The sequence below is a fragment of the Nonomuraea sp. NPDC049152 genome (assembly GCF_040648355.1).
Taxonomy (GTDB): Bacteria; Actinomycetota; Actinomycetes; order Streptosporangiales; family Streptosporangiaceae; genus Nonomuraea.
Genome location: NZ_JBEZDO010000011.1, coordinates 165,514 through 221,881 on the forward strand (window position 1 = coordinate 165,514; position 56,368 = coordinate 221,881).

Consider the following 56,368-nt stretch of genomic DNA (forward strand, 5'->3'; position numbering starts at 1 on the left):
CCAGGGCGTTGAGCACCTCGCCCATGACGATGCGCTCGTTGCGGGCGGTCGACAGGTCGAGCACGAGCCGGAACTGCTCCTTCGACTCGGGCAGCCGGTTGGCGCCGAACAGCACGCGGCCGAGGCCGTAACGGGCGCGCAGCTCGCTCGCCTGGTCGCCGATCTTCCGTGCGGTGGCCAGCACGGCCCTGGTCGCCAGGTCGAACTCGCGGGCGTGCGTCCCGGCCTCCAGCAGCGGCTCCATGGCGACGATGAGGTCGGCCGCGGGCAGCAGCTGCTCGGCGGTGCGGCAGGATTCGGCGGCCTGGCCGATCACCGCGAACAGCGCGTCGCCCTCGGCGATGAGCCAGGCGACGGCGTCGTCGGCCGAGGCGAACGTGCGCCCGCTGCCCACCACGACGATGTTGTCGGGGATCATGCTGCCTTCGTAGGCGAGCCGGTGCGCCGACTGGGCCGAGGCCAGGTAGAAGCCGAGGAGCCTGCGCAGGGCCAGCGTCCTGGCCTGCGGGCGCTCGGTCCGTTCGAGGATGCGCCGGGCGAAGAGCTTGAGCAGGTCGTGGAAGCGGTAGCGGCCCGGGGCGGGCGCCTCCAGGAGGCTGGCGTCCACCAGCGACTCCAGCAGGTCCTCCGCCTCCAGCGTCGGCGACGACAGGACGGCCGCCGCCGCGCCGACCGAGATGTCGGGGCCGTTCGGCAGGCTCAGCAGCCTGAACGCCCTCGCCTGGGCGGCGTCGAGCTGGCCGTACCCGAGGGCGAAGGTGGCCTCCACCGCCAGGTCGCCGACGCGCAGCTCGTCGAGGCGGCGCTGCTCGTCGGCCAGGCGGGGCACCAGCGAGGCGACGGTCCACGAGGGCCGCGCGGCCAGCCGTGCCGCCACGATCCGTACGGCCAGCGGCAGGAACCCGCACGCCGCCACCACGTCCATCGCCGCGCCGCGCTCGGCGGACACCCGCTCGGGCCCCGCGATGGCGGTGAACAGCGACAGCGCCTCGTCGGGCTCCATCACGTCGAGGTCGATCAGCTTGGCCGACGGCAGGTCGGCCAGCTTCACCCTGCTGGTGACGATCGCCGCGCAGCCGGGCGAGCCGGGCAGCAGCTGGCTGACCTGACGGGTGTCGCGCGCGTTGTCCAGCAGCACCAGGATGCGCCGGTCGGCCAGCAGCGACCGGTAGAGCGCGGCCCGCTCGGACAGTCCCTCGGGGATGACGTCAGGGGGGATGCCGAGCGCGCGCAGGAACGCTCCCAACGCCGATTCGGGGGCGGTGGCCTCGTCGGTGAAGCCGCGCAGGTCGGCGTAGAGCTGCCCGTCGGGGAACAGGTCGTCGCAGGCGTGCGCCACGTGGACGGCGAGCGTGGTCTTGCCGACGCCGCCGATGCCGCAGATGGCCGCGACGGGCACGCCCTCGGCCGCGGTCTTGGCCGACAGCAGCGTGCGCAGCCTGGCGACCAGCGGGCGGCGGCCGGTGAAGTCGCTGACGGCGGCGGGCAGCTGCGCCGGGCGCGGGAGTTCGTGCTCGTCGGCGGCGCTCGCGGATCCTTCGGCGACGGGCTCGGGGGCCGGACTGGGCGGCGCCATCAAGCTGGGGTCGGCGGCGAGGATCTTGTGGTGCAGCGCGGTCAGCTCGGGTCCCGGCTCGATGCCCAGCTCCTCGATGAGCGCCTCGCGGGTGTCGGTGAAGACCGCCAGTGCCTCGCCCTGCCGTCCGCAGCGGTAGTAGGCCAGCATGAGCTGGGCGCGCAGCCGCTCGCGCAGCGGGTGGTCGGCGGTGAGCGCGATCAGCTCGGAGACGATCGTGGCGTGGCTGCCGAGCTCCAGGTCGAGGTCCATGAGCTGTTCGAGGGCCGTGATGCGGCGCTCGACCAGCCGGTCGCGCTGGTGCTCGGCGAAGGGGCCGACCGCGCCGGCCAGCGGCTCGCCCTCCCACAGCGCGAGCGCGGCGCGCAGGCTCTCGGCGGCCTCGCCGGCGCCGCCCTTCTTGCGCAGCGCCTCGGCCTCCTGGACCCCGCGCTCGAAGAGGGTCAAGTCGAGGGAGCCTGCGCGCAGGGCGTAGCCCTTGCCGACGGAGGTGAGCAGTTCGGGGCGCGAGCGGGGCGAGCGGTCGGGCTCCAGCACCGTGCGCAGCCGCGAGACGTAGGTGCGCAGCGCGCCGAGCGCTCTCGGCGGGGCTTCCTCTCCCCATACCGCGTCGATCATTTCGGTAGGCGTGATCGCGCGGCCTTCCCTGAGGAGGAGCATCGCGAGGATCGAACGCTGAAGTGGTGTTCCCAGATCGAGTTCGTCACCATCGCGCCACGCGCGGACGGGACCGAGCACGGCGAACCGCAGCCCCTCACCAGCCATGCTCACAGTCTCCAACGCAATGGAACATTTTGCTACCAAATACTAGGTGCCCAGAGGTGGCCATTTCGTTGATTGCGCTTTGATCCGGCGTTAAGCAGCGCGGAGCATGCTGAATCTCACAAGGGCATGGCCCAGTTCAACGGGGGCGGTCATGCCTTTCCGGCCGAAAAGAACACCAGGCCCTGCCCGACATAGCGGGCAGGGCCTTCGTGTCCGGATTTTTCGTAGGAACGTGCTTAGGCGGCTTCGACGAGACCGAGTCTCTGAGCCATCCGTTCTCGAACCATCGGCCATTCCGAGCCCAGGATCGAGTAGTACGCGGTATCTCGGACCGTATCGTCGGCGCCTCGGCTGTCTGCCCGTCGCACACCGTCCAGGTGCGCGCCGAGAGCCTCGATGGCGGCCCGGGATCGCGTATTACGTACATCTGCTTTGAGGGTGATGCGGTGGACGCCCCACGTGTCGAAGGCCAGGGAGAGCATCAGGAACTTGCTCTCCCTGTTCACACCCGTGCCCTGCGCCGAAGCGGAGAGCCAGGTGTAGCCGATGTCGGCCACGGAAGGGATCTCGCCCACCACGCCACGTGTGCCCGGAGGCCAGGGCATGGGGCCCTGCCAGTACTCCAGGTGCATGAGACGGGTGGCACCGACGACGCGGTCGGTGTGAAGCCACCGGATGGCGAAAGGCATCGTCCGGCCTTCCGCCTGCTCAGCCATAGCGGCCTCCACGTAGGAGACCATCTCTTCCCGCCCAACGGGAACACGAGTGAAGGCATACGTGGAGCGGTCTTCACTCGCCGCGGCGACGAGGTCATCGACCGCCGCGAGGCTGAGAGGTTCCAGGCGCACGAAGCGCCCGGACAGGGTGACAAAAGCGGGCATGAGCACATGATGGGGCTTGCACGCGGCGGGAGATACCAGGACTCACGCGCTATCTTTTGCAGGTTTCTGCAATGGCTACGTTTTCCCAGGTCAACAGGGTGATCGTGGGGCTTCGCGAGGGGGTCGCGGGACAAAGTTTGCCAAACCGATGCCTAGCTGTGCACGGGCGTTGCGACCAGGGCGCGGCGCGGGGTTCTCCCTGCCGTTTTCCGCTGGACGGACAGGTCGTGCAAACCCCTCGAAAGGTGCTCCATGTTGGCCGCGATCCACGGCAGCGCAAGGGGGTCGGAGGAGGTCAGCGCGGCCAGGCGCTCCTCCTGGCTCTCGCCGTACATGAGGCTGGTGGCCACCCGCACCCTGGCGGCCGACGGGTCGTCGCCGAAGGCGTGTCCCGGCAGGACGCCGATGCCGTGGTCCTCGATCAGCAGCTTGGTGACTTCCGCCGAGCCGCCGGCCCCCAGGTAGCCGAGGTCGGGGTAGAGGTAGAAGCCGCCCTGCGGGGCGGGGACGCTGGCGCCTGCCTCGACGAACGCGGCGTGGACCGCGTTCACGACCACGCCGTGCAGCCGCCTGCTCTGCGCCACGCGCTCGACCAGCTCGGTCGGCTCGGTGAAGGCGTAGGCGGCCGCCTGCTGGACGGGAGCGGCCGGCGCGGACCAGATCTCGCTGGCGATCGCGAGCATCGTGTCGTGCAGGCCGCGGGCGCCGTCGGGCAGCCTGGCGACGCCGATGCGCCAGCCGCCGAGCGCCAGGCTCTTGCTCAGCCCGGTGGTGATCACGGTACGTTCGGGCGCCAGGTCGGCCGGGGACAGGAACGGGGTCGCGAGGTCGTGGACGAGGTCGCGGTAGATCTCGTCGGAGATGATCACGAGGTCGAGCTCGCGGGCGACCTCGACCAGGCGGCCGATGGTCCGCGGCGACGCGAGCCTTCCCGTGGGGTTGTCGGGCAGCGTGACCAGCACGGAGCGCACCGTCCTGCCCTGCGCGCGGGCGTGCAGGACGGCGGAGGCGACGCGATCCGGGTCTGGCGCCCCTCCCTCGCCGGGGGGCGCGGGGACCAGGATCGGCCGGGAGCCGACGAGATCGGCCTGCGCGGCGTAGCTGACCCAGCTCGGCATGGGCAGCACGATGTCGCCGCCGATGGCGAGTTGCAGGGCGTACAGCAGCGGCTTGCTGCCGGGGGCGCAGACGACGCGGTCGGGTTCGGTGATGAGTCCCCGTCGAGTCCAGTAGCCCGCCGCTGCTTCGCGTAGTTCCGCGGCCCCCGCGACAGACCCGTAGCCGTTGCGGTCCGAGGCGGTGACCAGCTTGTGCCGCAGCGCCGGGTGCACGGGCAGACCTGCCTCACCGAAGGCCAGGTGCAGCACGCGTTCCCCGGCGTGCCGTCTTCGTTCGATGTCTTCGTTGGCCGCCAAGGTGGCGGACAGCTTCACGCTCGTGTTTGTCACGTTCCCAGCCTGGTTGTATGAAAGGCATCAGCACAAGCGAGGCTTTTCATGGGTAGGCGTAAGGAAGACCGATGCTCGATTTGCGGCGTCTTACTTTGATCTGCGAGTTCGCCCGCAGGGGCAGCATCGCGGCGACCGCCGAGTCGCTCGGGTACAGCCCCTCGGCGGTCTCGCAGCAACTGGCCGCGCTGGAACGCGAGGCCGGCACCGCGCTCCTCGACCGCACCGCGCGCAGCGCCGAGCTGACCGACGCTGGCCGCCGCCTGGTGGCGCACGCCGAGCGCATCCTCACGATGGTCGAGGAGGCGGAGTCGGACCTGTCCGCGCAGGCGGGCACGCCCACGGGCCGCGTGGTGCTCACCGCCTTCCCCACGGCCGCGGTCGCCTTCGCGCCCGTGCTGGCGCGAACGCTGCGGCGCCACACGGGGCTCACCATCAGGCTCGGGCAGTCGCGCTCGGGGCGGGGCATGCGCGAGGTGCAGTCCGGCGAGGTCGACATCGCGTTCATCGACGACTGGTACGGCAGGGCGCGCGACAGCGAGTCGCTGAGGGTCTTCCCCCTGCTGCACGACCCGCTCGTCCTCGTCGTGCCGCGCAAGCACCGCCTGGCCGACACCGACGTGCCGATCGACCTTCGCGAGCTGCGTGACGAGCCGTGGATGGCCACTCCCGACGGGGAGCCGTCCCGCCTGGCCGTGGACCGGCTCTTCGCCGACGTCGGGGGCGCGCGGCGGACGCCGTGGGAGTTCGAGGGCCTCGGCACGATCCTCTCCCTCGTGGCCAAGGGCATCGGCATCGCCGCCGTGCCCGCCCTCGCGCTGGCGGCGGGGGTGCGGGGCATCGCGGTGCGCGAGTTCCCCGGCTCTCCCGTGGGCCGTGACGTGCTCGCCGTCGCCAGGGGCTCCAGCGTCCACCGGCCTTCGGTGTCGGTGACGCTGCGGGCGATCCACGTCGCCTCCCGCTATCTCGCCGCGGATCTGGAGCCCGTCAGGCTGGCGCACCGGTAGCCTTCGATGCCGTGGCTCCGACGTACGACATCGAGAAGCTGCTCGCGGGCGCGCGCGGAAAGATCGTCGCGGGCATCGACGAGGTCGGCCGCGGCGCATGGGCGGGCCCCGTCCTGGTCTGCGCGGTCGTCACCGACCTGTCCGAGCCGCCAGGCGGGCTGACCGACTCCAAGCAGCTGTCCGCCGCCCGCCGTACCGCGCTGGCGCCCGAGCTGGAGCGGTGGGCCAAGGGCATCGCGTACGGCGAGGCCTCCCACGAGGAGATCGACGCGTTCGGCATGACGGAGGCGCTGCGCAGGGCGGCGAGGCAAGCCCTCGAAGCCCTTCCGCTGCGGCCCGACATGGTGATCCTCGACGGCTCCCACGACTACATCGGCTCGCCGTGGCCCGTCCGCCTGGAGGTCAAGGGCGACCAGGCGAGCATCTCGGTGGCGGCGGCGTCGGTGCTGGCCAAGGTCAGGCGCGACGCCCACATGGCCACCCTCGGCTGCGACGAGTACGGCTTCGCGGACAACGCGGGCTATCCCTCGCCCGTCCACCAGGCCGCGCTGGCCGAGCTCGGCCCCACCGCGCACCACCGCCTGTCCTGGTCCTACCTGGACGACCTGCCGCGATGGCGGCACCTCAAGAAGCACAGGGACGCGGCGGTCGGCGAGGGGCAGATCTCCCTGTTCGGCTGAGCCCGCCGCTGCCTCACAATCGGGGGATGCGGATGGGTGTGTTCCTCGTCGCTGCGGCCTTCCCTGGGCAGGAGCCCGCCCAGGTGCTGGGTGACGCGCTCGCGGCCGTCGAGGCCGCCGAGGAGGCAGGCTTCGACGAGGTGTGGATCGCCGAGCACCACTTCATGTCGTACGGCGTCTGCCCCTCCGCCGTCGCGTTCGCGGCGATGGCGCTGGGCAGGACCAGGCGGATCGGCGTCGGCACCGCGGTGAGCGTGCTGTCCACGCGGCATCCCGTGGCGCTGGCCGAGGAGGCGGCGATGCTCCACCACCTGTCGGGCGGGCGCTTCAGCCTCGGGGTGGGCAGGGGAGGGCCGTGGGTGGACCTGGAGGTCTTCGGGACGGGCCTGCCGCGGTTCGAGCGCGGTTTCGCCGAGTCGCTCGACGTGCTGTGCTCGGCGCTGTCGCGTGACAGGATCGCCGCCGACGGGGAGTTCTTCTCCTTCCGCGAGGTGACGATGGTCCCGTCGGCGCGGATGACGCCCGTCGTCGCCTGCACCTCGGCCGAGACCACGCGGCTGGCGGCGGACAGGGGCCTGCCGATGCTGCTGGGGATGCACGTCGGCGACGAGGAGAAGGCGGCGGCCGTCGCGGCCTACGAGGCGGCCGGCGGTCCGAGGACGCGGCACGTGGCCGCCGCGGTCGGCCACGTGGCCGACACGACGGACGAGGCCGTCCAGACGCTCAGGAAGGCGATGCCGCGCTGGCTGGAGCCGGGTCTCGCGGGCTACACGCCCGTGGACGGGCGGGCCCGCCCCTCGCGTGACATCGGGCGCTACGTGGACTTCCTGACCGGCACGCACCCGGTGGGCGACGCCGACCACTGCGTGGCGGCCATCGAGCGCACGCGGGCGGTGACGGGTATCGAGCACCTGATCCTGATGGTCGAGGGTGCGGGAGACAGCTCCCGCACCCTCGAGAACATCAGGCGGCTCGGCGCCGACGTGCTGCCCAGGATCAGCAGTCGACGAGCTCCGGCTTCTGGTTGAGGATCTGCGCCCGCGGGGTCACGAAGTCGCGTAGCGCGCCGGTCGCGGCCGGATCGAACACCGCGACCCTGTGGCAGTTCTGGAAGGCGAGCCGTACCCCGAAGTGACGCTCAAGGGCGCCGCGCATCGAGTCGCTCGCCAGGCAGCGCAGGAGCTGGCCGCGGGCCTCCTCGTCCGGCGGCGGGGTCTGGTTGTCGGCGAAGGCGGCTCCTGAGTGTTCACGCTGCTTGACCAGCTCGCTGATCATCGACCAGGCGTAGGGCAGGGAGTCGCGGACGCAGGCGAGGAACGCCGCGTCGTCGATCTCTCCTTGTCTGGCCTGCTCGAGAAGATCGTTCGGAACGGTCAGCGACATGCTGTCTCCTCTCGAAGGGAACTACTAGACGCTAGGTGGGGTCGCGGACGTGCTCTAGATGGCTTGAAGGCGACAGTCGAGTGACGCGGGGCCGTACACGAAGTCAGGATCGATCTGATCGGCGAGGTCGAGCCCCGTGCGCTCGTTGGCCCACGCGCGGGCGTTGCGCAGGTGGAACTCCACCGTCTGGCGGCCGAACCTCGCCCAGTCCTTCTCCTGCGCGTCGGCGTGCTTGACCAGCACCGACAGGGCCTCGGCGTTGGCCGGCTCCAGGTCGTGGAGGGTGAAGGGGCGGCCCTGCTCCAGGGCGCGGACCGCGCTGGAGTGCTCCATCCAGGTCAGCAGGTCGTCGCCGACGTGCTCGCGCAGGAACTCGACGTCGCCGGGGCCGTGGACCTTGTTGCCCACCACCGCGATGGCCACGCCGTAGTCGGCGGCGTAGTCCCTGTACTGCCTGTAGACGCTCACGCCCTGCCTGGTCGGCTCGGCCACCAGGAACGTCATGTCGAACCTGGTGAACAGGCCGGAGGCGAAGGAGTCGGCGCCCGCCGTCATGTCCACGACGACGTACTCGCCGTGGCCGTCGACCAGGTGGTTGAGCAGCAGCTCGACCGCGCCGACCTTGGAGTGGTAGCAGGCGACGCCGAGGTCGTCCTCGCTGAAGGGCCCCGTGACCATCAGGCGCGGCCCTTCGCGCGTCTCCACCGTGTACGGCAGGTCGTCGAAGCGCAGGATCCGCGAGCCGCGCCCCGGCGGGGTGGTCTTGACCATCGCCTCGGCGGCGGGGATGCGCGGATTGGAGCCGCGCAGGAGCTCCTTGATCTCGGTGAGGCGCGCGCCGAGCGGCTCCGGCGTCTCCTCCAGGCCGAGGACCAGCGCCAGGTGCTGGTTGATGTCCGCGTCGACGGCCACCACAGGGTCGCCCTGACTCGCCACGAACCTCGAGAACAGTGCGGACACGGTGGTCTTGCCGCTGCCGCCCTTGCCAACGAACGCCACTCTCACGCTGCCGACCCCATCTGAGTATGAAAACCGTTTCCGATTCAGCATGACACAGCGGGGCGCGAGAAGGCGGGATTTGCCGAAACCCTCGGGAGGTCGCGCCTAGGCGGACACGATCTGGGCGAAGGTGATCTCGGTGAGTAACTTCTCCTCGTGCTCGCGGATCGTGGCCCACACGTCGGCCAGAGGCTGGGCCACCCCCGGATACTCGTCGGGCGAAGGCCAGCCCTCGACGACCGCGATCACGTCGGCGAGTGTGATCGCCGACGCTTCGCGGGCCAGCCAGTAGCCGCCGTCAGGGCCGCGCTGGCTGCGGATCAGCCCGGCCCTGCGCAGCTGCAACAGGATGTTGTCCAGGAACCTGCGCGGAATGCCCTGCGCCGCCGCGATCCGCTCGGCGGACACCGGGCCCTCCGGCGCCGCGGCCAGCTCCGTGACCGCCCGCAGCGCGTACTGCGTCCTAGCGGAGATCCGCACGAAGGCCCCAGCGACGGCGAAGGGCGTTGTCACCGGCCTCGAAGAGCAGGTCGATGACGATGCCGATCATCAGGACCACGATCATGGTGGCGAGCAGGCCGGCCGAGTCGGCCAGCTCGCGGGCGTAGTGGAGCTGCTCGCCGAGCGAGGGCTGGTTGGCGATGATGACCACGATCTCGCCGGCCATCAGCGACCGCCACGCGAAGGCCCAGCCCTGCTTCAAGCCCGCGAGGAACGACGGGAGCGAGGCGGGCAGGATCACGTGCCAGTACAGCTGGAGCCTGCGGAAGCCGAGCACGTGCCCCGCACGCAGCAGCAACGGCGGGGTGTAGTCGACGCCGGTGATCAGGCCGTTGGCGATGGACGGCGCGGCGCCCAGGATCACCACGAAGGTGATGGCGCTCTCGCTCAGCTTGAACAGCAGGATCGCCAGCGGGAACCAGGCGATCGACGGCATGGTCTGCAGGCCGGTGATCAGCGAGCCGAAGGCGGCCCTCAGCACCTTGACCCTGGAGACGAGCGCGCCGACGATCAGGCCGATCAGCACGGCGGCGGCGAAGCCCGTCACCGCGCGGCGCATGGTCACGCCGACGGCCTGCCAGAACTCGCCGGTTCCCAGGCGCTCGAACAGCACGGCAAAGACCTCGGTGGGGCCCGCGAAGACCCACGGCTCCCAGAATCCCGCCCAGACCACGCCCTGCCAGATGGCCAGCACGATGCCGACGGCCAGCGTGATCGGCCAGACGCGCGCCCAGAGACGGGTGGCCAGCGCGCCGCGCCGCTTCTCGGTGATCTCCAGGGCGTCGAGGCCGGCGATCTGCGCGGCGTGGGTGTCGGTGCTCATGGGCGCTCCTCCTGTGAGGTAGCGGTCTTGCGCGGGTTGTCCGCGTGGCGGGCGACCTCTCGCTTGAGCTGGTCGGTGATGCGCGCCGCCAGCGTGGCGACCTCGGCGGAGTCCGTACGGCGCGGCCTGGCCAGTTCCACGGGGAACTCCTCGACGACCTTGCCCGGCCTGCTGCTCAGCAGCACGACCCGGTCGCCGAGCCGTACGGCCTCGCGGACGTTGTGGGTGACGAACAGGACGGACAGCTTCCGCTCCCGCCAGATCCGTTCCAGCTCGTCGTGGAGCAGGTCGCGCGTCATGGCGTCGAGCGCGCCGAACGGCTCGTCCATGAGCAGCACGTCGGCGTCCTGGGCCAGCGAGCGGGCCAGCGCCACACGCTGGCGCATGCCGCCCGACAGCTGGTGCGGCCGCTTCGGGCCGAAACCGCCCAGGTGGACCATCTCGAGGAACGCCTCGGCCCTCGCGCGCCGTTCCCGCCTGGGCAGCGCGCGCATGGCCATCTCGACGTTGGCGGAGACGGTGAGCCAGGGGAACAGCGCAGGCTCCTGGAACATCATCGCGACCTTGCGCCCGGTCGTGGAGATCACGCCGCCAGAGGGCTGGTCGAGCCCGGCCACCAGCGAGAGCAGCGTGCTCTTCCCGCATCCCGAAGCGCCGAGGAGGCAGACGAACTCGCCCGGCGCCACGCTGAGCGAGACCTTGTCGAGTGCGAGCAGGTCACCGTACAGCTTGGAGACCCCTTCGAGCCGGACCGCTTCCTGACGGTCCACCTGGACGGTCATGTCACTTGTCCTTGATCGACTGCTGGCCCTTGGCGGCCAGGACCTCGTTGAGGATCTTCAGGTCGTAGATGCCGTTGAGGTCCACCGGCTTGAGCAGGCCGACCTTGACGGCGTGGTCCGCGCTGCCGGTCAGCGACGACGCGATCGGGTCGTTGGTGAACGTGATGTTCTTGAACGCGCTGCCCAGCACCTCGGGCTTGAGCGGCTTGCCCGTCAGCTTCTCGATGGAGGCGTTGACCACCTTCGACGCGGCGTCGGGGTCGGTGTTGATCTCCTCCGTCGACTGGACGTGCGCCTCGATGAGCTTCTTGAGCAGGTCGGGGTTGGCCTTGGCCCACTCCTGCCTGACGATCAGGTGAGTGATCACGAACTGCTTGTCCGGCCAGAGCTCGCGCTCGTCCTGGAGGATCTTGCCCTTGCTCTCGATGACCAGCCTGCTGGCGAACGGCTCGGGCACCCACGCGCCGTCGATGTCGCCCGTGGCGAACGTCTGCAGGGTCTGCGAGTTCTCCTGCGGCACGATGCTGACGTCGCCGCCGCCCTTGGTGTCGGTCTTGAGGCCCTTCTCCTGCAGCCAGTAGCGCAGGGCGACGTCCTGCGTGTTGCCCAGCTGCGGGGTGGCGATCTTCTTGCCCTTGAGGTCCTCGACCGAGTTGATCTCGGGCTTGACGACGAGGTAGACACCGCCCGAGGCCGAGCCCGCGACGATGTTGATGGCCTTGCCCTTGGACTTCTCCCAGGCGTTGATGGCCGGGTTCGGGCCGATGTAGGTCGCGTCGACGGCGCCGGAGAAAACGGCCTCGATGGCGGCGGGCCCCGCGTTGAACGTGCTGGTCTTGAGGGGGACGCCCAGAGACTTGGCGTAGATGCCCTTTTCGACGCCGTAGAGGGCGGTGGAGTGCGTGATGTTCGGGAAGAAGCCGAGGCGCACCTCCTTGGCCGCGGCTGTGGGCGCGCCCGACGAGGAGGACCCGCAGGCGGCCGCCAGCGAGGTCATGGCCAGTACGGCGACGGCGGCGGCGAGCCTCTTCATCGCAACTCCCTATTTCCTACTTAATCAGTCGGCTATGTGTACATGAAATCCCCTCATTCCCTTCTCGTCAAGTGGGAATTATGAGACCGTCTGTCAAGACGACCCGTAAGCCCATGGGCCTTCGCCTGGCGGCTCGGACCGGCCTTCCGGGGGAGCCGAGCTCCCCGCCCCCCTTGCCGGGCGGCCTCCCGACCGCCGGACCTCCGGTCGTTGCGCTGGTTCGGGAGGGCCGCACACTCGGACTGTGCGGATGTCGAGCCCTCGCGCGTCCCACCGCTTCGGAGAGCTGTGGACGGTCCAGCTTGGTGACCGGGCTAGCAGACCTCGTCGAGGGAGATGGCGTTGTCCGAGGGCGTGGGCGAGGGAGTGGTGGACGGCCTGCTGGCGGTGCGCCTGGTGAAGGATTGGCTGGAGTCGAGCGCTTCGGACACCTTCTTCTTGATCAGGTGCCAGTCGGGGTAAGCCGTGTTGATCAGTGGCGGCACGAACTGCAGGCTCTTGATGTGGGTGCCCTTCACCTTCTGCCCGAGATCGACCAGCGCGGGCAGCAGGTCGGCGGGGATGTCGGTGGAGATTGCCCGCTTGGTGGCGGTGGCCAGGTTCTCGAAGCTGTTGAGCAGCGTCACCGGGTCCGCCTGCTGGGCGACGGCGTTGAGCAGGCACTTCTGGCGGCTCATGCGCACGTAGTCGTCGCTGTTGGTGCGGGAGCGGCCGAACCACAGCGCGTCCTCGCCGGACAGCTTGCGGGTGCCGGCGGGCAGGAGGCCCTCGTTGTATTTGCCGTAGGTGATCGGCTCCTTGATGGTGATCCTGACGCCGCCCATGGCGTCGATGATCTCGGCGAAGCCCGCCATGTCGACCATGGCGTAGTAGTTGACGGGGATGCCCAGGATGTCGCTGATCGTCTCCTTGAGCAGGGTCGCGCCGCGCTGGCCGGCCTTCACACCCGGCACCATCTCGGGGTAGTCCTCGGCGTACTGGTAGACCTCGTTGAGCAGGCCGGGCGTGGCGGGGGGCTCGCCGGTGAAGCCGTAGGGGAAGCGGTCGCGGGCTGGGCCGCTGGGCAGCATCACCTGCTGCAGGTTGCGCGGGAGGCCGAACAGCGTGGTCGACCCCGTGGCGGTGTCGATGCTGGCGACGGTCATGCTGTCGGTGCGCACGCCGACCCGGTTGGCGGCCGCGTCGGCGCCGGCGAGCAGGATGTTGACGCGGCTCGCGCCCTTCCACGGGTCCTGGGCGATCACGGGGGTGGTGCTGATGGAGGAGAACACGCTGGTCACGACGTCGTGGGAGACGTAGGCCACGCGGGCGGCCCAGGCGCTCGGCGCGATGACCAGGATGCAGAGGCCGCCGGCGACGGCGAGGTTCAGGTTGTGGCCCGCGCCGCTGGGCCGTACGAGCCAGAAGGACCAGATGATCACGGTGGACCAGGCGAGGGCGATCGTCGCGATGGCGACCGTGAGCACGACGAGCCAGGTGGGCTGGACGGCGAGCGACAGCAGCGCGCCCCTGAACGCGGTGGCCATGGTGACGATCAACCCGACGAGCACCAGGTAGACCGTCATGAGGCCGAAGCCGGTACGGAGCCGTCCGGTGGCCAGGTGGGCCAGGCCCCACAGCATTGCCGAGCCGATCGTCAGCACCACGGCCGTGCCCGGGCCGAATTCGCGACCTTTGCCAGTCATCCCGCCCCAACCTCGTCTATCAGTAGATCCATCACAGGTTAGTAACGGTTTTCGGCTGAAAGGCGATGCTGCGGGCCGCGTCGGCTCAAGCTTTCACCAAGAGGCCGCTCCGGCGAACGAGGTGGCAGCCGGGGCGTACCCCAGCAGCTCGCGTGCCCTCGTGATGTCGAGAGTGCGTTCGACGGCGAGATGGCCCACGGCGTACCTGGTCAGCCGGGGTGGGCGGCGGGTGTAGGCGGAGATGATCTCGGTGAGCCCGGCCATCCGCATGGCGACGCCCTCGCTGACATAGAGCGGCCGTACGGCGAGGCGGCGCTCGCGCAGGAGCTCGCGTAATGCGGCGTCCAGCGTGACGGGGCGGCTGTCGGTCACGTTGTAGACCCCGATCGGGGCCGTGACGGCGAGCAGGCAGGCCTGCGCGAGATTGTCGACCGAGGTCAGGCTGAGCCTGGTCGTGCCGCTGCCGACGGCGAGCAGCCTGCCCGCCCTGATCGAGCGGAGCAGGCGGGGCAGGAGCGTGGTGTCGCCCTTGCCGTAGATCGCGTGCGGGCGCAGGATGACCGCCCGGCCACTGACGGCGTGCTCTGCGGTGGCCTTGGACGCGCCGTAGGCGTTGGCGTAACGCCTGACGGGGGCCTCGTCCTCCTCAGCCATGACGGTCGGGCGGAAGGGGTCGTAGACGCTGGCCGTGCTGACGTGGACGAACCTGGCACCGGGGAAGGCGGCCATGGCGTTGCGGGTGCCGGTGAGGTTGGCCTGCCAGATCTCCCGTGGCGGGCCCCAGTCGGTGACGCTGCCCGCGCAGTGGATCACCGCGTCGACCCGCTCCTTCGGCGGCTCGCCGTGGACCAGGTCCCAGGAGGAGTAGGGGAGGGCGCCCAGGTCGGCGTGCGGCCGCCTGCCGTACGCCAGCACCTCCCACCCCCGCGCGGCGGCGGCCCTGCACACGGCGCCGCCGACGAAGCCCGACGCGCCGGTCACCGCGACCCTCATGGCGCGCCCCGCCCGATCGCGGCCCGGCGGAAGATGATCGTGAACCTCACCGCGCCACCTGCTGTCTGATCGCGGCCCGGTCGAGCTTGTCGCTGCGGCCCTTGCGGGGCAGTTCGGGCAGTGTCACGATCCGGTCGGGGAGCGCGGGCGCGTCCATCAGGTCGGGCAACGCCTTGCGCAGCAGCTTCTCGTCGTAGCCCGCCGTCGTGGTCAGGGCGAGGACGACCTCCTCGTCGCCGGTGTCGGGGTCGGGCAGGCCGACGACGGCCGCCTCGCCGACGCCGGGCAGCGCGGCGATGGCGGGCTCGTAGACACCGGGGTAGATGTTCACGCCGTCCCTCAGGATCATGTCCTTCTTCCTGCCGAGCAGCACCAGCCTGCCCTCGGCGTCGAGACGGACGAGGTCGCCGGTGGCCAGTTCGGTGAGCGGCGCGTCGCCGAGGTAGCCGCGGGCGAGGTGCGGCCCGGCGACGAACAGCTCGCCGTCGTCGGCGACGCGTACGCGCACGCCGGGCAGCGGCGCGCCGAGCAAGTCGCCGCCGGTGGCGGCGAGCTTGTCCTCGGCGGAGGCGATCGCGATCGGCAACGCCTCGGTCAGCGCGTACACCGACAGGATGTCCGCCTTGGGCGCCGCCTCCCTCGCTCTTCTGAGTACGGCAGGCGGCGCGGGAGCGGCCCCGAGCAGGAGGCAGCGCAGCGTGCCCGGCAGCCGATGGGTGCGCTCCAGCAGCCCGTGCAGCTTCACGGGAACGGAGAAGGCATGGGTGGCCCCGCGCCGGGCCAGCTCTTCGGCGTAGTCGCCGCGCCCCGGCATCGACCAGGTGGCGCCCGCGATGAGCGCGGGAAGCCCGAGGATGAACTGGTCGGTGTGGACCACGTCGCCTGGCCCCATCGGCACCGCCTCGGTGAACAGGCGCAGGCCCTCGGCCAGCGATCGCCTGGTGTGCACGACCCCCTTGGGCTGCTCGGTCGTCCCCGAGGTGAAGGCGACGACGGCCGCCTGGTCCCGCGTGACCGGTGCCCCCTGTACGGCCGGCAGCCCGCCGACCCCCGACGGGACGCCGGGCAGCCCGCCGACCCTGAGCGCGCCCGACGGGACGCCGGGCAGCCACGGCCCGGTGTAGAGGTGGCGGGCTCCGGGGAAGGGCTCGCGCAGGTTCGGCAGGAGCAGCCCCCGGCGCCTGGCCAGGCGTTCCAACGGGCCGCTGAGCAGGTAGAGCAGCGACTCCGCGATCACCCAGCGGGGCCGCGTGAGCGCCATCCTCCCGGCGAACACCTCGGGCGCGAGTCCTGGGTCGGCCAGTACCAGCGTCCCTCCCGCCGCCACCGCGCCGAGCGCCAGCGCGACGGCGTCGGGACCCGGCCTGACGGCGAACAGCACGCCGAAGTCGTCATCGCCGCGAAGGGCGTGCGCGACGGTGAGGAGGCGGGTCCTGAGCTCGCCGTAGGTGACGGGGGTCCCGTCGGGCGCGATCAGGGCGGTCCTGGCGGGGGCGGTGTCGGCGGTGGCGAGCACGCCGGAGATGATGTCGATCACGCTTTCCTGACCCAGAGGTGTGCGTAGGTCGGGATGAGGACGCCACGGGCCGCCTTCCTGCCGACGACTCGCAGGTCGTGCCGGAGCAGGGCGGCGGCGACGGCGCGGATCTCGGCCAGCGCGAGGGGATATCCGATGCAGAAGTGCGGCCCCGCGCCGAACCACAGCCTGCGCAGCTCTGGCGGATGCGGGCGGGAAGGGTCGAAGGGGCCGTGGGCACGGGCGCAGTTGTGGGTGGCGATGAGCACGCGGTCGCCCGGCCGTACCGGAACCGCGCCGACGGTGGCGGGCTCGGCGACCGAGCGCAGCATCACGGGGGTGGGGGTGGTCACCCGCATCGCCTCCTCGACGGCGCGGTCGAGTTCGGCGCCCGCGATGGGACGACCCTGGCGGAGGTGCCCGTGGTCGTGCAGGAGCGCGATGAGGCGGGGGACGAACGTGGCCACGGTCTCCGTCCCCGTGAGGAAGAACGCCCCCGCCGCGCCCCTGGCCTCGGCCTCCGAGAGCCCGAGCGAGCGCATCCTGCCCATCACCGTGGCGGGATCCTCGGCGAGGTAGGCGGCGGAGGCGATGTCGCCGATCCGGTCGAGGACCTGGCGGGCGGCCACCACCTGACGGGCGGACAACCGGCGCGTGCGCAGCGACACCATGGCAGCCACGCGCTCCCCGTCGGCGAACAGCGCCCGCGCCCGCTCGGGAGGCACCTCGCCGAGCCCGATCAGCCTGCAGATCACCGAGCCCGCCATCAGCCGCATCGCGTCGACCAGGTCCACGCGCTCACCGCCGTCCAGCCGGGCGGAGAGCTCCTTCAACGGCACGTCGAGCACGTCGGTGACCAGCGCGGAGACCGAGGAGGGGGTGAAGAGCGGAGCGAGCTTGGCCCGCAACGCCGCGTGCGCGGCGCCCTCCATGTTGAGCAGCACGGAAGGGCCGAGCACCGGCGTCCACAGCTCGCCAGGCGAGCCAGGGCCGTCCTTGCGGAAGCGCGGGTCCATGAGCACGCGGCGGGCGGTGGCGGCGTCGTTCACCACCACGCCGAGCCAGGGAACGCGCACCACCGGGCCCATGCGCGCGAGCAGGCGCACCAGCGGGTAGGCGACAGGGTGCGCGGCCAGGTAGAGCCAGGTCTCATGGCTCACCGGATGTCGATCACTTCTGGCTTGTAGTGGTGGTCGATGTACCAGGCGAGGGTGCGGACGAGACCGTAGGCGCGCAGGCGGCGGACCGAGCCGAACACCACGACGTCGCGGCGGGAGCCGTACGCGCCGGTGAGCCTGCGTACGCGGTTGACCAGCTCGCGGTCCTCGTGCGCCTCCTCGATCGCCGTGCGGGGGAAGCCGCCCGAGCGCTCGTACAGGTCCGCGGTGATCGCCATGGTGGCGCCGGGCATCATGACGTAAGGGCCGCGGTAGTCGGGTGAGCGGTTGCTCGGCCGTGCCTTGCCGAAGAAGGCGGCGGTCTCGACCACGGCGGGGATGAGGCGGCGCTCCCACAGCTTCAGCGGGAACTCGTCGGTGCGCGCCCGCAGCTTGCCGCCGACGAGCTCCAGGCCGTCGGCGAAGGCGCGGCGGATGTTCGCCGTCCAGTCGGCCCGCGGCAGGCAGTCGGCGTCGGTCCTGGCCAGGTGGGTGGCGCCGTTGGCGATCGCGTGGCGCATGCCGGTGTCGGAGGCCGCGCCCGTGCCCTTGCGCGACTCGTGGACGACCTCGACGCCGAACGCGCGGGCCGCCTCGGCGGTGCCGTCGGTGCTGGCGTTGTCCACGACCAGCACGGTGAAGTCGCGGTCATGCTGCTCCCGCAGGGCGCGCAGCGTCGCCCCGATGCTCGCCGCCTCGTTGTAGGCGGGCACGACGACCCAGAGCTTCATCACATCTCCGCCAGCATGACGCCCATGCTGATGCCCCCGCCGAGGCCGAGCAGCGCCACCCTGTCGCCCGGCGCCCAGCCGCCGAGCCGGAGCTGCAGCGGGAGGGTCGCCGACGCGCAGTTGCCGTGCTCGGGCAGGCTGACGACCAGCCTGTCCTCGGGGATGCCCAGCGTGTCGGCCAGGAAGCGCAGGTACGGCAGCGCCACCTGGTGCACGGCCACGATCGCGAAGTCGTCCCACGACAGGCCCGTCTGCTTCAGCGCGGTGACGAAGATGTCGGGCCCGGCCTTCTCGAACGCCTCCTTCAGCCGGCGGCCGTCGCCGCGGAAGTAGGAGTACTCGGGGTCGCGCGGGTGGGCGGAGCCGCCGCCGGGCAGCGTGCCGATGTCCCACGCGGTGCTGTCGGCCGAGAAGTCGCGGTAGAAGATGCCGCGCCGCGGGTCGGCGGCGAGCAGCACCGCGGCCCCCACGTCGGACAGCGTGTAGCCGGCGAAGGAGTCGACGAACTGCTCGCGGTCCTTCACCTGCCACCTGATCGCCCTGCTCGGCGTCTCGCCCGTGCACACCAGCACCCTGCGGTGGGCGCCGGAGAGGATCAGCGCCTCGGCCACCTGGATCCCGTTGAGCAGGCTGTTGCAGGCGTTCTTCACGTCGAACACGGGGCATGACAGGCCCAGCTTGGCCGCCACGATGTGCGCGGTCGCGGGCTCGACCATGTCCTGCGACGCCGAGGCGAAGATGAGCAGGTCGACGTCGGTGTCGAGCTGTCTGGCCGCCTCGACGGCCAGGTCGGAGGCCTGCTGGCCGTCGGCCGCCACATGCCTGCGCCTGATGCCCGTCAGGCGTTCGATCAGCCCCCTGGGCGCCCTGAACCCCTCGATCCGCTCCTCGACGTCACTGCTGGTCAGTGTCAGGCCGGGGAGATACGTCGCTATGTCCACGATGCGCGCCTTCACCCAGAGCACGCTAGCCACCCGAGCTTGCAGAACAGTTGTCGGGGCAGGGAAGGGTATGAGCGAAGTTGAAATCGGCACCGTGACCACGAAGGTGCCCGCCAGGCTCGACCGCCTGCCATGGTCGCGCTGGCACTGGATGATCGTCATCGGCCTCGGCACCGTCTGGATCCTCGACGGGCTCGAGGTCACCATCGTCGGAAATCTCTCCGCCCAGCTGGCCAAGCCAGGCAGCGGCCTGGAGATCACCCAGGCACAGGTCGCGGGCACGGCCGCGGCACTCTACGTGGCCGGCGCCTGCTCGGGAGCGCTGTTCTTCGGCTGGCTGACCGACAGGTTCGGCAGGAAGAAGCTGTTCATCATCACGCTCCTGGTCTATCTGTTCGCGACCCTGATGACGGCCTTCTCCTTTCATCCCCTGTGGTTCTTCGCGTTCAGGTTCCTGACCGGTTTCGGCATCGGCGGTGAGTACGCTGCGATCAACTCGGCGATCGACGAGCTGATCCCCAGCAGGCACCGCGGCAGGATCGACATCCTCATCAACGGCAGCTACTGGCTGGGCGCCGCGGGTGGCGCGCTGCTCACCGTGCCGCTGCTCAACGACCTGCCCGTCAACATCGGCTGGCGCGTGGCCTTCGGGCTAGGCGTGGTCCTCGGCCTGGCGATCCTGCTGGTGCGCAGGCACGTGCCGGAGAGCCCGCGCTGGCTGTTCATCCACGGCAAGGAGAGGGAGGCCGAGGAGATCGTCGCGGACATCGAGCGCCAGGTGGGCGGGCAGCTGGAGGAGCCCGAGCGGGAGATGACCATCCACCAGCGCAAGTCGATCGGGTTCATTCGCATCGCGCACACCATGGTCGCCCTCTACCCGAAGCGGACGATCCTCGGGCTGTCGCTCTTCATCGGCCAGGCGTTCCTCTACAACGCGATCACCTTCGGCTACGCGCAGATCCTGTCGACCTTCTTCCACATCGACACTCACACCGGCTATTACTTCGCGGTGATCGCGCTCGGCAACTTCTTCGGCCCACTGCTGCTCGGGCCGCTGTTCGACACGGTGGGCAGGGTGCCGATGATCTCGGCCACCTACATCGGCTCCGGCGCGCTGCTGTTCGTCACCGCGTGGCTGTTCGCGCAGGGGTCGCTGACCGCGGTCACGCTGACCGCCTGCTGGTGCGCGGTGCTCTTCGTCGCCTCGGCCGGCGCGTCTTCGGCCTACCTGACGGTCAGCGAGATCTTCCCGATGGAGACCAGGGCCATGGCCATCGCGTTCTTCTTCGCCGTCGGCACAGGGGTCGGCGGCATCGCGGGACCGCTGGTCTTCGCGGGGCTCGTCGAGAGCGGAGTGCCTGGCGACACCGCGCTCGCGTTCTCCATCGGCGCGGGCCTCATGGTGCTGGCGGGGCTCGTCGAGCTCGTCCTCGGCGTGAAGGCCGAGCGCAAGGGCCTGGAGGAGATCGCGACGCCGCTCAGCGCCGTGCAATCCGCTCGACCTGCGTGAGGTCGGCCAGGTAGAGGTGCGGCACGTCCACGAACACCCGCAGCGGGCCGCAGTCCAGGCCGAGATCCCGCGCGATCCCGGCCTGGACGTCCCTGAGCGGCACGTAGTTCAGGTAGCAGGTGTAGGCGTTCTGCGAGCGGAAGGACGCCGTCATCACCAGCGCGCCCTCCCTGATCCTGACCGCCACCGCGGCCAGGCACGGCACCGCGTCGTACGGCTCGCCCGGCCTGGTCAGCGACACCCACGCGCTCTTGCTGTACGGCCTGGACCGCAGCAGCGTGGTCGCCCACTCGAGCTGGGGCGTCAGGCGCTGTCCGTAGCTGTACTTGAAGGGCGGGATGATGTCGGCCTCGGTGAACTTACGGGTGTACAGGGCGTGTTGGGCGGCGTCGCCGTACCGCCTGAGGATCGGATCGTCGTCCCACCGCACGTCGCTGATCTCGAACAGGACCGCCTGGCCCTCGATCACCGGGCCGCGGTCGTCGTCGGCGGGCGCGCCTGACGCCTGCACGTGCCGCATGAGCCATATCCACGCCTCCCCACAAGACGCCCACCTCGTGGGCTCTGCCATCAGGTCTCCACGTTCGGGAAGTTGTAGGGGTTATGGGGAAGGCGGCGCCGCCTGGTGACGTTGCAGCGCACGTAGTAGACCGAGTAGTGCACGAGCGCCACCAGCAGGATGCTGAGCAGCAGCAACGACAGATTCGGCGCGGACTTGCTCAGCCCCGTGACGCCGACCGTCAGGTAGGCGGAGTTGACCAGGGCCAGCATCATGACGTTGATCCCGGGCCACGCCAGCGGCGCGTAGGTCTCCGGATATCGCGGGTCGACCGGCAGGTTGGGCGACCAGTCGAACTCGTCTTTCAGACGGCTGACGTAGAGCAGCCTGAAGTTGTTGAGCGCCCTGGCGGTCCTGGCGTGCGCGTTGACCGCCTCGATGAGGCGCAGGAACGGCAGCACGCTCAGCAGGCCGAAGGCCGCGACCAGCGCGTAGAGATACCACGGGACGGTGTCCCACCTGGTCAGACTGGCCGGGTCGACCACCTTGGTGCTGGTCAGCGCGATGGCGGCGGCGAAGGGCGCCGAGAGCAGGCTCATCGCCAGCCGCGTCATCTTCAGCCGCTCGTCCTTGGCTGCCAGGTGAACCGCGTAGATGCCGCTGAAATCCACAGCGGCCAGTTGGAGGAACTGCGTCGCTTCGAGCTGCGTCGGGGGTTTCCGCATGAGCGTGCTCCTGAAGTGCCAGCTACCCCCAGTATGAGCGGCGCTCTGAGTTTTGTACCAACAAATCTCAACTTGCTCTGGTCAAAGTTTGACGCTCCACGTGGTCGATGTAGGCGGTGGGCAGGCCGTACATGATCGCGGCTATGTCCCTGTCGTGGATCACGGGCAGCGCGGACAGCGCGTCGGAGGCCAGGCCCCTGCAGTGTTCGAGCGTGTCGCCCACGATCGTGGTCTCCCTGAGCGCGGCGAGGGTGGCGTCCACGTCGTCGTGCAGCACCGAGGGGTCCTTCGCCATCGCGCGCAGCACGGGGAGCGTGTAGACGCCCTGACGGAGATCGTTGCCGGCGGGCTTGCCGAGGCGTTCGGTCGGCGCGGTGAGGTCGAGCAGGTCGTCGAGGATCTGGAAGATCAGGCCGAACCGCTCGCCGTACAGCGCCATCCTGGCCCTGTCCTCGTCGGAGGCGTGCGCGCAGATGGCCGCGACCAGACAGGAGGCGCGGAACAACGCCGCGGTCTTGCCGGTGATCGAGCGCAGCGCGCTCTCGACGGTCCGCTCCCTGTTGAACTGGTCGGCCGTCTCGAGGAACTGGCCCTCGGCCAGCTCAACCACCGTCGCGGCCAGCACCTCGGCGACCGGGCGCGACACCGCGGTGATCGCGGCGAGACCGGCTCTGGCGAGGATGAAGTCGCCGATGACCAGCGCCTTGCCCTCGCCCAGCTCGGCGTTGAGCGTGCGGGCCCCTCTGCGCTGCATCGCGTGGTCCATGAGGTCGTCGTGGACGAGCGAGCCCGCGTGGATCAGCTCCACGCACGCGGCGGCGGTGATCACCCGCCGGTCGGGTGTCTTGCCGAACGCCAGCGAGGTCGCGAGGGTCAGCGCGGGACGCAGACGCTTGCCGCCCGCGGTGATGATCCGGTCGGCGCCCGCGTTGATGCCGGGAAGGGCCGAGGAGCCGGCCAGCCGTCTGATCCTGGTCTCCACCTTGCGCAGGCCGTGGGCGATCGCGGGGGTGTTCAGCAGCTCATCCATGCCTCCCACCCTGGGTCGCCGCCGCTGTGGATTCCCTGAGAGCGGCTGTGAGCGGGCTCAGCGCGGGGTGCGTGCCGTACCCCCTCCTGAAGGCGATCAGCGTGCGGCGCTCGATGGGCAGCGCGGCCAGCGTGACGCCTACCGGCGGATTCGCCGCCGCCAGCAGCGGGACGAGGGCCACGCCGTGGCCCGCGGCGGCCATCAGCAGGACGGTGTCGAAGTCGTCGATGTGATGAAGCACACGCGGCTCGAACCCGGCGGCATGGCAGGCGCGGACGGCCATGGTGTGGCAGAGCGTGCCCGGCGTGCTGACGATCCACGGGTCGTCGCGGGCCTCCTCGAGCGTCCTCCTGGTGGTCAGGTACATCGGTTCGGTGAGCAGCGGCACGGTCTCGACGCCCTCGTCGACGACGGGCGGCACGAAGTCGTACTCGTGGACCAGCGCGACGTCCAGCTCGCCCGCGCGAAGGGCGGCGCAGACGTCGGCGGGGTCGATCTCGGAGATCATCGGTTCGAGGCCCGGATGGTCGCGCCGCAGGGCCGCCAGCGTGCGCGGCAGCAGGGCGCGGGCGGCCGTCGGGAACGCGCCGATCCGCAGCGGTCCCGCGGGGCCCGTGCGCGTGGCGGCCAGCGCCGCCTGGGCCCGCTCCAGGCTTTCGAGTACGGCTTCCGCGTGCTCGACGAGCACGCGGCCCGCGGGCGTGAGGACGACCGTGCGGCCCGTCCTCTCCAGCAGCGGCAGGCCCGCCTCGCGTTCGAGCGCGCTCAGTTGCTGGGAGACGGCCGAGGCGGTGAAGGTCAGCGCGTCGGCGACGGCGGCGATCGTGCCCCTTCTCGACAGTTCGCGCAGAAGGCGGAGCTTCCTCGGATCGAGCATAAGGCGAGCTTACGGCGCACCGCAGAAACGTGAACTGGTATTGATGGTCGGGTGTCCGTCAGGGTGAGAAGCATGCTTTCCGGAATCTATGTGCCCCTGATCACGCCCTTCGCCGCCTCGGGGGAGGTGGCGTTCGACGCGCTGGAGAAGCTCGCCGCCAGCGCGCTCGACCAGGGAGCCGCAGGGCTCGTCGCCCTGGGGACGACGGGCGAGCCCTCCTCGCTCACGCCCGCCGAACGCCGAGAGGTGGTAAGGATCTGCCGTGACGTGACGGCCTCGTACGGCACGCAACTGATCATCGGCGACCTGGAGCTCGCGGACGGGGCCACCGCCGCGCTCGTGACCGTGCCCGCGTTCGTCAGGCCGGGCGAACGCGGTGTCATCGCGCACTTCGAGCAGCTCGCCGAGCGGACCCCGGTGCCGCTGGTGATCTACCACATCCCCTACAGGACAGGGCAGGCGCTGACCGCCGCCACCCTGCGGCGGCTCGGCGAGCACCCGATGATCGCAGGGGTCAAGTACGCCACGGGTGCCGTCGATCAGGACGCGATCGCGCTGCTCAGCGACCTGCCGCCGGGCTTCTCCGTGCTGACGGGAGACGACGTCTACCTCTCGCCGATGCTCGCGCTCGGCGCCTCCGGCGGCATCCTGGCCTCCGCGCACCTGCACACCGGCTCCTTCGTGTCCATGGCCGCCTCATGGGACAGGGCGCTCGGGCACCGGCTCGCCGCGATGTCGGCGCTGCTGTTCGCCGAGCCGAACCCGACCGTGATCAAGGGCGTGCTGCACGCCCACGGCCTCATCCCGACACCTGACGTACGGCTTCCGCTGGTACCCGCGACGGCGGAGTCGGTCGCCCGAGCCCTAGATTGGGGCGCGTGAACTGGCTGAGCGAGACGGAGTACGCCGCCTGGATCGGCTACCGGCGGATGCGGCTGCTCCTGGATCTTGAGATCCAGCGCGACCTGATGCGCGAGTCGGGGCTGTCCGAGCCCGACTACGACGTGCTGTCGAACCTGTCCGAGGCCCCAGAGAACCGGATGCGGCTGACCGAGCTGGCCGTGCACATGCGGTGGTCGAAGAGCAGGCTCTCCCACCACATCACCCGCATGTCGGAGCGTGGGCTGGTCTGCAGGGAAGAGGTCGCCCACGACGCCCGGGGCGCGTCCATCGCGCTGACGTCCAAGGGACTGAGCACGATCAAGGAGGCCGCGCCCGGGCACGTGGCCTCGGTACGCAGGCACTTCATCGACCTGCTCACGGAGGAGGAGCTGCGAACCCTTGCCCAGGTGTCGAGGACGGTCCTGGCGAGACTCGAATAATTGCTGGACATATCGGACGTTGATCGGCTAACGTCCCTCCGCATGGGTTCTCTGTGATTTCTCGCGACGCGTTGAGCGCTGTCATGCCCGCCTCACGAGAATCCAGGATCTTTCATGCAACTAGCCCTATCTCACGTTTCCATGCGTTACGCCGGCCGGGTCGTGCTCGACCAGGTCTCGTTCACCGTCAAGCCCGGCGAGAAGGTCGGGGTCATCGGCGACAACGGCTCGGGTAAGTCGACGCTGCTCAGGCTGCTCGCAGGGCGCGCGAAACCGACCAACGGCACGATCACCGTGTCGGCGCCCGGCGGGGTCGGATACCTGCCGCAGACGCTCGAACTGCCGCCGACCGCCACCGTCCAGGACGCGATCGACGTGGCGCTGGCCGACATCCGCGCGCTCGCCGCCGAGATGCGCGCGATGGAAGACACGCTGACGCCCTCGCTGTTCGAGGAGTACGCGGCGTTGATCGCCCGCTTCGAGGCGCGCGGCGGGTACACCGCCGACGCCAGGGTGGACGTCGCGCTGCACGGGCTCGGGCTGCCGTCCCTGCCCAGGTCGCGGACGCTCGGCTCGCTGTCGGGCGGCGAGCGGTCGCGGCTCGCGCTGGCGGCGACGCTGGCGTCGGCTCCCGAACTGCTGCTGCTCGACGAGCCGACCAACGACCTCGACGACTCGGCGGTCGCCTGGCTCGAAGAGCACCTGCGCGGGCATCGGGGCACGGTCGTCGCCATCACCCACGACAGGGTGTTCCTCGACCGGATCACCTCGACGATCCTGGAGGTCGACCTGCGCCAGGTGCGCAGGTACGGCAACGGCTACACCGGGTACCTGGCGGCCAAGGCGGCCGAACGGGCGGCGTGGGCGCTGGCGCACGAGGAGTGGAAGGAAGAGCTGGCCAGGCACGCCGGGCTGGTGGAGGCGAACGCCGGCCGGATGGCGGCGATCCCTCGCAAGATGGTGAAGGCGGGGATGGGGACGGGTCAGTGGCGAGCCCGATCCCGCACCCACGGGGCGGCCGGCCGGATCCGGCAGTCGCTGCAGCGGGTGGAATGGCTACGCGCCAACCCCGTCCCCCCACCGCCCGAACCACTCCGCTTCGCCACCACCCCACCGATCACGGCCACCCCACCGATCACAACCCCAGCGACCACCGCCACCCCACCGGTCACCCCCGCCACCACCCCACCCGCCACCAGCCCATCCACGTCGCCTCCGGACACCCGCACCTCGTGGGTGGCCGCACCCTCGACGGGTGGTGGGGCCGCATCGAGCGGTCCATCAGCGATGGCGTCTCTCGAAGACACGCGTCAGCTCGCGTCTTCGGAGGCCGCGCCCTCGACGGGTGCGGCCGAGTCGAGCGGACGGCAGGCCACGGCGGAGGCAGGCGGGGCGCGGGTCGGTGGGCAGGGGGCCGCCTCGGCCGAGCCCCTGGTGGAGCTCGTCGGCCTCCGCGTCGGCGAGCGGCTGCGGATCCCCTCCCTGCGCATCCAGCCAGGCGAGCGGCTCCTCGTCACCGGCCCGAACGGCGCGGGCAAGACCACGCTCCTGCGGGTGCTGGCGGGCCTCGTCACCCCGGACTCAGGTTCGGTACGGCGACCGGCCAGGATCGGCTACCTCCGTCAGGAGGAGACCACCGCCAACCCTGGAGTCAGCCTGCTCAGGGCATACGCGGCAGGACGACCGGGCTCCCTGGACGAGCACGCCGACGCGCTGCTCGCCCTCGGCCTGTTCCGTCCCGCCGACCTGCGCACGACGGTGGGCGAGCTGTCGGTCGGCCAGCGCAGGCGGATCGAACTGGCCCGCCTGGTCAGCGACCCCGCCGACCTCCTGCTGCTGGACGAACCCACCAACCATCTGTCCCCGATGCTGGTGGAGGAGCTGGAGGAGGCCCTGGCGGGTTACTCGGGCGCGGTGGTCATGGTCACTCACGACCGCGGCACCCGGGCCTCGTTCACCGGGACCCACCTGGAACTGGCCGAAGGGACGATCACCAGCCACACCCTTCGCCAGTCCGACTCCGAGCCCGCCCACTCCCACCAACGACCCGCTCACCTCAAGGCCGCGACCCCCCACCGCGCCGCCTGACCCACCCGAGGCCGCCCCGACCACCACATCGGGGCGGCCTCCCGGTGCCGGTGGGGGATGTGGGTGGTGGGCTCCTGCCGGTCCTGGTGCCCGGGAGCTGGGGTCCTTTCGGTGGTGGGTGGGGTTCAAGGCACGTTACGGGTCGGTGCGGCGGAGGGCTTGGCCGATGTCGCCGACGCGGTCAGCCAGCAAGCCGATGGCGCCGACCGCGCGGGTCATCGGGTCGTCTGCGGCGCCGCCCAGCGCCTTGGTCCGCAGGTAAGCCGTCTTGATGTCGGCCCACCTCGCCGCCTGCTCACGGCTGAGCCGCCCGCGCAGTTCGGCCAGCTTGAGCAGGTTCGCCTCCGCTCCGGTGGTGAGGGTCTGCGCCTCGCCCAGGTAGTGGTCGTCGATCACCTGCTCCAGCTCCGCGTCGTTCATCACGGGCACGATGCGTTCGGCCAGCTTGTTCATGTTGCGGTAGGAGCCCTGCAGCCGGAACGGCGGCTCGGTCCGCGAGTCGTCGGACTGGGCGGCCGAGGCGATGTAGGCCTGGTTGTTGGCCAGCACCACCTCCTGCACTCTGACCAGCTTGCGCAGCACGCTGAGGATCTGGTCGAGCTCGACCTTGGTGTACGGGTGGCCGAGCTGGTCGGTGCGCACACCCTCCTCCCCGCGCGCGATGCGGACCAGTAGCTCGACGTCGCCCCTGTCGCGGGTGGACAGCGGGGCGAGGACCGGGTTGGAGGTGAGCGCGTTGTCGATGTAGCTGAGCGCGAACAGGTCGTCCTTGCCGGACAGCACGTCGCCGAGGTTCCAGACGTCGGCGCGGTTGGCGAGCATGTCGGGGATGCGGAAGCGTTGCCCCGACTCGGTGTACGGGTTGCCCGCCATGCACACGGCGAACCGCTTGCCGCGCAGGTCGTAGGTGCGGGTGCGGCCGTTCCACACGCCCTCGATGCGCCGCTGGGCGTCGCACAGCGAGATGAACTTCTGCAGCAGCTCGGGCGAGGTGTGCTGGATGTCGTCGAGGTAGAGCAGGGTGTTGTTGCCCGACTCCAGGGCGAAGGAGATCTTCTCGACCTCCTGCCTGGCGGTGGCGTCGGGCGCGTCGGCGGGGTCGAGCGAGGTGACCTCGTGGCCGAGCGCGGGCCCGTTGACCTTGACGAAGAGCAGCCCGAGGCGGCTGGCGACGTACTCCATGAGGGTCGTCTTGCCGTAGCCGGGAGGTGAGATGAGCAGCAGCAGGCCCATCTGGTCGGTGCGCTTGCCCTCGCCCGCCGCGCCGAGCTGTTTGGCGAGGTTGTCGCCGATCAGCGGCAGGTAGACCTCGTCGAGCAGCCGGTTGCGGACGAAGGCGCTCATGACCTTGGGCTTGTACTCCTCCAGCCTGAGCCGGTCGCGCTCCTGGGCGACGAGCTCGCCGCGGCGCTTCTGGTAGGCACGGTAGGCGGGGACGCGCTCGGTGCGGAACGCGCGCGTCCTGGCCAGCGTCTCGTCGAGGCGCAGCGTGAGGGCCCGGTCGGTGATCCGCGCGTGGGTGCCGAGCAGGCCGTCGACGGTGGCGGTGAGCGTGGCGCTGGAGTCGTGTCGCGGCAGCTCGCACAGCTGTACGGCCAGCGCCTCGGGAAGCTCGTCGGACCGGTCGAACGCGCTCAGCCACGCCCCTGCGAGCTGGATGCGGTCGGGCAGCGCGAGCGCCCGCAGGTCCTCCTCGAACTCGCGGGTGCGGGCGGGCCCGAGCGCCCGCCGGAACCGGTCGAGGATGTTCCTGGCCGCGGCACTGGTGACGAAGCCCTCGGGCTTGCCCGCGAGCTCCTCGACGAGGTATTCGCCGGCGAGCGCCACCACGGCGGGGTCCGCGCCGAACGCCTGCGGGGCGAGGAAGGCGGAGACGGCGGTGGAGAGCTCCGCCGCGAGCGCGTCGAGCGCCTCGATCTGGCCGAAGGCGTCACGAGCCCGCACCAGCGATGCGGCCCGGGTGGCCAATGTTTTACGTGAAACATCCTGGAGACCGAATGTCCAATAGAGCTGCGCGGCGGCGCGCGCCGCAGGAGGGTAGCGCAGCAGGCCCGCCCCCTCCTGGAGCCGCTGCAGCGCGGCGAGGATCGCGGTCGCGTCGTGGTCGTGGACGCCCCGCTCGTAGCCCTCGTCGTAACGCTCGTCCGCGGCCAGCCGTACCAGGGCCGCGAGGTCGGCGCCGGCCGGTACGGTCGGCAGCAGTGAGGCGGCCAGGTGCTCGGCCCTGTAGACGTCCGGCGTCTCGGAGACCAGCAGCTGGGACCAGAAGGGCCGGGTCTCGGCGAAGGAGTCGGGGGCGGGGGAGCGGTAGTCGGTGCCGGTGATCGAGAAGTGCATGGCGCCGTCGTGGGGCACCAGGGTCAGGTCGATCGGCTGGGTGTTGACGGCGAAGGCGTGGCGGCCGAGCCTGAGCGTCTCGCCGTCGGCGGAGAACAGGTCGAGGCGGTCGCGCAGCGCCCTGCCCGCCTCCTGCTGGGCGGCCTTGACCCGGCTGTCGAGCTCCTCGGCGCGCACGGAGGCGCCGAGGGCGCGCAGCTCGCCGGCGGACGAGCGGAGCTTGGCGACCATGGGGTCGGTCGCGAAGTAGGTGTTGATCTCGTCGAGGGAGGCCAGCGTCGACACGCGGCGGGTCACGCTGGCGAGGATGCGGTCGGTGGAGGCGGCGATGCGGTCGGCGCGCCTGGCCCTCTCGTCGAGCTGGGTCTGCTTGCGCGCCGAGAAGGCCTCGTAGACGTCTTCGCGCTTGGCCGTGAGCTGGGCGGCGAAGTCGTCGAACTCGCCGAAGCGCGACTCCAGCGTTTCGAGCTGGAGCATGAGGCGGCCGAGCTGTTCGTCGCAGCGTTCGGGGGTGTCGGCCATCGCCAGCGCCCCCGTGACGGCCTGGCCGAGCAGGGCGAACTCGGCGGCGAACGCGGCCCTGCCCTCCGCGGCGAGCAGCTGCCTGCGGCGGCCCTCGAGGACGGCGCGGGCGCGGTTGACCCCGCCGAGGACCTCGCCGATGCGTTCGAGGATGGAGGTGCGGACCGTGGCGTCGGCGATGTCGAGCGAGCCGACCACCTCGGTGACGACCTCGAGCCCCTCGGCCTGGGCGACGAGCCGCTCGGCGACGGGAGCCGCGGCGGAGACGGTGGCGATGTCGGCCGCGTCGGCCTCCAGCTGGGCGACGGCCGCGTGGTAGCCGGTGAACGCGTCGGCGCCCTCGAGGAACGACACCGCCCGCCTGCCCACCGACGTCAGCTCGTCGGCCATCGTGGCGGCGAGGGAGTCGAGGGCGGCCAGGTCGATGTAGCGGACCTCGCGCAGCGTCACCAGCCTGCCCTGGGCGCGGCGCAGGTCGGCCAGGCGGGAGACCCAGGCGTCGGCGGAGGTCGGCGACTCGCCGCGGGCCTGCCGTACCAAGGCCGTGGTGTCGGCGTTGGCGGTCTCCAGCGTGGCGGTGGCCTGGCGGGTGAGCTGGGCGACGTTCTCGTACTCGTCGAGGACCTGCTCGGCGGTGGCGCGGACGTCGCCGAGCGGGCCGCGAAGCCCCTGGTCGCCCAGCCAGTGGTAGTGGTCGAAGGCCCTGGTGCAGGCGGCGATCAGCGCCTCGAAGGTCGCCTCGGAGGGCGCCATCTCCTCGACCATGCGGGCCACCGACAGGCAGTCGGAGATGCCGCGCACCAGCTCGGCGTTGCCGATGCGCTCCAGCGGCCCGGTGCCCGTGGGCTGGGCGGCGGCGTAGGTGTCGGAGACGTACGGCGTCTGCCACACCTGCATCGGGTGGACGCGCGTCGGCTCCTCGGAGGTCGCCCTGAAGACCACCAGCGTGCCGTCGTCGAACAGGGAGTAGCCGTGGCACGGGAGCGGGGTGGCGACCTCCTTCCTGATCACGTTGTACGGCAGCAGCAGCGACCTGCCGTCGGCCCGCGCGTGGAAGACGTAGAGCACGTCCTCACCGTTGGGCGAGCGGATCACCCGCTCGAACTCCAGGTCGGCCACCTGGGTGTCGAAGGTCTTGGACACCCCTGTGGACAGGTAGTAGCCGCCGGGGAAGATGATGCCCTGGTCCTCGGGCAGCCGCTGGCAGGCGAGCGCGATGCCGTCGAGCCTGGTGACGGACTTGGTGCGGGTGTTGAAGACCAGGTGCCGCCACTCGGTCTCCTTGTACGGCTTGACGCGCAGCAGGATGAGCGGACCGATCCTGGCGTGGTCGACCTCGGCGTCGGCCAGCGACTGCAGCGGTTCGGCGACCGGCTCCTGATAGATGCCCTCGCCCGACTCCGTGTTGTTCTCGATCTTGATGGTGAGGTCGCCGCCGACCGTCTCGACGAACACCTCGTCGTAGATCGAGATGTGCGGGTGCCTGCCGAGCACGTGGTCGTCGCGCGTGGTCGGTGTCCACTCGAAGTCGTGCGAGGGCGGGAAGACGTGGTCGCGCTCGCCTCGGTTGTCCTGGTAGGAGGTCTCCCCGTGGATGTCGACGGCCCATCGCAGGACCCGCAGGTCGGTCGGCCCCGTCTGGAAGACGGCCAGCAGCTTGCCCTCCAGCCGACGCAGCTGGAGGAGCCTGGTCTCCTTGTAGTAGCGGTACAACTCCGCGAAGTCCTTCCGGAACGCCGGGTCGCTGAGCGCGCCCAACTGTTCCGCATCGAACCTGAACGCGTCGGCGTCGCGGCTGAACCTGTGGACGGAGAACACGTCGTCCACAGCCGTCTCCGGCTTCAGGCCGATGAACACGTTGTAGCCGAAGAGCATCAGGTCGCCGACCGAGACGATGTCGCGGGGGACGCAGTTGTTCTCCGTGCGGATCCGCTCGGTGCCGATCAGCCGGAGCTCGGCGCCGCCGAAGACCTTCAGCCGCTCCTGGTTGACCGCCTCCGCCGCCCGGGCCAGCTCCTTGGCCTGACCGGACAGCCGGTTGCGCAGCACCTCGTAGGTACCGGCCTCCAACAAGGCCGCACCCGACGAAGGCGAGGCCGCACCCGACGAAGGCGAGGCCGCACCCGACGAAGGCGAGGCCGCACCCGACGAAGGCGAAGCCGTACCCGACGAGGGCGAGGCCGTACCAGGAGAAAGCGGACCGGGGCCGCCGGAACCGGCGGCCCCCTCGTGGGCGGTCGTCACGTCAGCCCTTCACCGCTGTGAGCGCGGCCACCGACGACTCGGCCACGCCGAGCCTGCGCGCGTTCTCCAGGAGCTCGTGCAGCTTCGCCGTCTCGGGCCCGCCGTGCGAGATGAGCTGCATGAGCAGCGCCGACACCGACAGGTTCTTCACGTCCTCGGTGCTGATCCCGCCGACCAGCCTGGCCAGGTCGTCGGTCAGGCTCGCCGAACCGTTCAGGTACGGCTCGGCCAGCGTCCTGGTCACCGACGAGTGCTCGACGAACCCGTCGACGACCTTCGCCGCGGTGATCGACCCGACGACCCTGTCGAAGAACATGCTGTCGCCGCCGACGATGTCGATGTTGGCCTTGGACAGCCCCGCCGCCACGACGGTCGCCTGCGACTCGGCGACCTGCCGCTGCACGTCGATGTGCTTGAGCCTGATCTCCTTGTCGGCCTCGAGGCGAAGGCGGTACTCCTCGTGCGTCCTGGTCGCCTCGTCCATGGCGGCCATCGCCTTGGCCTTCTCGATCAGGCCCTCCGCCTCGGCCTTGAGCCGGTCGCCGGTGACCAGCGCCATCGCCTGCTCGCCCTCGGCCTGCGCCTTGAGCCGCTCGCCCTCGACCAGCGCCATCGCCTTGGCGCCCTCGGCCTCGGCCTTCAGCTTCTCGGCGGTCGCCATGGCCTCGGCGCGGCCGACCTTCTCGATGGCGTCGGCGTCGCGCTCCCGCACCTGGACGTCGGCCAGGCCCTTGGCCGCGGCCTCCGCCTGAAGGCCCTCGGCCAGCCTGATCTTGGCGCGCGCGTCCAGCTCGGCCGCCTGCTGCCTGGCCTCGGCGAGCGTGAGCTCCTCGCGCGCCTTGTGCCTGGCCGCCGCCTCGGCCGCCTCCGCGGCCTTGATGTCCTTGACCAGGCTCTCCTGGGCCTCGGCCTCGGCCTGGATGATCGTGGTCTGGCGCAGCCGCTCGGCCTCCTCGACGGCGCGCAGCTTCTTGATGTTCTCTTCCTGCTCGGCGACCGTCTTCTCCACCACGATCCGCTCGCGCACGACCTCGGCGATCGACCGCTTCTCGGTCTCGACCTCCTTGTCCTTGGCGATGCGCGACAGCTCGGTCTCCCGCTCGCGCGAGATGACCTCCAGCATGCGGTCCTTCTCGATCCGCTCGCTCTCGATGGCGATGACCCGCTCGCGGTTCTTCTCGGCGACGGCGATCTCGCGGTTGCGGTTCTCGGTCTGGACGCCGAGCTGCTCGTCGGTCTTGATGTGCGCGGCCTGCGCCTTGAGCCGCTCCTCGGCCTGCACGCGGGCGATCTCGGCCTCCTCGCGCGCCTTCATCGTCTCGATCTCGCGCCTCTGCTTGATCTCCGCGTCCGCCTGGCGGCGCTTCAGCTCGAGGATGGCCTCGGCGGCGTCGACGTTCTGGCGGGTGATCTCCTTCTCCTCGCTGCGCCTGAACTCGTTGGTCCGCACGTTCTCGTTGGCGGTCAGCTCGGTGATCTTGCGGATGCCCTGGGCGTCGAGGATGTTGGCGGGGTCGAGCTTGGCCATCGGCGTCTGCTCCAGGTAGTCGATCGCCGCGTCCTCCAGGCTGTAGCCGTTGAGATCGGTGCCGATGACCTGGATGATCTGGTCGCGGAACTCGTCGCGCTTGGTGTAGAGGTCGACGAAGTCGAGCTGCTTGCCGACGGTCTTGAGCGCCTCGGAGAACTTCGCGTTGAACAGCGCCTGGAGAGTGGTCTCGTCGCTGGCCCGCTCGGTGCCGATGGCCTGCGCCACCTTGATGACGTCCTCGACGGTCTTGTTCACCCTCACGAAGAACGTGATGCGGATGTCGGCCCTGATGTTGTCGCGGCAGATCAGCCCTTCGGCTCCGGTTCGCGCGATCTCGATGGTCTTCACCGAGATGTCCATGACCTCGGCCTTGTGCAGGACAGGTAAGACGACGGCGCCGGTGAAGGTCACGTCGACCCTGCGGACCTTGGAGACGATGAGCGCCTTGCCCTGTTCGACCTTTCTGAACAGCCGGCTGATCGCGAAGAGCAGCCCGATGACGACGATCACGATGACGGCCAGCAGAATGCCGAAACCGGTTGAGATGACACTCATGAGTGGTCCTCCATGACGTAGAAGAACTCGCCCTCTGCGTCGTAGTCGAAGATCAACGCGGTCTGGCCGCGGATGAGCAGGTCGCCGCCTGTGGTCCTGACCTGGACGACGGCCGACGAGCCGTCGGAGGCGGTGACCTCGGCCTGGCCGAAGGTCGCGTCGGCCCTGCCGGTGCGCACCACGCACCGCCGGCCGACGAAGTCGTGGCGGGAGGGCTCCTTCCCGTCGGGAAAGAGCCTGCGCATGGGGATGATCAGTAGTTTCGTGCCCGCCCATCCGGTCGCCAGCGCCGCGGCGAGCACCAGCGGCCCGCCGCCGAGGAGTACCACTCCTGCCAGGCTCACGAACCACGAAAGGGCGACGAACAGCGAGAAGGAGACGGTCGCGGGGATGCCGCCGAGGCCGAGCGGGAGCTGCACGCCGTCGAGGTCGACGTCACCGCCCACGAACATGACCACGAGCCAGTAGCCGACGACCACGACAAGTAGGAAGCTGAAGAGCACGGCTGGGAAGGCCAGCGCGGCGTCGACGAATGCGGGCATCGGCTCCCTCGGATAAAAGCCCCCGTAATGGGGCGAATATATCCGTGGGTGGGTTGCAGATCGCTTGAAAAACGCTTAATGCCCCGGTACGGCCAGCCCCGTCTCGTAGGCGACGATGACCGCCTGCACCCTGTCGCGCAGGCCGAGTTTGGTGAGCACGTTGCTCACGTGCGTCTTCACGGTGTGCTCGCTGAGGACCATCTCCGCGGCGATCTCGGCGTTCGACAGCCCGCGGGCGATCAGCGCGAGCGTCTCCTGCTCCCTGGTCGTGAGGACGGCGAGCCGCTCCGCCGACACCGCCGCCGCCGCGGGGCGGGAGGTGAACTCGGCGATCAGGCGGCTGGTGACGGTGGGCGCGAGGAGGGATTCCCCCGCGGCGACCACCCGGACCGCGTTGACCAGGTCGTCCCTGCGCACGTCCTTCAGCAGGAACCCGCTCGCGCCCGCCCGCAGGGCGTCGTAGACGTAGTCGTCGAGGTCGAAGGTGGTGAGCATGAGGACCTTGGTCTCCCGCCCCACCAGCCTGGCCGCCTCGATGCCGTCCATTCTGGGCATGCGGATGTCGAGCAGCAGGACGTCGGGCCGGTGCTCGCGGACCAGCGCGACGGCCTCGATGCCGTCGCTCGCCTCGGCCACCACGTCGATGTCGGGCTGGGCGTCGAGGATCATGCTGAACCCGCCGCGCACGAGCTCCTGGTCGTCGGCGACCACCACCCTGATGCTCATCGGTTCACTCCTTGATTCACGTGTTGATTCACGGGCCGCGCTCGGGGGTGAGCGGGAGCCGTACCGAGACCTGGAATCCCGGGGCATCCGTGCGCGGGCCCGCGGTCGCGGTGCCACCGCAGGCGGCGGCGCGCTCGCGGATGCCGATGAGGCCGTTGCCGCCCGAGGGCAGCGCCAGGCCGGAGCCCGCGCCGTCGTCGGTGACCTCGATCGACAGGGCGTCGTCGGTCCAGCGGAGGACGAGGTCGGCGCGGGAGGCCCCGGCGTGCTTGACGACGTTGGTGATCGACTCCTGCGCGATCCGGTACACCGCCACCTCGAGGTCTGGCTGCAGGGCGCGGGCCGTGCCGTACACGTGGAGGGAGACCGGCAGCGGCACCTGGGACACCAGCGAGGAGAGGTCGGCGATCGTGGGCTGCGGAGCGCGCGGACCTTCCTCCTCCTTGAGCACGCCGAGCATGCGGCGCAGCTGGACCATCGCGTCGCGTCCCGCGGTGGCGATGGCGTCGAAGGCGGCCTCCGCGCGGGCCGGGTTGCTCCTGACCACCACCGGGCCGGCCTCGGCCTGGACGACCATCAGGCTGACCGCGTGCGCGAGGATGTCGTGCATGTCGCGGGCGATCCTGGCCCTTTCGAGCTCGGCGGCGCGCTCGGCCTCCAATTCCCGCTCCCTTTCCAGCTGTACGGCACGCTCCTCCAGCGCGGCGGCGTACGCCCGTGACGTGGCGGTGGCCCTGCCGACGGCGTAGGCGGCGACGGCGCCCACGGTGCCGCGCACGGCGGTCTCCGACGAGCCGACCAGCAGCAGACCGCCGCCCACCGTGATGAGCAGGACCGCCACCCTCTGCCAGCCGCGCGCGTAGGCGGCGACGGTGTACATGCTGATCAGGCTGGCGTACCAGACCGGCTGGGCGGGGACCGAGTCGACCAGGTCGTAGAGGGAGAGCGCGCCGACCGTCGCCAGCATGCTCGTCACGGGAGCCTTCCGCCGCCAGATCAGCGGAAGCACGGACGCGACCACGACCACGTAGCCCCACCAGTGCCATGGCTCACCCGACCATCGCTCCCCGCCGAGGAACGGCCAGAGCTGGATGATCAGCACCAGGGCGGTCAGCGCGAGGTCCACCTGCAGCGGTGGGAGCGCGCGGAAGCGCTCCTTGAGGTGGGCGATTTGCGGCAGATCCGACACAGCGTCCAATCTTCCTCCTTTCTGAGGATGCTCCATGCCATGGTCGGCGACCGGGCGGGGGCCGCGGATCGCCGGTGGGAGCGGTCTGTGCTCGCTCTCAAGAGGGATCCGACGTGCCCGGGATTGACCTCAAGTTCGGTTGAGGTCGCAGAGTGGGGTGACTGACACGAGGAGTTGATCGAGATGAAGGCAGCCGCGTTCGCGACCCCAGGTGGGCCCGACGTACTTCAGGTGATGGAGATCGAGACCCCGCAGGCGGGTCCCGGCCAGGTGAGGGTGCGGGTCAAGGCGGCGGGTGTGCAGCCGTACGACGCGGCCGTGCGCGCCGGATGGACGCCGCCAGGCGTGACGGGCGAACTGCCGCGCATCCCGGGCAACGAGTTCGCGGGCGTGGTCGACCAGGTGGGCTCGGACGTCACGGGGTTCGCCGAGGGCGACGAGGTGCTCGGCTTCTCCCAGTTGAACAGCTACGCCGAGTACATCGTGGTCGGCGCCGACCAGGTGGCGCCCAAGCCCGCTGGGGTGCCGTGGGCGGTGGCAGGCAGCCTGACGGCCGGGGTGCAGACGGCGGAGCTCTCCCTGATCGCGATCGGGCTGAAGGAGGGCGAGACGCTGCTGGTGCACGGGGCGTCGGGCTCCGTGGGGACGGCGGCGGTGCAGATCGCCCGCAGGCTCGGCGCCAGGGTGATCGGGACCGGCAGGGAGGAGAACCACGACTACCTTCGCTCGCTCGGTGCGATCCCTGTCACCTACGGCGACGGGCTGGCCGACAGGGTCAGGGCGCTCGGCCAGGTGGACGCGGTGCTCGACGGAGCGGGAGGACACGCACTCGAGGTGTCGCTCGACCTGGTGAAGGACCCCGCGAGGATCGTCACGCTGGTGGAGCACGGCAGGGCGGCCGAGCTGGGGGTGCGGCTGGTCCAGGCGGGCCGTACGGCCGAGCGGCTCGGCAGGTACGCGGAGCTGATCGCCAAGGGCGGGTTCACGTGGCTGGTCCGCCGCACGTTCCCCCTCGAGCGTGCCGCCGACGCGCACAGGGAGATCGAGACCGGCCACGGAAGGGGCAAGCTCGTCATCGAAATCCCCTGACCCCGCGCCGTCTTCCCGGCCGCGACCTCGCGCCCGCCGTCCCCACACCTGGACCTCAGCCCCGCACTGAGGTCCCGGGACGGTGGGCCTGACTGCGGGCTGGGGTCCCTCAGAGGGAGTCGTTCGGCGCCGAGGCAGGGTCCGGCGTCGGTTGGCGGGATCTTAGCGATAGGCGGCTTTCCCGCCACTGTCTCGGGTGCCGACCCGCGGGCCACCATGGGTGCGTACCAACCGGTCAGAGAAGGGAAGCCCCCGATGTCCGCTGTCACCTCCACCCCCGCCGCCGACAACGCCGTCGCGCTCGCGCACTTCGCGGCGCGGCTCGCGTTCGAGACCGACGTGTCCGACGTCGCGGCCGACCTCGCCGACCGGGTCCCCGGCGTCGTGGTGATCGACTCGCGGAGTCTGGAGAGCTGGAACCAGGGCCACATCGAGGGCGCCGTCCACCTGCCGACCGCCGAGATCGCCGCCAGGGCAGCCGGCCTGGTGCCCGCGGACGTGACCGTGGTGACCTACTGCTGGGGCCCGGGGTGCAACGGCGCCACCAGGGCCGCGCTGGAGTTCGCCAAGCTCGGCTACCGGGTGAAGGAGATGCTCGGCGGCTTCGAGTACTGGGCGCGTGAGGGCTTCCCCGTCGAGACCGCCGGCGGCGTGACCAGGAACCCCATCGACCCGCTCACCGCCCCCGTGTCCGGGATCGCCTGCGCCTGCTGAGCTCCGCGGAGCCAGGGCCGGGTTGGCGCCCCCGGCTGGAACACGGCGGCCGGGGGCGATCATGTTCTACCCTCGTCCGGCGTGCGTCAATCACCGAGATCACGTGCCCGCTGGCTGAAGCGCCCCACCTTGGCGCGATTGCCGCAGCTCTCCATGGAGCACCACCTTCGTCTGCCGGTCAGCGGCTCAGCAGGGCCTCTACGATGGCGATCTCGTCCTGGTTGATCCTGGCCTCGCCGTCCTTCAGGGACCACAGCCCGTTCTGCAGCAGGCGGCCGAGCGTCCACCCGATCGCCCGCTCCCGATCCAGCCCCAGGCCCTCGACCATCAGGTCGAACCGCCTGAGCGCCGTCCCGCGTACGTCCGTGGACGGCCAGCGGTTGCGCAGCGCGGGCATCAGCTCGAACCCGGGGTCGCCCACCAGTGGCTTGGGGTCGATGGCCAGCCACGGCTCGCGCGCCGCGGCCAGCACGTTGCTGAAGTGCAGGTCCCAGTGGAGCAGCCGGTCGCCGGGCTCGCCGACCAGCTCCCGCACCGCGGCCGCGCGCCATCGCCTCCGGCATGTTGGAGGATGCGCCCGGCCTGAGGGTCCGCATCCCCTCGGGCCCGGGGTGGGCGATCAGGCGGGCGAGCAGGTCGGTGAGGATGCGCAGCGCCTGCTCCACGTCGGGCATGTCGTCGAGCGAGCAGGACGAGCGACACCACTCCGTGCATCACCGCGCCGTCGGGGTGCAGGTCCCAGCGGTCGAGGAAGTGTTCGGCCAGGCCCGGCAGGTCGGCCGTCCAGGCGGCTCCCGCGTCGTCGGCGTACTTCAGGTGGTGAGCCGCCAGCTCCTCGGGGACCTCGATCATCAGAAGTGCCAGGGGAAAGGCGACCAGTCGGGCTCGCGCTTCTCCAGGAAGGAGTCGCGGCCCTCGGCGGCCTCGTCGGTCATGTAGGCGAGGCGGGTCGCCTCTCCCGCGAAGACCTGCTGGCCGACCAGTCCGTCGTCGATGAGGTTGAAGGAGTACTTCAGCATCCGCTGCGCAGTGGGCGACTTGCCGTTGATCTTCCGTGCCCATTCGAGCGCGGTGGACTCCAGCTCCTCGTGCGGGACGACCGCGTTGACCATGCCCATCCTGTGGGCGTCGGCCGCGGTGTAGGTGTCGCCGAGGAAGAAGATCTCGCGGGCGAACTTCTGGCCCACCTGGCGGGCCAGGTAGGCCGAGCCGAAGCCGCCGTCGAAGCTGGCCACGTCGGCGTCGGTCTGCTTGAAGCGCGCGTGCTCGGCGCTGGCGAGCGTGAGGTCGGACACGACGTGGAGGCTGTGCCCGCCGCCGGCCGCCCACCCGGGGACCACGCAGATGACGATCTTCGGCATGAAGCGGATGAGTCGCTGCACCTCGAGGATGTGCAGGCGGCCCGTCGAGGGGGTGCCGTCGGCGTACTGGTAGCCGTCCTTGCCCCTGATCCGCTGGTCACCACCCGAGCAGAAGGCCCAGCCGCCGTCCTTGGGCGAGGGTCCGTTGCCGGTGAGCAGCACGCAGCCCACGTCGGTGGTCTGCCTGGCGTGGTCGAACGCGCGGTAGAGCTCGTCGACGGTCTGCGGCCTGAAGGCGTTGCGCACCTCGGGCCGGTTGAAGGCGATGCGGACGGTGCCCTGGTCGACGGCTCGGTGGTAGGTGATGTCGGTGAAGTCGAAACCCTCGAGGACCTGCCAGGCCTTGGGGTCGAACAGCTCGGAGACCATGGTTCAAGAGCCTAACGGATCTGTTGCTCGGCCCATTCGGCCCATTCCCGCTGGGTCGTGGTGAAGCGCAGGCCCCACTCCAGCACGATCCTGCCGTAGACCGACAGGTTGTCGTCGCCCTCCTCGACCGCCGCCCTGATGCCCTCCAGCGCCTCGTGCCGCGAAGTGGCGACGGCGCCCTGCTCGCGCAGGTAGTCGCGAGCTTCGCCGGGGGAGAGCTGCCCTAGGAAGAAGACGCGGAGCAGCAGGTCGCTGCGGGCGGCGTGGAGCGGCGGGACCTCGGTCATCCAGTGACGCAGTTCGGCCGTGCCCTCCTCGGTGATGGCGTACTCCTTGCGCCCGCGCGGTCCCTCGGCGGTGACCGTGATCAGGCCGGAGTCGGCCAGCTTGCCGAGCTCGCCGTAGAGCTGGCTCTGTGTGGCGGGCCAGACGTTGGCCAGAGAGACGTCGAACAGCTTCATCAGGTCGGGCCAACACCCATGTCATCCACCACGCGGGCAAGATCCTGGCCCTGGTCGAGGCCGGCCTGCCGTACGAGATGACGAGCGAGCTGGGCACGGTCGGCCCCCGCGACTTCGGCGGCCGGCTGACCACCGGGATGACCGCGCACCCCAAGGAGTTGGACGGCGAACTGCACTTCTTCGGCTACGGCGTCGTGCCGCCCTACCTCACCTACCACCGCCTGGACGCGGCGGGCGAGCTGGTGGAGAGCAGGGCGGTCGAGGTGCCTGGGCCGACGATGATGCACGACTTCACGGTCACCGAGCACTACGTGATCTGGCTGGACCTGCCTGTCGTGTTCGACATGGAACGGCTCGGCAAGGGCATGCCGTTCAGCTGGAGCGACGCCTACGGCGCCCGCCTCGGCGTGATGGACAGGGCCGGCGTGACCCGCTGGTTCGACGTGGACCCCTGCTACGTCTTCCACGTCGGCAACGCCCGCGAGGACGCGCAGGGGCGTGTCGTGCTCGACGGCGTCCGCTACTCGCGCGACTACTTCAACCGCACGTGGAAGGTGATCGGCGGCTCGACCGACCCGACCCCGCAGGCGGGCGCGGCCGTCCTGCACCGATGGACGCTCGACCTCGACGGCGCGGTGAAGGAGGAGCAGCTGGACGACCGCAGCGTGGAGTTCCCCACGTTCAACGAGGACCGCCTCGGCCGCGCCAGCCGCTACCTCTACGCGGTCACCGGCGGCGAGGTGGTCAAGTACGACACCGAACGCGGCACCAGCACGATCACGCCGGTCGACGGGCACGCGGGTGAGGCGGTCTTCGTGCCGAGGGCCGGCGCCCGTGCCGAGGACGAGGGCTGGCTGATGTCCATCGTGGACGACAGGCTCCTCGTCCATGAGGCCACCGACCTGCACGAGGTCGCCTCCGTACGGCTACCGCGCCGCGTCCCCGCCGGGTTCCACGGCAGCTGGATCGCCGACTAGCCCACCGCCCGGCCCTCGGCCCTCAGCTCCGCCAGCAACTCCCCCTGGTCGGCGAGCATGTCCGTGAGGATGCGCCGCGCGTCGATGAGCAGATGGGCCACGTCTGGGCTGGAGAGTTCGTAGACGACGGTCGCCCCGTCGCGGGTGGCGCTCACTATCCCGGCTCTGCGGAGGACTGCCAGCTGCTGGGAGAGGCTCGAGGCCTCGACTTCGATCTCGTTGAGCAGATCGCGGACCGGTCTGGGACCCTGCCTGAGGAGTTCTAGCACCTGGATGCGCACGGGATGCCCGAGCGTGCGGAAGAAATCTGCCTTGGCCTGGTACAGCGGAACGGGCATGCAACTATCGTAATATAGCGAGTTGCACAATTCTTCAACTTGATAGGATGATGGCGGGCATCGAGGGAGTGGAGCCATGGGGCGAGGCAGAGCCAAGGCGAAGCAGACGAAGGTCGCTCGCGAGCTGAAGTACACCAACCACCAGATCGACTACGAGCGCCTGCGCGAAGAACTCGGCGCCGACTCGTCGAGGGACGAAACGGGGACCACGGAACCGTCGCGTGACTCCGCGACGTCCTCCGGGTGACCTTTATCACGGTATGACGGGCGATCAGCGGGGCATTGACCTGGCGTGATCGCCCGAAACGGGCAGATGGTCGCCGCGCTGGCCGTCACCCAGACCGCAGGCTACGGCGTGCTTTACTACGCCTTCTCGGTCTTTCTCCAGCCGATGCGGGTGGAGTTGCGGGCGAGCATCACCCAGGTGGCGGGCGCGCTGACGCTCGCCGTCCTGGTGTCGGGCCTGGTCGCGCCGCTGGTCGGGCGGATGCTCGACGCCAGGGGCGGCAGGGCGTTGATGACGGTCGGCTCGCTGCTGGGTGCGCTCGCGCTGCTGGCCTGGTCGCGGGTCGGGTCGCTGGTCCAGCTCTACTTGGTGCTCGCGGCCGTCGGCCTGTCGTCGGCGATGGTCCTCTACGAGGCCGCGTTCGCCGTGGTCGTGGCCTGGTACGACACCGCCCGCAGGGCGCGGGCGCTGCTGGCGGTCACGATCGTGGCGGGGTTCGCCTCCAGCGTCTTCATGCCGTTGACGGGCCTGCTCGTCGATCGGTACGGCTGGCGGTCCGCCCTGGTGGTGCTCGGCCTCGGCTACGGCCTGGTCGCCGTCCCCCTGCACTGGCTGACGCTGCGCGACAGGACCTCGGTGGCGCCCGAGCCCGGCTACGTCAGGGGCGCGCTGCGCGAACGGCCCTTCTGGCTGCTGGCCGCCGCGTTCCTGAGCCAGACCGGCGCGGTCGCGGTCATCGGCGTCCTGCTGGTGACGTACCTGATCGTGCTCGGTCATTCCGCGCTGTTCGCCGCCACCGTCGCGGGGCTGCTCGGCGTGCTGTCGGTCACGGGCCGCCTGGTCACCACCGGGCTGCAGGCCCGCTGGCCGACCGCGCTCGTCGCCGCCGCCGTGTTCGCGCTGCAGGGTGTCGCCGCGGCGCTGCTTCCCCTGGTCGGTCATACGGTGGCGGGCGCGATCGGCGCCGTCACCCTGTTCGGCCTGGGCTTCGGCGTCGGCACCCTGGCGCGCCCCGCGCTGCTGGCCGACCGCTACGACACGGCCGTCTACGCCACGCTCAGCGGCGCGCTGGCGCTGCCCATCACCGTCTCCAAGGCGGTGGCTCCCCTGGTGGCCGCCGCTGGGGCACAGGTCTTCGGGTATCCCGCGGTGATGGCGGGGGTGTGCGCCGCCTGCCTGGCCGGCGCGACCTGCCTGGTCGGCTACGAGCGCGTGGCGTGAAACGCGGGTCGGCTACGAGCGCGTGGCGTGAAACGCGGGTCGGCTACGAGCGCGTGGTGTCAACGCCGGTCGGCTACGAGCGCGTGGTGTCAACGCCGGTCGGCTACGAGCGCGTGGCGGGCACGCGGTCCCCGCTCTCGATGCGCTTCGCCGTACGGTCGGCGGTGGCCGCGGCCCACGCGCTGGTGGTGAGGCCGCCGACGACCAGCACCGTGGCCCCGCAGCCCGCGATGATCCACCAGGCGGTGTTGCCGCTGGCCGAGGCAGGGCCCGTGGCGGCGATCACCGAGCCGATGACCGCGACTCCCAGCGATATGCCGATCTGGCGGCTGGTCGAGGTGATGGCCGCGGCGACTCCCGCCTGCTCACGCGGCATGCCGGACACCGCGGTGTTCGTGATCGGCGCGTTGACCAGCCCGAAGCCCATCCCGAACAGGACGTAGGCGGTGAACATCAGCGGGTCGGACCGCCAGGCGCCGAACCCGGCGAACAGCACCCCGCTGGCCGCCATGGCCAGGCCCGCCAGCATCGTCGGCAGCCTGGGGCCCCGGCTGCCGACGATCCGCCCCGACACCGGCGCGAAGACCAGCGTCATCGAGGCCATGGGAAGCATGTAGAGACCCGCGTGGAGCGCGTCCAGGCCGCGCACCTCCTGCAGGTAGAGCGTGTTGATGAACAGGAACCCGCCCAGCGCCGCGAACGCGCTGACAGCGAGCACGGTCGCCCCGCTGAACGGCGCGCTGCGGAAGAAGCGCACGTCGATGAGCGGCTCGACCCTGCGCGGCTCGTAGATCAGCAGCCCCACCAGCGAGAGCGCCGCCAGAGCGAAACAGCCGAGGATGAGCGGCGAGGACCAGCCCTTCGCCGGCGCCTCGATGATGCCGAACGTCAGCGAGCCCAGCAGCGCGATCACCAGGAGCTGACCGACCGGGTCGAACCTGCGCGCCCTCGGCGCCTTGGACTCGGGCACGAACAGCGTGGTCAGGATCAGGGCGGCGATGCCGAGCGGCAGGTTGAGCCAGAAGATGGAGCGCCAGCCGAGCGTGTCCACCAGCAGCCCGCCCGCCAACGGCCCCGCCGCCATGCTGATGCCCACCACGCCGCCCCAGACGCCGATGGCCCTGGCCCGCTCGCGCGGGTCGGTGAAGACGTTGGTGATGATCGACATCGCCACCGGGTTCAGCATCGACCCGCCCACGGCCTGGATCATCCTGAAGACGACCAGCCACCCCATGCCGGGCGCGAGGCTGCACAGCACCGAGCCCAGCGTGAAGAGCAGCAGGCCGATCTGGAACACCCTGCGGCGGCCGTACCTGTCGGCGGTGGAGCCCGACAGCATGAGCAGCGAGGCCAGCACGAGGGTGTAGGCGTCGATCGTCCACTGCAGGGCGGAGATGGGAGCGTCGAACTCCCGCCGCATGGACGGCAGCGCCACATTGAGGACCGTACTGTCGAGGCTGACGATCAGCAGGCTCATGCAGCAGATCGCCAGCACCAGCATCCTGCGGCGATAGGTCACCTCTGCACAGTAACCGTGTGCCTCAGGATGGCCTCGGCCAGGGTCTCGTGCACCTGCGGCGCGAGCATGTGACCCATGCCCTCCACCATCAGCAGCTCCGCCCCCGGGATGGCCTCGGCGATGAGCGCGCCGTGGCCCGGCTTGGCGGGCTCGTGCGTGCCCTCGATGACCAGCGTGGGCGCCTTCACCGTGTGGAGCACGCCCACGGGTTCGAAGGCCATGTCGGCCGCCGCCGCGAGCCGGTGGTTGGCGAGGGCGGACAGGTCGAGGGCCCGCTCGTGGAGCCGCTCGGCCTGGCGGCGCTCCTCGTCCTCGTCGAACGGGAGCCCGCCGCCGGAGAGCACCCTGGCCTCGGCGAGCTGGAAGTCGATCTGCTCCCGCCTGGTCGCGGGCGGGGGAGCGGTGATCATCTTCCGGTAGAACTCCACGAACGCGGGCGTGGGAGGAGGCAGGCTGCCCTCCGGCTGCTCCTCGCCCATGAGGGCGCGCATGATGGTCATCCCCTCCTGCCTGCCCAGGGGCGAGGAGCCGATCGCCGTCAGCGTCGTCACCCGCTCGGGATGCTCGACGGCGATCCACTGGGCGAGCACGCCGCCGGCCGAGTGGCCGACGAGGTGCGCCGACTCGATGCCGTGGGCGTCGAGCACGGCCAGCGCGTCGTTCTTGATGTCGTGCCAGGTGTAGGGGTCGGTCGCGAAGTCGATCGTCTGGGAACGGCCGGTGTCGCGGTGGTCGTAGCGGATCACCCTGCGCCCTCCCGCCGCCAGGCGGCCGACGAACGCGTCGGGCCAGCTCGCGGGGCCCTGTGACATGGAGCCTGCGATGAGCAGGACGGGCGGGTGGGCGGTGTCGCCGAACTCTTCGATGCAGAGCGTGTTTTGCATTGCTAGAGCATCTCTTGGTGGGAGTCGCCTGCCATCCGTAGGACTACTAGTGCCAGTTCGGTACGGGAGCTGACACCGAGTTTCGGATAGATCTTGTAGAGGTGGTACTCCACCGTGCGCGGGCTGAGGAACAACTGCGCGGCCACCTCCTTGCTGGACGCGCCCGCCGCCACCAGCTTGGCGATGCGCAGCTCCTGCGGGGTGAGCGTGCCCAGCGCGTCACGCTCCGGCATGGACCGCGTCTCGCCCGCCGCACGCAGCTCGTCGCCTGCCCTGTGCGCCCACGGGTCGGCTCCCGCCCGCTCGAACGTCTCCATCGCGTAGCGCAGGTGCGGGCGGGCGTCGCCGGGGCGGTGCAGCCTGCGCAGGCGCTCGCCGTACAGGAGGGCGGTCCTGGCCCGCTCGAAGCCCTCGGGATGCAGGCCCATGGCCTCGTCGAAGGCGGCGTCATCGCCGGTCAGCGCTCTGCACCTGGCCAGCAGCGCCTTCGCCTGCGGGGTGCGGGCGTCGGCCGACCAGTGCTCGTAGGCGGTGTAGGCGGCGCGGGCCGCGTCCAGCTCGCCGCAGCCGGCCGCGGCCTCCACCCGGTCGGGCGTCGAGCGCCAGACGGCCGTGGGATGCCCTGTCGCGGCCAGCGCGGTGAACCGGTCGTGGGCCGCCGCGTGGCGTCCCATCCCCAGGTCGAGCAGGCCGAGCGCGTAGCGGGCCGTGCTCACGCGCAGTCCGACGCGGTGCGGGATCGCGATCGCCAGCGCCTCGTGGGCGAAGCGCGCGCAGTCGTCCTCGCGTCCCTGGACCGCCGCGACCGCCGCCAGGTTGGCCAGGTGGGCGGCGACCGAGTTGGTGTAGCCGGCCTCGCGGGCCAGTTCGAGTCCCTCCTGCGCGATCGCCGCGCTGTGGGCGAACCTTCCCTCGAACCGCTCGGCCGTGGCCACGAACTCCAGCACCACGGGCAGCTGCCCCACCATGCCGGAGACCCTGGCGGCACGGCCCGCCCTGGCGGCCAGCTCGGCGGAGACATCGACCTCGCCCAGGTAGCTGGCCGCGGCCGAGGCCCACAGGAACTGCGCGGCGTCATCGAGCTCGCCGGTACGGCCCAGCGCCCCGCGCAGCAGCAGCGCCCCCTTGTCCCGGTCGCCGCCGAGCGTCGCGCCGATACCCGCCACCGCGTCGCGCAGGAAGCTCGGGGGAAAGGCTTCGGCGCGGCGGCCGATCGCCACGATCGCCTCGACGTCGCCCACGTACGAGGCCGCCTCCGACGCGTCGGCCAGCATCTCCAGCGTGTCGCCCGAGGCCAGGATGCGCAGCGCCTCGGCCGCGTCACCGGAGTTGAGCTCGAACCTGCCTCTGAGCTGCGCGAACTCTGGCCGGTCCGCGAGCGCTCTGGCCTCGGCCAGACAGCTCTCGGCCTGGCCTGGGCGCCCTCCGAGCCAGGCCGAGGTGGCTGCGGCGGCCAGCCGTACCGCGCGCCGCTCCCGCTCAGGCGTCAGCTCGGCCGCCCGCACCAGCGCGGTGGCCGCGTCGGCGTAGCCGCCGCGCGCTCTCGCCCGCTCGGCCGAGGCGGCCAGCTCGGCCGCGACCTCCTCGTCCTGGCCCACCGCCGCCGCCGCCCTGTGCCACGCGCGCCGGTCGGGATCGGCCACCTGTACGGCAAGCGCCTGGTGCACCTCACGCCGTCGCGCGCCGCTGGACTCCGCGTAGACGGCCGACCTGACCAGCGGGTGCCTGAACCTGATCGCCGAGTCGACGCTGATCAGGCCAGCCGCCTCCGCGGGACTGAGCGCGGGCTCGCCGGTGTCCGCGGCCTTCAGCACCACGTCGAGGTCGCCCCTGCCTTCGAGCGCGGCCACCAGAAGGAGCCTCCTGGTCTCCTCGGGCAGCCGCCGTACCTGCTCGCCGAAGATGCCCGCGCCCACCGGCAGCGGCTCGGGCAGCGGCGCCGTGCCGGCCAACTGGCCGGGCGTCAGCAGCTCCACCGTCTCGCGCAGAGCCAGCGGGTTGCCTCCGGTCAGCTCGACCAGGCGCTCCACCACCTCGCGCGCGGGCTCGGCGCGCTCGGTGAGGAGCGTGGCGGCGCTGTCCTGGTCGAGCCCGGTGAGGGACAGCTCGGGCAGGCCCGGCGTGCGCGTCTCCCCTCGTACGGCCAGCAGCATCGCGATGCGCTCGTTTCCCAGCCGCCTGGCCGCGAACAGCAGGGCGTCCGCCGAGGCCTGGTCGATCCACTGGAAGTCATCGACCACGACCAGCAGGCCTTCGGGTGCGGCGGCTTCGATCAGGAGGGAGAGGACGCCTGCCGCCACGAGGAACCGGTCGTCGCTGCGGGTGGCGGCCAGGCCCAACGCTCCCGCCACCGCGTCGCGCTGCGGCTCGGGGAGGGCGTCGAGCTCGGCGGTGACGGGGTGGAGGAGCTGGTGGAGCGCCGCGAACGCCAGCCCTGTCTCGCTCTCGGTGCCCGTGGCCTTCAGCACTCTCAGCCGGCCCGCCTCGACGGCCGCGTGTTCGACGAGCGCCGACTTGCCGATCCCTGCGTCGCCGCGGATGACGAGCGCCTGGCCCCGGCCCTTTCCCGCGGTGGACAGGAGGGCGGTGACGGTGGCTTGCTCGGCGGCTCTGCCGTACAGGATGTCTTTCTCGCGCACCCGCCTGAGCCTACGAGCCGTCGCCCGGTTACTTGGCACAGGCTATTGGAATGGAGTGTTCCGTTCTGCTATAGTAGAGACATGATCCTCACCGAGGCGCACGAAGCCCTCCGCACCGTCATCCGCAACGTTCCCGCCGACGGCTGGGAGCTGTCCACCCCCTGCGCCGAGTGGAACGTCACCCAGGTGCTCCAGCACGCCGCGGGCGACCAGATCGGCTACGCGGCGTTCATCACCGGCGGGCCGCTCCCCGAAGAGAACCCGTTCGCCCCCTCGGGCAAGCTGGCCGACGCTCCCGAAGAGGTGGCGGAGCGGGCGATGAAGGTTTCGGCCGACGCCTGGGCGACCGTTTCGCCCGACGCCCAGGAGGTCCCTGTCCCCGTGCCGCCGAACACGATGACCTACGCCCTCGGCATCGGGGCGTGCGCGCTCGACGCCGCCGTCCACGCGTGGGACATCGCGATGGCGACGGGGCAGCCCTCGCCGCTCACCCAGGCCATGGCCCGCGAGCTGCTGTCGATCGCGGAGCAGCACATCGAGCCGCTCAGGGCCTACGGCGTCTACGCCGCCGCCCTCGAGCGTCAGGACGGTGACGACGACGTGGCCGCCCTGCTGCGCTACCTCGGCCGCGACCCGCGCTGGACGGCCTGAGCCACGTGCCGGAACGGCGGGCGGCTCAGGCCTGCCCGCCTGCGCCGCGCCTGCGCCTGGCCGCGGCCAGCTCGCCCTTGAGCCTGTCGACCTCGGAGCGCAGGTCGCGCAGCTCCGTGCTCTCCGCCTCGGGCTGGGGCTCGCTCGCGCCGGCCTGCGGGGGCACGGCGTGCTTGCCCGCGCCCGCGTCCTCCTGGCCGCCGTCCGGCCCGCTCACGGTCTCGTGCGCGACGGGGCCCAAGGGGAGGTCGTGGACCGGGTCGGGACCGGGGGTGGGCGCGGGGCGAGCGGCGGCCGCGGGGGAGTACCGGGCAGTCGGCCTCTCCACGGTGAAGGGGCGGGCGGCGGAGGGATGGTCGGACACGCGTGAGACGATGACCGCCCCCGTCGGCACCGTGGGAGACGGGGGCGACTCCTCGTTGTCGATGCGTTCGTCCCGCGTGGCGGACCACCGGTTGAGCATGCCGTCGACACCGAGAAGGCCGCCGCCGAGCGCCAACAGCACCAGGCAGGTGGCCGCGAGCGCCACCACGAGCTCCCAGCCCGGTGTGCTGTTGAAAATGCCGTTGCGCGCCCCGACGAAGATCCCGGCTCCGGCCATGTCCACCAGCAGTGCGAGCGCCACGATCCGCACCCCGAGGCCGATGACGAGCATCGCCCCGCCGACGAGCTCGACACCGGTGGCGAATAGGGCGGCGAGCTGCGGGCTCGGCACGCCGAGCCGGGTGAAGCCGGCGGTCGTGCTGTCCATCCCCACGTGCCACTTCTGCAGGCCGTGAGCCATGAAGATGATGCCGACCATCACACGGGCGAGGAGCAGTGCGAGGTCGCTGCCGATTCTCTTAGTCATGAAGATCCTCCCGCTCCGTTCCTTCCCTCCTGTACCGCGAAAGCATTGGATGTCGGAATTTGTGAGGAGAGGTTTGACCTTGGCTATGCATGTCACAGATCCCATGTGCGGCGATTAACGAGGGGTGACCGGAAAATCGCCTGAGAGGGGGTTCTGGCGGCTTATGCTCCGGGCAGCATGGGTCGATGGAGCTCTTTCCCGCCATGCCGTACGAGGAGTGGCGCGAGACCAAGGACACCTTCCACAGGTTCGCGCAGATCGTCGGAAAGGTGCGCCTGGCCGCGAGCCCACGGCGTAACCACTGGTGGAACGTGCCCTTCCACCTGACAGGGCGTGGGCTCACCACCAGACCGATGGGTCTGCCTGATCCGTTCAGCATCGATTTCGACCTGGTCGGGCACCGCCTCGTCGTCGACAAGACGGACGGGCGCAGCGCGGAGTTCTCCCTGGTCGGCCAGTCGGTCGCCGGCTTCTACGCCAGGCTCTTCGAGATCCTCGACGACTTCGGGATCGGCGTGGAGATCCAGGCGGTGCCGTACGACATGGTGGACGGCACCCCGTTCGCCCAGGACACCAAGCACGCGGCCTACGACCCCGCGCTCGTCAACAGGTACTGGGTCGTCCTGTCGCAGGTCGCCCAGGTGCTCGAGCGCTTCGCCGCCGACTTCTGCGGCAAGACCAGCCCTGTGCACCACTTCTGGCACACCTTCGACCTCGCGGTCACCCGTTTCACCGGCAGGGTCGTCGGCGCCTCGTCCGACACCGACGCCGTGACCAGGGAGGCGTACAGCTGGGAGGTGATCAGCGCGGGCTTCTGGTTCGGCGACGAGGAACGGCCGTGGCCCGCGTTCTACTCCTACACCGCGCCCGAGCCGAAGGGCCTGAACGAGCAGCCGCTGTGGCCCGACTGGGCGGCCTGGATCCCGTCGAGAGGCAGCCACCTGGCGGTGCTGAAGTACGACGACGTCAGGGAGAGCGATGACCCGATCGCCACCGTGCTGGGCTTCCTCACCAGCGCCTACCAGGCGGGCGCCAAGCTGACCAGTTGCGACTCCGCCAAGTTCGCCAGCGTCGACGGCGTCACCGACCCCTACTACCGGGAACCGACCTGACCGGGGGCCTCAGAGGAGCGCCCTGCGCCTCAGCGCGGTCAGGCCCGCGGCGGTGAGCACCAACGTGAGCGCGCCCATGACGGCCACGGGGGCGAGCGCGAACTCCTCACCGGAGAGCACCATCGGCAGGTTGGGGAAGGGCACGAAGTACTTGGCGATCCAGTAGTCGATGCCGACGATCGGGCCGAGCACCTCGCCGAAGAGGTTGACGAACAGGAAGGCCGCCCAGCTGAGGCCGGCCGCGGCCTTGGGCAGCAGGCCGAAGGCGAGCACGCCGACCCCCGCCAGCACCCACACGGCCGGCACCTGCACCAGCGTGCCCGGCAGGACGCCCAGCGGGTCGCCGACTGCCAGCCCCATCGCCAGCCCGGACGCCGCGAGGATCACCACGCTGCCGCCGAGGGCGAACACCAGGTGGCTCCAGGCCCAGCGCAGGCGGCCGACCGGGGTGGCCAGGAGCAGTTCGGCGCGTCCCGCGACCTCCTCGTTGCGCAGGCGGAGGAGGGCGAGGAGCGGGTAGAGCGCGGCGACGTAGCCGAGGCTGAGCGCGATCAGCCACAGGTAGGCCTCCGTCATGGTGGCCCCTTCACCCGCGGTGTAGCGGCGCAGGAACTCCTCGACCGCGGCGCCCTGCCTGGATACCTCAGGGATCGACAGCGCAAGCGCGCCCAGCACCAGGCCCGCGATCGTGTACCCGATGGTCCACCCGGTCAGCAGGCCCCGCTGCAGCCGCCATGCCAGGGCCAGCGGGCCGCGCAGCGAGGTGGATCCGGCGGGGCCCGGCCGCTGCGCGATGACGCCGTGGCCGACGTCGCGGCGCGCGGCCAGCCGGTAGGCGACGGCGACGGTCAGCGTGGTCAGCGCGAGGCTGGGGAGCAGGGCCGCCCAGTTGTCGTCACCGTACGGCTTGACCAGGTGGCTCCATCCCTGCGGCGAGAGCCACTTGAGCGCGGTCAGGCCGCTGCCGTCGGCGATGAAGCGCAGCAGGTAGCTGACACCGAGCCCGAGCGAGGCGAGCCCGATGGCGGTGCGCGCCCCCTCGGTGAGCTGCGCGGCCAGCGCGCCGACGCCGGTGAAGACGAGCCCGATCGCGGTGATCGCGGCGCCGAAGGCCAGCGAGCCCGGCAGCTCGAAGCCCATCGCGGCCATCGAGAGGGCCACCAGCAGGCCCGCCAGCCCCATGGTGGACGCGGTGACCGTCAGCGCGGCGGTCAGCGGCGCGAGCCTGCCGATCACGCCCGCGCCCACGAGCTCGGCCCTGCCCGACTCCTCCTCCGCGCGGGTGTGCCTGACCACCGTGAGGACGGCGAGCAGGGCGATGATCGTGTAGATCGCGTCGGCGTTCTTCCACACCGCCATCCCGGCCACCGTGGGCGAGTAGACCTCGCCCGCGAACGCGATCAGCGCCTTGTTGGCGGCCATCTCCCTGGCGAAGTCGCCGATCGACGGGAGGGTGGTCGCGTACCTGTTGGCCTGCCCCGCCGCCAGTACGGCCAGCAGCACCATCCACATCGGCGCGATGACCCGTTCGCGGCGCAGGATCAGCTTGACGAGAGTCTTCATCGGTCGCTCTTCTCCGAGTAGTGCCGCATGAACAGGTCTTCGAGCGACGGCGGCTGGCTGACGAGGCTGACGATCCCCGCCTCGGCCAGACGGCGCATCACCTTGTCGAGGTCCTCGTCGGCCACCTGGAAGGTGACCCGCTCGCCCTCGACAGCCAAGCCGCGCGCCCACGGCAGGTCGGGCACGGGGCCCGACAGCGTGGCGGTGATCCTGGTCATCGTCAGGTGCCGAAGCTCGGCCAGGGTCCCCGACTCGACCGTGCGCCCCGCGCGGATGATGCTCACCCGGTCGCAGAGCGTCTCGACCTCCGACAGGATGTGGCTCGACAGCAGCACAGTCCTGCCGCGGTGCTTCTCCTCCAGGACGCACTGCTGGAAGACGGCCTCCATGAGCGGGTCGAGGCCCGAGGTCGGCTCGTCGAGGACGAGCAGGTCGGCCTCGGAGGCGAACGCCGCGACCAGCGCGACCTTCTGCCTGTTGCCCTTGGAGTAGGTCTTGGCCTTCTTGCGCGGGTCGAGCTCGAAGCGCTCCATCAGCTCCGCGCGCCTGGTGGCGTCGAGGCCGCCGCGCAGCCTGCCGAGCAGGTCGATCACCTCGCCGCCGGTCAGCGAAGGCCACAGGTTCACGTCGCCCGGCACGTAGGCCAGCCGCTTGTGCAGCTCGGTGGCGTCCTTCCACGGGTCGCCGCCGAGCAGGACGGCGGTGCCGGAGTCGGCCCGCATGAGACCGAGCAGGACGCGGATCGTGGTGGACTTGCCTGCGCCGTTCGGGCCGAGGAAGCCGTGCACCTCACCCGAGTTCACCTCGAGGTTCAGGCCGTCGAGGGCCTGGGCCTTGCCGAAGCTCTTGCGGAGCCCGTGGATGGAGATCGCGGTGTTCATGACTCGAAAATCTAGGAACACGGGAGATCAGTCGGTATCGGGCAGATGCCCAATGATGAGCGTGCGGATCCCGTCAGGCGTGCGGAGCGCGAACGTCATCCCCTCGACGAGTTCCAGGTCGTAGCCCACGATCTCGCCCCCGGCCGTGTGGACCGCGCCGCGCGGGTTGAGGCCGTGCAGCGACTGGCCCTCGCTCAGCTTCACCTCGCCGAACAGCGTCCCCGGGCGGAGTACGGGGCGCTCGACGGGGCCTGGCCGGTGGACGGTCTCGCGGAAGCCGTACCGGAGGGAGACCTCGCCTCCCGAGGCTTCGGCCATGGACGCGCTCATGGCGGCGCCTTCCATGATCACTGCAAGCTCCTCGCAGGACTGCGGCATCGTCCGCCGGAGGAAGCCCGGCCACACCGATCGGAACGTGACCTGCGGCAGCTGGCGGAGCACGCTCGCCCACACCGGATACGGCACGTCGTCCAGCCCCACCACCCCGACCCGCGAGTAGTCGAGCCCCAGAACTCTCACGGCCTCGGCGATGCCGTAGGCGTGCCTGGCGGCGCGCGGCTCCATCCATGGGGACCGCGCTCCCAGGCAGGCCGGGGCGCCGTGCCTGGGCACGATCGCGGTGGTGTCCGCGGCGTCGGTCAGGTAGGAGCCGTCGTAGGCGAGCACTGCCTCGACGTGCTCGGTGTCCATGAGGTCGCGCATGAGGGTCCAGCGGCGGTCCCGCTCGTCCAGGGAGAACATAGGCCGACGGTAGGAACCGGATGGGAATCGAGGTATCGGACATTCGCCCGATATGTTGCGTTCCATGTTGCATGGCCGTCAGAGAGAGCTGGACCGTCTCCGCGCGCTCGTCGCGGGCGCGAGGGAGGGGCACAGCGCCGCCCTCGTGATCCGGGCCGAACCGGGCACGGGCAAGACCGCTCTGCTCGACGCCGCCGCTCACAACGCGGGCATCCGCGTGCTGCGCGTCGAGGGTGTGGAGACGGAGGCCGAGCTGCCGTTCGCCGCGCTCCACCTCATCCTGCGCCCGCTGCTCGGCGGCCTCGACGCGCTGCCGCAGCCGCAGGCCGACGCGCTGCGCGGTGTGCTGGGGCTGGCCGCCAGGCCCGAGGGGCAGGACAGGTTCCTGACAGGACTGGCCACGCTGACGCTGCTGGCCGAGCAGGGCCCGCTGCTGTGCCTGCTGGACGACGCCCACTGGATCGACCGTGCCTCGCTGGACGCGCTCCTGTTCGCCGCCAGGCGGCTGGAGGCCGATGGCGTCGTGCTGGTCTTCGCGACCAGGAGCGTGGAGCGCGACCTCTTCACGACGGCGGGGCTACCCGAGCTGCGCCTGGAGGGGCTGGACCGGGCCGCCGCCCTGGAGGTGCTGGCCGAGCGCGCCCCCGGGCTGCCGCCCGCCACAAGGGACCGTGTCGTCGCCGAGTCGGGCGGCAATCCGCTCGCGCTGATCGAGCTGCCCCGGATGGAGGTCGACTCGCTGGCCGCGGGGCCGCTCCCGCTCCCGCACCGCCTCCAGGAGGCCTACCAGGAGCGCGTCTCCGCCCTGCCGTCCGACACCCGCATGTTGCTGCTCGCGCTGGCGGCCGAGGGCGAGCTCTCCGCCGCGCTCAGGGCGACGGGGCTGCCCATCGGCGCACTGGCCCCGGCCGAGCGGGCGGGCCTGGTCACCGGCGCGGACTTCCCACACCCGCTCGTGCGCGCCGCCGCCTACCAGAGCGCCTCCTTCGGCGAACGCGTCGCCGTCCATCGCGCGCTGGCGGACGTCACCTCGGACGAGCGCCGCGCCAGGCACCTGGCCGCCGCCGCCACGGGCCCCGACGAGGAGGTCGCCGCCGCGCTGGAGGCCGCGGCCGCGACCGCCCGCGAGGTCTCCGGGTACGGCGAGGCCGCCGCCGCGCTCGAACGCGCCGCCAGGCTCACCCCCGACCCGGCCGCACGGGCCCGCAGGCTCACCGCCGCCGCCGCGCTCGCCGCCGACTCGGGGCAGGGCGAGCGGGCCCGCGTCCTGCTCGACCAGTCGGCGCACCTCGGAGGGACCTCGCAGGAGCTGGTACGGCTGCGCGCCCGCCTGGAGTTCGAGCACGGCTCGCCCGAGTCCGCCTGGCGGCTCCTCCTCGACGCGGGACAGGACCTGCTGGTCGAGGCGGCGCGCGTCTCCTGGTCGGTCGGCGACGCCGAAGGGCTGCGGGCCGTCAGGGACCGCATGGGCGAGGGGCGTGCGGGCCTGGTCAGCGGCGCCGTGGAGCTGCTGTCCGCCGACCCTGGAACGGGCCTCGACCTGATCAGGCGACACCTCGGCCAGGCACCTGAACGCAGGGACGGCCTCCAGCTCAACCCCACCTCCCTCGCCCTGCTGTCAGGCGACTTCGCCACCGCCCGCGACCACCTGCAGGCGCTGGCAGCCGACCTGCGCTCCCGTGGCGCGATCGGCTGGCTGCCCGGTGTGCTCGCCGTCCTCGCGGAGGCCGAGACACTCCTGGGCTCCACCAAGACGGCAGAGACGACGGCGGCCGAGGCCCTGCGCATCGCCGAGGACACGGGGCAGCGCAGGCACGCGGTCGCGGCCCGCGGGCTGCTCGCCCACGCCGCGGCGCTGCGCGGCGAACAGCCTGGCGACGAGCTGAACGGCGACTGGGCCGAGCGCGCCCGCGCCGCCTACGACCTGGTCACCGGCAGGTGGGAGTCCGCGCTCGACAGACTCGGCCGCATGGCCCATCGCCCGCACGGCGCGTGCTTCGCCGCCGACCAGGTCGAGGCCGCCATCCGCGCGGGCCGTCCGGCCGGGGAGGCGCTCGGCAGGTACGAGAGCTGGGCACTGGCGTCGGGCGTGCCGTGGGTGCTCGCCGTACGGCAGCGCTGCCTCGCCATGCTCGCCGACGACCCGGAGGAGCACTACGAGCAGGCGGTCTCCT

General features: G+C 70.9%; 51 protein-coding genes (2 of these 51 running past the window's edge). 15 read left to right on the forward strand and 36 right to left on the reverse strand.

Annotation, left to right across the window (positions count from 1 at the left end):
• The 3 genes from AB0B45_RS21785 to AB0B45_RS21795 form a co-directional block, all read right to left on the reverse strand.
• Nucleotides 1-2,341 carry the 5' portion of a BTAD domain-containing putative transcriptional regulator gene (locus AB0B45_RS21785; RefSeq protein ID WP_358133082.1) on the reverse strand. Its footprint begins 632 nt before the window's first position, so the window shows 2,341 of its 2,973 coding nt (coding positions 1-2,341); the start codon lies at nt 2,339-2,341; its stop codon lies beyond the left edge, outside the window.
• A gap of 236 nt (nt 2,342-2,577) precedes the next feature.
• Complete coding sequence (locus tag AB0B45_RS21790) at nt 2,578-3,222, reverse strand: GNAT family protein (protein WP_358133085.1); 645 nt, start codon at nt 3,220-3,222, stop codon at nt 2,578-2,580.
• 152 nt (nt 3,223-3,374) lie between these two features.
• Entirely contained in the window at nt 3,375-4,670 is a 1,296-nt protein-coding gene (locus AB0B45_RS21795; RefSeq protein WP_358133088.1) for a pyridoxal phosphate-dependent aminotransferase, read from the reverse strand.
• 71 nt (nt 4,671-4,741) lie between these two features.
• Here AB0B45_RS21795 and AB0B45_RS21800 point away from each other — a divergent pair, with 71 nt between their 5' ends.
• From AB0B45_RS21800 to AB0B45_RS21810, 3 genes are read left to right on the forward strand one after another with little or no spacing between them, the layout of a single operon-like run.
• Nucleotides 4,742-5,677 carry a LysR family transcriptional regulator gene (locus tag AB0B45_RS21800; protein WP_358133091.1) on the forward strand — a complete coding sequence of 312 codons (936 nt, stop codon included), beginning with the start codon at nt 4,742-4,744 and terminating at the stop codon, nt 5,675-5,677.
• A gap of 11 nt (nt 5,678-5,688) precedes the next feature.
• Nucleotides 5,689-6,357, forward strand: a complete 669-nt coding sequence (locus tag AB0B45_RS21805) for a ribonuclease HII (protein WP_358133094.1) — start codon at nt 5,689-5,691, stop codon at nt 6,355-6,357.
• Between the two features lie 26 nt (nt 6,358-6,383).
• Nucleotides 6,384-7,385, forward strand: a complete 1,002-nt coding sequence (locus AB0B45_RS21810; protein WP_358133096.1) for an LLM class flavin-dependent oxidoreductase — start codon at nt 6,384-6,386, stop codon at nt 7,383-7,385.
• On the opposite strand, the gene AB0B45_RS21815 is transcribed toward AB0B45_RS21810, so the two are convergent.
• From AB0B45_RS21815 to AB0B45_RS21870, 12 genes are all read right to left on the reverse strand, one after another.
• Nucleotides 7,354-7,740, reverse strand: coding sequence for an SCO5389 family protein (locus AB0B45_RS21815; RefSeq protein ID WP_358133099.1), 387 nt, complete (start codon nt 7,738-7,740; stop codon nt 7,354-7,356). The two genes, AB0B45_RS21810 and AB0B45_RS21815, sit on opposite strands and share 32 nt — an antisense overlap.
• A gap of 54 nt (nt 7,741-7,794) precedes the next feature.
• On the reverse strand, nt 7,795-8,745 hold the full coding sequence (locus tag AB0B45_RS21820; RefSeq protein ID WP_358133102.1) for an ATP-binding protein: 951 nt from the start codon (nt 8,743-8,745) through the stop codon (nt 7,795-7,797).
• 99 nt (nt 8,746-8,844) lie between these two features.
• Nucleotides 8,845-9,219 (reverse strand): Rrf2 family transcriptional regulator, encoded by a 375-nt coding sequence (locus AB0B45_RS21825; protein ID WP_358133105.1) that lies wholly within the window; start codon nt 9,217-9,219, stop codon nt 8,845-8,847.
• Entirely contained in the window at nt 9,203-10,063 is an 861-nt protein-coding gene (locus tag AB0B45_RS21830) for an ABC transporter permease (RefSeq protein WP_358133107.1), read from the reverse strand. The genes AB0B45_RS21825 and AB0B45_RS21830 overlap by 17 nt, the downstream gene beginning before the upstream one ends.
• The gene (locus tag AB0B45_RS21835; protein ID WP_358133110.1) at nt 10,060-10,845 is read right to left on the reverse strand and encodes an ABC transporter ATP-binding protein; all 786 of its coding nucleotides are present in this window, start codon (nt 10,843-10,845) and stop codon (nt 10,060-10,062) included. Before AB0B45_RS21835 ends, AB0B45_RS21830 begins: the two co-directional genes overlap by 4 nt.
• Before the next feature lies 1 nt (nt 10,846).
• Nucleotides 10,847-11,878, reverse strand: coding sequence for an ABC transporter substrate-binding protein (locus AB0B45_RS21840; protein WP_358133113.1), 1,032 nt, complete (start codon nt 11,876-11,878; stop codon nt 10,847-10,849).
• A gap of 314 nt (nt 11,879-12,192) precedes the next feature.
• Nucleotides 12,193-13,563, reverse strand: a complete 1,371-nt coding sequence (locus AB0B45_RS21845) for an LCP family protein (RefSeq protein WP_358133115.1) — start codon at nt 13,561-13,563, stop codon at nt 12,193-12,195.
• Nucleotides 13,564-13,656: 93 nt separating this feature from the next.
• The gene (locus AB0B45_RS21850) at nt 13,657-14,556 is read right to left on the reverse strand and encodes an NAD(P)-dependent oxidoreductase (RefSeq protein WP_358133118.1); all 900 of its coding nucleotides are present in this window, start codon (nt 14,554-14,556) and stop codon (nt 13,657-13,659) included.
• A gap of 46 nt (nt 14,557-14,602) precedes the next feature.
• On the reverse strand, nt 14,603-16,093 hold the full coding sequence (locus tag AB0B45_RS21855) for a class I adenylate-forming enzyme family protein (protein WP_358133120.1): 1,491 nt from the start codon (nt 16,091-16,093) through the stop codon (nt 14,603-14,605).
• A complete protein-coding gene (locus tag AB0B45_RS21860; RefSeq protein WP_358133123.1) occupies nt 16,090-17,232 on the reverse strand; it encodes a cytochrome P450 in 1,143 nt (380 codons plus the stop codon). Before AB0B45_RS21860 ends, AB0B45_RS21855 begins: the two co-directional genes overlap by 4 nt.
• Nucleotides 17,229-17,960, reverse strand: coding sequence for a glycosyltransferase (locus tag AB0B45_RS21865; protein WP_358133126.1), 732 nt, complete (start codon nt 17,958-17,960; stop codon nt 17,229-17,231). The genes AB0B45_RS21860 and AB0B45_RS21865 overlap by 4 nt, the downstream gene beginning before the upstream one ends.
• A complete protein-coding gene (locus tag AB0B45_RS21870) occupies nt 17,960-18,916 on the reverse strand; it encodes a ketoacyl-ACP synthase III (protein ID WP_358133129.1) in 957 nt (318 codons plus the stop codon). Before AB0B45_RS21870 ends, AB0B45_RS21865 begins: the two co-directional genes overlap by 1 nt.
• A 55-nt stretch (nt 18,917-18,971) precedes the next feature.
• Between AB0B45_RS21870 and AB0B45_RS21875 the strand changes: the two genes are divergently transcribed.
• The gene (locus tag AB0B45_RS21875) at nt 18,972-20,411 is read left to right on the forward strand and encodes an MFS transporter (RefSeq protein ID WP_358133131.1); all 1,440 of its coding nucleotides are present in this window, start codon (nt 18,972-18,974) and stop codon (nt 20,409-20,411) included.
• Here the strand turns inward: AB0B45_RS21875 and AB0B45_RS21880 are convergent.
• From AB0B45_RS21880 to AB0B45_RS21895, 4 genes are all read right to left on the reverse strand, one after another.
• Nucleotides 20,380-20,931 (reverse strand): hypothetical protein, encoded by a 552-nt coding sequence (locus AB0B45_RS21880; protein WP_358133133.1) that lies wholly within the window; start codon nt 20,929-20,931, stop codon nt 20,380-20,382. The two genes, AB0B45_RS21875 and AB0B45_RS21880, sit on opposite strands and share 32 nt — an antisense overlap.
• A gap of 50 nt (nt 20,932-20,981) precedes the next feature.
• Nucleotides 20,982-21,635 (reverse strand): hypothetical protein, encoded by a 654-nt coding sequence (locus AB0B45_RS21885; RefSeq protein WP_358133136.1) that lies wholly within the window; start codon nt 21,633-21,635, stop codon nt 20,982-20,984.
• A gap of 67 nt (nt 21,636-21,702) precedes the next feature.
• On the reverse strand, nt 21,703-22,665 hold the full coding sequence (locus AB0B45_RS21890) for a polyprenyl synthetase family protein (RefSeq protein WP_358133138.1): 963 nt from the start codon (nt 22,663-22,665) through the stop codon (nt 21,703-21,705).
• The gene (locus AB0B45_RS21895; protein WP_358133141.1) at nt 22,658-23,542 is read right to left on the reverse strand and encodes a LysR substrate-binding domain-containing protein; all 885 of its coding nucleotides are present in this window, start codon (nt 23,540-23,542) and stop codon (nt 22,658-22,660) included. The genes AB0B45_RS21890 and AB0B45_RS21895 overlap by 8 nt, the downstream gene beginning before the upstream one ends.
• Nucleotides 23,543-23,614: 72 nt before the next feature.
• Between AB0B45_RS21895 and AB0B45_RS21900 the strand changes: the two genes are divergently transcribed.
• The 3 genes from AB0B45_RS21900 to AB0B45_RS21910 all read left to right on the forward strand — a co-directional run bounded on the left by AB0B45_RS21900 (nt 23,615) and on the right by AB0B45_RS21910 (nt 26,952).
• Nucleotides 23,615-24,424, forward strand: a complete 810-nt coding sequence (locus AB0B45_RS21900) for a dihydrodipicolinate synthase family protein (protein WP_358133143.1) — start codon at nt 23,615-23,617, stop codon at nt 24,422-24,424.
• Nucleotides 24,421-24,864, forward strand: a complete 444-nt coding sequence (locus AB0B45_RS21905; RefSeq protein ID WP_358133146.1) for a MarR family winged helix-turn-helix transcriptional regulator — start codon at nt 24,421-24,423, stop codon at nt 24,862-24,864. Before AB0B45_RS21900 ends, AB0B45_RS21905 begins: the two co-directional genes overlap by 4 nt.
• A gap of 141 nt (nt 24,865-25,005) precedes the next feature.
• Nucleotides 25,006-26,952 (forward strand): ABC-F family ATP-binding cassette domain-containing protein, encoded by a 1,947-nt coding sequence (locus AB0B45_RS21910; protein WP_358133149.1) that lies wholly within the window; start codon nt 25,006-25,008, stop codon nt 26,950-26,952.
• A gap of 135 nt (nt 26,953-27,087) precedes the next feature.
• On the opposite strand, the gene AB0B45_RS21915 is transcribed toward AB0B45_RS21910, so the two are convergent.
• The 5 genes from AB0B45_RS21915 to AB0B45_RS21935 all read right to left on the reverse strand — a co-directional run bounded on the left by AB0B45_RS21915 (nt 27,088) and on the right by AB0B45_RS21935 (nt 36,598).
• Entirely contained in the window at nt 27,088-31,884 is a 4,797-nt protein-coding gene (locus tag AB0B45_RS21915) for a DNA repair ATPase (RefSeq protein WP_358133152.1), read from the reverse strand.
• A gap of 172 nt (nt 31,885-32,056) precedes the next feature.
• Nucleotides 32,057-34,141: an SPFH domain-containing protein gene (locus AB0B45_RS21920; protein WP_358133154.1), complete on the reverse strand. Its 2,085-nt coding sequence runs from the start codon at nt 34,139-34,141 to the stop codon at nt 32,057-32,059.
• Nucleotides 34,138-34,683: a hypothetical protein gene (locus AB0B45_RS21925; protein ID WP_358133156.1), complete on the reverse strand. Its 546-nt coding sequence runs from the start codon at nt 34,681-34,683 to the stop codon at nt 34,138-34,140. Before AB0B45_RS21925 ends, AB0B45_RS21920 begins: the two co-directional genes overlap by 4 nt.
• A 75-nt stretch (nt 34,684-34,758) precedes the next feature.
• Entirely contained in the window at nt 34,759-35,409 is a 651-nt protein-coding gene (locus AB0B45_RS21930; RefSeq protein WP_358133158.1) for a response regulator transcription factor, read from the reverse strand.
• A gap of 28 nt (nt 35,410-35,437) precedes the next feature.
• Nucleotides 35,438-36,598: a histidine kinase gene (locus AB0B45_RS21935; protein ID WP_358133352.1), complete on the reverse strand. Its 1,161-nt coding sequence runs from the start codon at nt 36,596-36,598 to the stop codon at nt 35,438-35,440.
• Between the two features lie 234 nt (nt 36,599-36,832).
• Between AB0B45_RS21935 and AB0B45_RS21940 the strand changes: the two genes are divergently transcribed.
• On the forward strand, nt 36,833-37,687 hold the full coding sequence (locus AB0B45_RS21940) for an NADP-dependent oxidoreductase (RefSeq protein ID WP_358133161.1): 855 nt from the start codon (nt 36,833-36,835) through the stop codon (nt 37,685-37,687).
• A 255-nt stretch (nt 37,688-37,942) separates the two neighbouring features.
• A complete protein-coding gene (locus AB0B45_RS21945; RefSeq protein WP_358133164.1) occupies nt 37,943-38,401 on the forward strand; it encodes a rhodanese-like domain-containing protein in 459 nt (152 codons plus the stop codon).
• A gap of 86 nt (nt 38,402-38,487) precedes the next feature.
• On the opposite strand, the gene AB0B45_RS21950 is transcribed toward AB0B45_RS21945, so the two are convergent.
• The 4 genes from AB0B45_RS21950 to AB0B45_RS21965 form a co-directional block, all read right to left on the reverse strand.
• Nucleotides 38,488-38,655 carry a CGNR zinc finger domain-containing protein gene (locus AB0B45_RS21950; RefSeq protein ID WP_358133167.1) on the reverse strand — a complete coding sequence of 56 codons (168 nt, stop codon included), beginning with the start codon at nt 38,653-38,655 and terminating at the stop codon, nt 38,488-38,490.
• On the reverse strand, nt 38,580-38,936 hold the full coding sequence (locus AB0B45_RS21955) for an aminoglycoside phosphotransferase family protein (protein ID WP_358133170.1): 357 nt from the start codon (nt 38,934-38,936) through the stop codon (nt 38,580-38,582). The genes AB0B45_RS21950 and AB0B45_RS21955 overlap by 76 nt, the downstream gene beginning before the upstream one ends.
• 316 nt (nt 38,937-39,252) lie before the next feature.
• On the reverse strand, nt 39,253-40,131 hold the full coding sequence (locus AB0B45_RS21960) for a 1,4-dihydroxy-2-naphthoyl-CoA synthase (RefSeq protein WP_358133173.1): 879 nt from the start codon (nt 40,129-40,131) through the stop codon (nt 39,253-39,255).
• A gap of 11 nt (nt 40,132-40,142) precedes the next feature.
• Nucleotides 40,143-40,592, reverse strand: coding sequence for a PadR family transcriptional regulator (locus AB0B45_RS21965; RefSeq protein ID WP_358133175.1), 450 nt, complete (start codon nt 40,590-40,592; stop codon nt 40,143-40,145).
• Here AB0B45_RS21965 and AB0B45_RS21970 point away from each other — a divergent pair.
• Nucleotides 40,547-41,569, forward strand: a complete 1,023-nt coding sequence (locus AB0B45_RS21970) for a carotenoid oxygenase family protein (protein WP_358133178.1) — start codon at nt 40,547-40,549, stop codon at nt 41,567-41,569. The two genes, AB0B45_RS21965 and AB0B45_RS21970, sit on opposite strands and share 46 nt — an antisense overlap.
• On the opposite strand, the gene AB0B45_RS21975 is transcribed toward AB0B45_RS21970, so the two are convergent.
• On the reverse strand, nt 41,566-41,907 hold the full coding sequence (locus AB0B45_RS21975) for a metalloregulator ArsR/SmtB family transcription factor (RefSeq protein ID WP_358133180.1): 342 nt from the start codon (nt 41,905-41,907) through the stop codon (nt 41,566-41,568). The genes AB0B45_RS21970 and AB0B45_RS21975 overlap by 4 nt on opposite strands.
• A gap of 76 nt (nt 41,908-41,983) precedes the next feature.
• On the opposite strand from AB0B45_RS21975, the gene AB0B45_RS21980 reads away from it, so the two are divergent.
• The gene (locus AB0B45_RS21980) at nt 41,984-42,154 is read left to right on the forward strand and encodes a DUF3073 domain-containing protein (protein ID WP_358133182.1); all 171 of its coding nucleotides are present in this window, start codon (nt 41,984-41,986) and stop codon (nt 42,152-42,154) included.
• A gap of 45 nt (nt 42,155-42,199) precedes the next feature.
• Complete coding sequence (locus tag AB0B45_RS21985) at nt 42,200-43,354, forward strand: MFS transporter (protein WP_358133185.1); 1,155 nt, start codon at nt 42,200-42,202, stop codon at nt 43,352-43,354.
• A gap of 103 nt (nt 43,355-43,457) precedes the next feature.
• On the opposite strand, the gene AB0B45_RS21990 is transcribed toward AB0B45_RS21985, so the two are convergent.
• Genes AB0B45_RS21990 through AB0B45_RS22000 form a run of 3 tightly spaced genes read right to left on the reverse strand, consistent with a single transcriptional unit; the run spans nt 43,458 to nt 48,396 of the window.
• A complete protein-coding gene (locus AB0B45_RS21990) occupies nt 43,458-44,873 on the reverse strand; it encodes an MFS transporter (RefSeq protein WP_358133188.1) in 1,416 nt (471 codons plus the stop codon).
• On the reverse strand, nt 44,870-45,757 hold the full coding sequence (locus AB0B45_RS21995; RefSeq protein WP_358133191.1) for an alpha/beta fold hydrolase: 888 nt from the start codon (nt 45,755-45,757) through the stop codon (nt 44,870-44,872). The genes AB0B45_RS21990 and AB0B45_RS21995 overlap by 4 nt, the downstream gene beginning before the upstream one ends.
• A gap of 2 nt (nt 45,758-45,759) precedes the next feature.
• Nucleotides 45,760-48,396: an AAA family ATPase gene (locus tag AB0B45_RS22000; protein ID WP_358133194.1), complete on the reverse strand. Its 2,637-nt coding sequence runs from the start codon at nt 48,394-48,396 to the stop codon at nt 45,760-45,762.
• 81 nt (nt 48,397-48,477) lie between these two features.
• Between AB0B45_RS22000 and AB0B45_RS22005 the strand changes: the two genes are divergently transcribed.
• On the forward strand, nt 48,478-49,047 hold the full coding sequence (locus AB0B45_RS22005) for a TIGR03086 family metal-binding protein (RefSeq protein ID WP_358133198.1): 570 nt from the start codon (nt 48,478-48,480) through the stop codon (nt 49,045-49,047).
• Between the two features lie 25 nt (nt 49,048-49,072).
• On the opposite strand, the gene AB0B45_RS22010 is transcribed toward AB0B45_RS22005, so the two are convergent.
• On the reverse strand, nt 49,073-49,897 hold the full coding sequence (locus AB0B45_RS22010) for a DoxX family protein (RefSeq protein ID WP_358133200.1): 825 nt from the start codon (nt 49,895-49,897) through the stop codon (nt 49,073-49,075).
• 185 nt (nt 49,898-50,082) lie between these two features.
• Here AB0B45_RS22010 and AB0B45_RS22015 point away from each other — a divergent pair, with 185 nt between their 5' ends.
• Nucleotides 50,083-51,009 carry a DUF5996 family protein gene (locus tag AB0B45_RS22015; RefSeq protein ID WP_358133202.1) on the forward strand — a complete coding sequence of 309 codons (927 nt, stop codon included), beginning with the start codon at nt 50,083-50,085 and terminating at the stop codon, nt 51,007-51,009.
• Between the two features lie 9 nt (nt 51,010-51,018).
• Here AB0B45_RS22015 and AB0B45_RS22020 read toward each other — a convergent pair whose 3' ends face one another.
• Genes AB0B45_RS22020 through AB0B45_RS22030 form a run of 3 tightly spaced genes read right to left on the reverse strand, consistent with a single transcriptional unit; the run spans nt 51,019 to nt 54,194 of the window.
• The gene (locus tag AB0B45_RS22020; RefSeq protein ID WP_358133205.1) at nt 51,019-52,572 is read right to left on the reverse strand and encodes an ABC transporter permease; all 1,554 of its coding nucleotides are present in this window, start codon (nt 52,570-52,572) and stop codon (nt 51,019-51,021) included.
• A complete protein-coding gene (locus AB0B45_RS22025) occupies nt 52,569-53,453 on the reverse strand; it encodes an ABC transporter ATP-binding protein (RefSeq protein ID WP_358133208.1) in 885 nt (294 codons plus the stop codon). Before AB0B45_RS22025 ends, AB0B45_RS22020 begins: the two co-directional genes overlap by 4 nt.
• A 27-nt stretch (nt 53,454-53,480) precedes the next feature.
• A complete protein-coding gene (locus AB0B45_RS22030) occupies nt 53,481-54,194 on the reverse strand; it encodes a hypothetical protein (RefSeq protein ID WP_358133211.1) in 714 nt (237 codons plus the stop codon).
• A gap of 64 nt (nt 54,195-54,258) precedes the next feature.
• Between AB0B45_RS22030 and AB0B45_RS22035 the strand changes: the two genes are divergently transcribed.
• Nucleotides 54,259-56,368: the 5' portion of an AAA family ATPase gene (locus AB0B45_RS22035; protein ID WP_358133214.1), read on the forward strand. It continues 392 nt past the right edge of the window; only the first 2,110 of its 2,502 coding nucleotides appear in the window; the start codon lies at nt 54,259-54,261; the stop codon falls past the right edge of the window.

Bases quoted from the DNA above. Each gene is read 5' to 3' on its own strand.
- AB0B45_RS21790 (WP_358133085.1), bottom strand. From the start codon at position 3,222: ATGCCCGCTTTTGTCACCCTGTCCGGGCGCTTCGTGCGCCTGGAACCT.
- AB0B45_RS21800 (WP_358133091.1), top strand. From the start codon at position 4,742: ATGCTCGATTTGCGGCGTCTTACTTTGATCTGCGAGTTCGCCCGCAGG.
- AB0B45_RS21810 (WP_358133096.1), top strand. From the start codon at position 6,384: ATGCGGATGGGTGTGTTCCTCGTCGCTGCGGCCTTCCCTGGGCAGGAG.
- AB0B45_RS21815 (WP_358133099.1), bottom strand. From the start codon at position 7,740: ATGTCGCTGACCGTTCCGAACGATCTTCTCGAGCAGGCCAGACAAGGA.
- AB0B45_RS21830 (WP_358133107.1), bottom strand. From the start codon at position 10,063: ATGAGCACCGACACCCACGCCGCGCAGATCGCCGGCCTCGACGCCCTG.
- AB0B45_RS21835 (WP_358133110.1), bottom strand. From the start codon at position 10,845: ATGACCGTCCAGGTGGACCGTCAGGAAGCGGTCCGGCTCGAAGGGGTC.
- AB0B45_RS21840 (WP_358133113.1), bottom strand. From the start codon at position 11,878: ATGAAGAGGCTCGCCGCCGCCGTCGCCGTACTGGCCATGACCTCGCTG.
- AB0B45_RS21845 (WP_358133115.1), bottom strand. From the start codon at position 13,563: ATGACTGGCAAAGGTCGCGAATTCGGCCCGGGCACGGCCGTGGTGCTG.
- AB0B45_RS21850 (WP_358133118.1), bottom strand. From the start codon at position 14,556: ATGAGGGTCGCGGTGACCGGCGCGTCGGGCTTCGTCGGCGGCGCCGTG.
- AB0B45_RS21865 (WP_358133126.1), bottom strand. From the start codon at position 17,960: ATGAAGCTCTGGGTCGTCGTGCCCGCCTACAACGAGGCGGCGAGCATC.
- AB0B45_RS21875 (WP_358133131.1), top strand. From the start codon at position 18,972: ATGAGCGAAGTTGAAATCGGCACCGTGACCACGAAGGTGCCCGCCAGG.
- AB0B45_RS21880 (WP_358133133.1), bottom strand. From the start codon at position 20,931: ATGCGGCACGTGCAGGCGTCAGGCGCGCCCGCCGACGACGACCGCGGC.
- AB0B45_RS21885 (WP_358133136.1), bottom strand. From the start codon at position 21,635: ATGCGGAAACCCCCGACGCAGCTCGAAGCGACGCAGTTCCTCCAACTG.
- AB0B45_RS21890 (WP_358133138.1), bottom strand. From the start codon at position 22,665: ATGGATGAGCTGCTGAACACCCCCGCGATCGCCCACGGCCTGCGCAAG.
- AB0B45_RS21895 (WP_358133141.1), bottom strand. From the start codon at position 23,542: ATGCTCGATCCGAGGAAGCTCCGCCTTCTGCGCGAACTGTCGAGAAGG.
- AB0B45_RS21900 (WP_358133143.1), top strand. From the start codon at position 23,615: ATGCTTTCCGGAATCTATGTGCCCCTGATCACGCCCTTCGCCGCCTCG.
- AB0B45_RS21910 (WP_358133149.1), top strand. From the start codon at position 25,006: ATGCGTTACGCCGGCCGGGTCGTGCTCGACCAGGTCTCGTTCACCGTC.
- AB0B45_RS21920 (WP_358133154.1), bottom strand. From the start codon at position 34,141: ATGAGTGTCATCTCAACCGGTTTCGGCATTCTGCTGGCCGTCATCGTG.
- AB0B45_RS21925 (WP_358133156.1), bottom strand. From the start codon at position 34,683: ATGCCCGCATTCGTCGACGCCGCGCTGGCCTTCCCAGCCGTGCTCTTC.
- AB0B45_RS21930 (WP_358133158.1), bottom strand. From the start codon at position 35,409: ATGAGCATCAGGGTGGTGGTCGCCGACGACCAGGAGCTCGTGCGCGGC.
- AB0B45_RS21940 (WP_358133161.1), top strand. From the start codon at position 36,833: ATGGAGATCGAGACCCCGCAGGCGGGTCCCGGCCAGGTGAGGGTGCGG.
- AB0B45_RS21945 (WP_358133164.1), top strand. From the start codon at position 37,943: ATGTCCGCTGTCACCTCCACCCCCGCCGCCGACAACGCCGTCGCGCTC.
- AB0B45_RS21960 (WP_358133173.1), bottom strand. From the start codon at position 40,131: ATGGTCTCCGAGCTGTTCGACCCCAAGGCCTGGCAGGTCCTCGAGGGT.
- AB0B45_RS21965 (WP_358133175.1), bottom strand. From the start codon at position 40,592: ATGAAGCTGTTCGACGTCTCTCTGGCCAACGTCTGGCCCGCCACACAG.
- AB0B45_RS21975 (WP_358133180.1), bottom strand. From the start codon at position 41,907: ATGCCCGTTCCGCTGTACCAGGCCAAGGCAGATTTCTTCCGCACGCTC.
- AB0B45_RS21980 (WP_358133182.1), top strand. From the start codon at position 41,984: ATGGGGCGAGGCAGAGCCAAGGCGAAGCAGACGAAGGTCGCTCGCGAG.
- AB0B45_RS21995 (WP_358133191.1), bottom strand. From the start codon at position 45,757: ATGCAAAACACGCTCTGCATCGAAGAGTTCGGCGACACCGCCCACCCG.
- AB0B45_RS22005 (WP_358133198.1), top strand. From the start codon at position 48,478: ATGATCCTCACCGAGGCGCACGAAGCCCTCCGCACCGTCATCCGCAAC.
- AB0B45_RS22010 (WP_358133200.1), bottom strand. From the start codon at position 49,897: ATGACTAAGAGAATCGGCAGCGACCTCGCACTGCTCCTCGCCCGTGTG.
- AB0B45_RS22015 (WP_358133202.1), top strand. From the start codon at position 50,083: ATGGAGCTCTTTCCCGCCATGCCGTACGAGGAGTGGCGCGAGACCAAG.
- AB0B45_RS22020 (WP_358133205.1), bottom strand. From the start codon at position 52,572: ATGAAGACTCTCGTCAAGCTGATCCTGCGCCGCGAACGGGTCATCGCG.
- AB0B45_RS22025 (WP_358133208.1), bottom strand. From the start codon at position 53,453: ATGAACACCGCGATCTCCATCCACGGGCTCCGCAAGAGCTTCGGCAAG.
- AB0B45_RS22030 (WP_358133211.1), bottom strand. From the start codon at position 54,194: ATGTTCTCCCTGGACGAGCGGGACCGCCGCTGGACCCTCATGCGCGAC.